Genomic DNA, 55,481 nt, shown 5'->3' on the forward strand with positions numbered 1-55,481 from the left:
CCCGGGCGCAGCCAGAGGTGGAAGGTGTTGCCGAGACAGATCTGGCTGCCTGTGGCGAGCAGCTCACGCGGGCTCATCGCCTTCACCGTGCCATAGGTGCCGACGGGCATGAAAGCGGGCGTGTCGACGGTGCCGTGGCGGAGGTGCAGCAGACCGCGACGGGCTGCGCCATCACTGGCGAGGAGCTCGAATTTCATCGCTGTTCGGGTCGATCGGAGCAGGACTGCCGGCCATCAGCGTGGTGGCAGAAAGGAAACGCCCGGCCGGCGGTTGCCGGGCGGGCGGAGGAGAGGACCTGCCGACCGGCAAAGCGGCCAGCAGGGCAGGCAGTGCCGCCTCAGGCGGGATTGTCGATCGCTGCCTGGGCGGCTGCCAGACGCGCGATCGGCACGCGGAACGGCGAGCAGCTGACGTAGTCGAGACCGGCACGATGGAAGAAATCGACCGAAGCCGGATCGCCGCCGTGCTCGCCACAGACGCCGAGCTTGATTCCCGGGCGCACCGAACGGCCCTTCTCGACCGCCATGCGCACCAGCAGACCGACGCCCTTCTGGTCGATCGACTGGAAGGGATCGCGCTCGTACATGCCGTCCTTGAGGTAGCTTGGCAGGAACTTGCCGGCGTCGTCGCGCGAGAAACCCATGGTCATCTGCGTCAGATCGTTGGTGCCGAAGGAGAAGAACTCGGCGAATTCGGCCAGGTCGGCGGCGCGCAGGGCGGCGCGGGGCAGTTCGATCATGGTGCCGACGAGGTATTCGACCCGGTCCCCGGCCTCGGCGAAGACGGCCTCGGCGGTGCGATCGGTCAGTTCGCGCAGGTATTTCATCTCCAGCCCGAGGGCGACCAGCGGGTGCATGATCTCGGGGATCGGGGCCTGCGCCGCCGTTTTCTTCACTTCCAGCGCCGCCTCCAGGATGGCGCGGACCTGCATCTCGTAGATCTCGGGATAGGCGACGCCGAGGCGGCAGCCGCGGTGGCCGAGCATAGGGTTGGTCTCGTGCAGCTCCCTGGCCCGGCGCTTCAGCTTGGCAGCGTCGAGGCCCTGGGTGACCGCCAGCGCGTCGATCTCGGCGTCGCTGTGGGGGATGAACTCGTGCAGCGGCGGATCGAGCAGGCGCACCGTCACCGGCAGACCGGCCATGATGGTGAACAGTTCGACGAAGTCGGCCTTCTGGAACGGGGCGATCTTTGCCAGCGCCATACGGCGGCCGGCCTCGTCGTCGGCGAGGATCATCTCGCGCACGGCGGCGATGCGGGCGTCGTCGAAGAACATGTGCTCGGTCCGGCACAGGCCGATGCCCTCGGCGCCGAAGCCGCGGGCGGTCTTGGCGTCCAGCGGCGTCTCGGCATTGGCGCGGACCTTGAGGCGCCGGACCTTGTCGGCCCAGGCCATCAGGGTCTGGAAGTCGCCGGTCAGCTCCGGCTCGATCATGGCCACGGCGCCGTCCAGCACCTCGCCCTTCGAGCCGTCGATGGTGATGATCTCGCCGGCCCGGAACGTCCGGCCGCGGGCGGTGAAGGTCCCGGCCTTGTCGTCGATCGACAGCTCATTGATGCCACAGACGCAGGGCCGGCCCATGCCGCGGGCGACGACGGCGGCGTGGCTGGTCATGCCGCCCCGGGCCGTGACGATGCCGCGGGCGGCGTGCATGCCGTGAATGTCCTCGGGCGAGGTCTCCTCGCGCACCAGGATGACGGCGTCGCCCAGCTGGCTGAGGCGCTCGGCCTCGTCGGCGTCGAAGACGATCTTGCCGGTGGCGGCGCCGGGCGAGGCCGGCAGGCCGGCGGCGACCACGGTGCGGCTGGCCTTGGGATCGAGGGTCGGGTGCAGCAGTTGGTCCAGCGCCGAGGGCTCGACGCGCGAAACGGCCTCTTCTTCCGAGATCACGCCCTCGGCGGCGAGATCGACGGCGATCTTCAGCGCCGACTTGGCGGTGCGCTTGCCGTTGCGGGTCTGCAGCATCCACAGCCGGCCCTGTTCGACCGTGAACTCGATGTCCTGCATGTCGCGGTAGTGGCTTTCCAGCCGCCCGACGACATCGACGAACTCGGCGAAGACGACCGGCATGGCCTCTTCCATCGAGGGGGCGGTCTCGCCCATCTCCTCGCGCCCGGCTTTGGTCAGCGACTGCGGCGTGCGGATACCGGCGACGACATCCTCGCCCTGGGCGTTGATCAGGAACTCGCCATAGAGCTTCGCCTCGCCGGTCGACGGATTGCGGGTGAAGGCGACGCCGGTGGCCGAGGTCTCGCCCATATTGCCGAAGACCATCGACTGGACGTTGACCGCCGTGCCCCAGCTTTCGGGGATGTCGTGCATGCGGCGATAGAATTTGGCCCGGTCGTTCATCCAGCTGGCGAAGACCGCCGAGACGGCCCCCCAAAGCTGGTCATGGGGGTCCTGCGGGAAGGGCTGGCCCAGCCGGTCCTCGACCACGGCCTTGTAGTCGGCGACGACCTTCTCCCAGTCGCCGGCGGACAGGTCGGTGTCGATGGTGACGCCCAGCCGGTCCTTGTGGTCGTCCAGCACCTCCTCGAAATCGTCGTGGCTCAGGCCGAGGACGACGCTGGAGTACATGGTGATGAAGCGGCGATAGCTGTCGAAGGCGAACCGACGGTCGCCGGAGAGGGCGGCCAGACCCTCGACCGTCTCATCGTTGAGGCCCAGGTTCAGGACCGTGTCCATCATCCCCGGCATGGAGGCGCGGGCGCCCGAGCGCACCGAGACCAGCAGCGGGTTCCTCGCGTCGCCGAAGGTCTTGCCGACGACGGTCTCGACCTTCTTCAGCCCGGCGGCGACCTGTGCGGCCAGGGCGTCAGGATAGGTCTGGCCGTTGGAATAGTAGTGGACGCAGGCCTCGGTCGTGATGGTGAAGCCCGGAGGCACCGGCAGTCCGAGCGACGACATCTCGGCCAGGTTCGCGCCCTTGCCGCCCAGCAGGTTCTTCATCGACGCATCGCCGTCGGCGGAGCCCCCGCCGAAGCCGTACACCCACTGAGTCATCGCATGGTCCCTGAGCCCTGATCGTATCCGGCCTGACTAACGTGCCGCGCCCGCGAAGGCGAGGCCGGGGCCGTAACAAAGCGTGAGCGGATGTGGCGGTTCCTCTCTACATCTCAACCCGCCCTTAACCGCGATGATTCACCAATCGGCCTTCAAGCTGTGCGGGGCCGCGTTTCCATGTCCGAGTTCAAGACCGACGTCATTCATCGCGGCGACTGCATCAAGGTGTTGCGGTCCCTGCCCGACGCCTGCGTCGACATGGTCTTCGCCGACCCGCCCTATAATCTGCAGCTGGGCGGCGACCTGCTGCGGCCGGACAATTCGAAGGTCGATGCGGTCGACGACGACTGGGACAAGTTCGACAGTTTCGCCGCCTATGACGCCTTCACCCGTGAGTGGATGACGGAGTGCCGCCGGATTCTGAAGCCCGAGGGCTCGATCTGGGTGATCGGCAGCTATCACAACGTCTTCCGCCTCGGCGCGGCGATCCAGGACCTCGGCTTCTGGGTCCTGAACGACATCATCTGGCGCAAGTCCAACCCCATGCCGAACTTCAAGGGCACGCGGTTCACCAATGCCCATGAGACGCTGATCTGGGCGGCGCGGTCGAGGGACCAGAAGCGCTACACCTTCAACTACGACGCCCTGAAGGCCTTCAACGAGGACGTCCAGATGCGGTCCGACTGGACCCTGGCCCTGTGCACGGGCGAGGAGCGGATCAAGGACGCCGAGGGCAAGAAGGCGCATCCGACGCAGAAGCCCGAGGGCCTGCTGCACCGCGTGCTGATGGCGGCGACCCGGCCCGGCGATGTGGTGCTCGACCCCTTCTTCGGCACCGGCACCACCGGGGCCGCGGCCAAACGGCTGGGCCGTCACTGGATCGGCATCGAACGCGACGAGACCTACGCCAAGGTCGCCGAGAAGCGGATCAAGGCGGTGATCCCGGCCGCGCCCGAGGACCTGGTGGTCATGGGCTCGCGCAAGGCCGAGGTGAAGGTGCCGTTCGGGGCGCTGGTCGAGGCAGGCCTGCTGGCCCCGGGCGACAAACTCTACTGTCCCCGCGGCGACCGCGAGGCCCGCGTCCGGGCCGACGGGTCGCTGGTGGCGGGCGAGCTGACCGGCTCGATCCACAAGCTCGGCGCCCTGTTCGAGAACGCCCCCGCCTGCAACGGCTGGACCTACTGGCGCTTCAAGACCGACCAGGGCCTGCGCTCGATCGACGCCCTGAGAGCCGAGGTCCGGGCGGGCATGCAGTGACCGGTAACGGACACTGACATCACGGTAAGGGTCCGGTTTTTCACGGTAAAAATCTCCATTCCGGGAACCTCGCCCACACCAGACGGTTGCTGATCCGGCGCCTCGCCTCCCCGCGAGCGCCGGGAGCCTCGCCCATGAAGATCGCGCAAGTCACGCCGCTGTACGAAGCCGTGCCGCCGAAGCTGTACGGCGGGACCGAGCGCGTTGTCGCCCATCTGACCGACGCGCTCGTTGACCTCGGCCATGACGTCACCCTGTTCGCCAGCGCCGACGCCGAAACCCGGGCCCGCCTGGTGCCGGTTCGGGATCAGGCCATCCGGCTGGATCCGGCCCCGCTGAAGTCCGATCTCGCGGCCCACATGACCCTGCTGTCCGAAGTGCTGAAGCGCGCCGACGAGTTCGATGTGATCCATTTCCATACCGACATGATCCACTTCCCCTTCTTCTCGCGCTGCGCCGACAAGACGATCACGACCCTTCACGGCCGGCTGGACATGAAGGACATCGGGGGCGTCTACGATCGCTGGGCCGAGTTCGGGCTGGTCTCGATCTCCGACGACCAGAGGGGCCCCCTGCCCCGCGCCAGCTGGAAGGCCACGGTCCACCACGGGATGCCCGGAGACCTGTACCGCTTCGCACCCAAGGCAGCCGGCTACCTCGCCTTCCTTGGCCGCATCTCGCCCGAGAAGCGGCCGGATCGCGCCATCGAGATCGCCACCCGGCTGAACAAGCCGCTGAAGATCGCGGCCAAGGTCGATGCCGCCGACAAGGTCTACTGGGAGACCGTCATCAAGCCGATGGTCGAGGGCAATCCGCTGGTCGAGTTCGTCGGCGAGATCGGCGACCACCAGAAATCCGCCTTCCTCGGCGGCGCGGAAGCCCTGCTGTTCCCGATCGACTGGCCCGAGCCCTTCGGCCTTGTGATGATCGAGGCCATGGCCTGCGGCACGCCTGTGGTGGCCTTCCGCTGCGGCTCGACGCCGGAGGTGATCGAGGATGGCGAGACCGGCTTCCTCGTGGATACGCTGGAACAGGCCGTCGCCGCGGCCGGTCGCGCGCATCTGCTGGATCGACACGCCATCCGCGCCCGTTTCGATCTGCGTTTCTCGGCCACCGCCATGGCGCGGCGCTATCTGGACGTCTACGGCGACCTGCTGGCGCGAAGGCCGTTCGCGGAAGAGGCGATCGCCGATGTGGTGACGCCCCTGCGCCCGTCCGAGGACCGGAGCTTCGCGGCCGCCAATCTCTGACCGGCGCCGGATGAACGGGTTACGGCCCTCAAGCGTTCGCAATCATACGCCAGCCTGACGCCGTCACGCCCGCCATCCGGAGCCCTCATGGACGACGCCTATACGGTCCAGACCACCGCCACGGAATCCGGCGAAGCCGACGGCCTTGAACGGCTGATGGCGCTGAAGGACGGCGACACCTTCCTGGTGGCCGACGGCTGGGGCGACCTGAAGGGCGGGGCCGACGGCCTGTTCGTCGGCGACACCCGCATCCTGTCACGGCTGGTGATGAAGGTCGGACAGGCGCGCCCGTCGCAGCTGAGTTCCGGCGTCAGCCAGGACAACGTCTATTTCACCTGCCATTCGACCAACCGGCCCCTGCCCCCGATGGGCGGTCGTTCGGCCCCGGCAGGCGTGCTGCATATCGAGCGGCGGCGGTTCGTGTGGGATCGCCGGATGTTCGAGCGGATCCGCATGGTCAATCACGGCGTCGAGGACGTGCTTCTGCCTCTGACGATCGATTTCGCCGCTGACTTCGCCGACATCTTCCAGGTGCGTGGCACCCTGCGCGAAAAGCGAGGGACCACCGAGCCGCCGGTCCACGACGGCCGCCGCGTCACCTTCGCCTATGTCGGGCTGGACGAGGTCCGGCGCACCAGTTGTCTGGCCTTCTCCGAGCCGCCCGCGCGGCTCACCGGATCGCGCGCGGACTTCATGTTCAGCCTGCCCAAGGGCCGGCGCTGCGACCTCTATGTGGAATGCGGTCCGGACCGCTGCGATCAGCCTGACGAGGTCCGTTACAGGCAGAACGCCTTGCAGGCGCGGCTGGCCATGCGCGCCCGTCGACGGCGCGGCGCGTCTCTGAGGGGGCCCCGCAGCCCGCGCTTCAATGACTGGCTGGACCAGAGCCGCGCCGATGTCGCCCTGCTGACGACCGACCTGCCGACCGGCCCCTATCCCTATGCCGGCGTGCCCTGGTTCTCGACGCCGTTCGGGCGGGACGGGATCATCACGGCCTGGCAGATGCTGTGGCTCGACCCCTCGCTGGCCAAGGGCGTGCTGACCTACCTCGCCATGCGGCAGGCGACGGAATTCTCCGCCTTCCAGGACTCCGCGCCGGGCAAGATCATGCACGAGACCCGCGGCGGCGAGATGAGCGCGCTCGGCGAGGTGCCGTTCGGCCTCTACTACGGCGGCGTCGATACGACCTGCCTGTTCGTGGCCCTGGCCGGCGCCTATGCACGGCGGACCGGCGACTTTGAACTGATCCGCCGGCTCTGGCCCAGTCTGATCGCCGCCGTCGGCTGGATGAAGGACCATGGCGATTTCAACGGCGACGGCCTGATCAGCTATCAGCGCGGGGCCGAGACGGGCCTGTCGAACCAGGGCTGGAAGGACTCCGAGGACTCCATCTTCCACAGCGACGGCCGGTTTCCGAAAGGGCCCATCGCCCTGCTGGAGGTGCAGGGCTACGCCTTTGCCGCCTGGCAGGCGATGGCCGAACTGGCGGGCGCCCTGGGCGACGACCGGCAGGCGGCATGGGCGGCCCAGGCCGAGCGGGTCCGGGCGCTGGTCGAGGACCGGTTCTGGATGGAGGACGAAGGCTTCTACGCCATCGCCCTGGACGGCGACGGCGAGCCATGCCGGTCGATCGGCTCCAACGCCGGCCACCTGCTGTTCACCGGCCTGCCCTCTGTCGAGCGGGCGAAGCGGGTGACGAAGCGGTTGCTGGGCGCCGAGTTCCGCTCGGGCTGGGGCGTGCGGACACTGGCCACCGGTCAGGCCCGGTTCAATCCGATGAGCTATCACAACGGCTCGGTCTGGCCCCACGACACAGCCATGGCGGCGGCGGGCATGGCCCGCTACGGCGAGCGCCGGGCGGTGGCCCTGCTGCTGGGCGAGATCTATGCGGCGGCGGCGCATTTCCACCTGCGCCTGCCCGAACTGTTCTGCGGCTTCGAGCGCAATCCCGGCGAGCCGCCGATCGCCTATCCCGTCGCCTGCCTGCCACAGGCCTGGGCCGCGGGGTCGGTGTTCCTGATGCTGCAGTCGGCGCTGGGGATCAGCATTGATGCGGTCGCAGGAACCGTGGAGATCGACGACCCGGTCCTGCCGGCGGGCATCGACCGGCTGAACGTCACCAATCTGCAGGTCGGCGCCGGCCGGGTCGATCTGGCGTTCCAGCAGACGGGAAACCAAACGGTGGTCATCCCCCTGCGCCGGGAAGGGCCGGTGTCGGTGCGGACGGTCCGCTAGGCCAGACCTCGCTCCAGCGCCTTGCGGAAGACGGTCGGCAGGGCGGCCAGCGCCGCCTCCGGATCCGTCCAGAGGAAGTCGCCGCTTCCCTCTGCGACCCGCACGGTCAGCGTCAGCGAGAAATGGGTGAAGACGTGCTCGATCGCCCCCGCCTCGCGCCAGTCGGCGGCGACGGGCGGCGTGGCGTCCGACGGCGTCACGCTCCAGTCCGACGTCGGCAGGCTCAGCATCCCTCCCAGCAACCCCTTGTCCGGCCGACGCACCAGCCCCACCCGCCCCCGATCGTCGCGCAAAACCCAGGCCACGCCGGCGCGGTGCGGCCGCTCGGCCTTCTTCGTCTTCAGCGGCCACCGCTCGGGATGACCCGAAGCGTAGCCGGCGCACCACGCGGTCAGCGGACAGGCCTCGCACAACGGTTTTCCGGGGCGGCAGACCGTCGCGCCGAGGTCCATCAGGGCCTGCGGCCAGTCGCCCGGACGGTCGGCGGCGACCAGGGTGGCGGCGAGGCGCTTGAGCTCCGGCTTCGCGGCAGGCAGCGGGGTCTCGACCGCGAACAGCCGCGCCATGACCCGCTCGACATTGCCGTCGACCACATTGGCCGGGCGGTCGAAGGCGATGGCGGCCACGGCGGCCGCGGTATAGGCGCCGACCCCCGGCAGGGCCAGCAGTCCGGCCTCTGTGTCCGGAAACACACCGCCATGCGCGTTCGCCACGGCTCGCGCGCAGGCCAGCAGGTTTCGGGCGCGGGCGTAGTAGCCGAGGCCCGCCCAGGCGGCCATGACGTCCGCGTCTTCCGCCGCCGCCAGATCGGTCACCGTCGGCCATCGGGTCGTGAAGGCCTGGAAATAGGGCGTGGCGTGCGGCGTCGTGGTCTGCTGCAGCATCACCTCGGAAAGCCAGACGCGATACGGATCGGGCGCCTGCGACCCCGGCGAGGCGCGCCAGGCCAGCGTCCGCCCATGGGCGTCGTACCAGTCCAGCAGGGCGGCGCGGAGGGCGGAGGGCATCGGCTCTGATAGCCGCGCCCGGCGCGGGCGCCCACTGAAGATCACGGTCGCGATCACTCCGCCGAGGGAACAACGCCCGTCGTCGTGAGCCGCCAGATCAACTGCCGGGCGTTGGCCTGGGCCCGCTTCTGGAACATCCGCCAGATCGGCAGGGTGTCGGCGTCGTGCACCACGTCATAGCCTTGTGGGCCACGGCAGAGATATCCCGCCGCGACCAGCTGCGTCAGATGCCGTCGGACCGTCTCCTCCGGCAGGTTCAGCCGCGCGGCGACAGCCGAACCCCGCACCGGCGCGAAAGTGGGTTCCAGGACCGATAGCTCCCCGCCACGGGCCGGCATCTGCGCCGGAAGGCGGAGCTGGCCGCTCACGTAATGACAGACGGTCAGCAGGATATGGCAGGCGGTCAGATTCATCCCGGCGGTCAGTTCCCGCGTGTAGGCCGTCTCGCGCAGGGCGTGGGCGGTGCTGAGCCGCATGGCGGCCCAGGCGACCGGCCAGACCGGATGGGCCAGGCGACTGCCGGATCCCAGGCCGAAGGCGCGGATCAGGCCGAGGCCGCCGATGAAGTCATCAAGCGCATCGAGATAGCGCGGTATCGACGGCAGGAACCGGTCCGAGATCAGCGTGGACGCAGGAAGGATGTAGCCCGCCGGGGACCGATGAAGCACGCCGTTCGCCACCATGCCCGCCAGTTTGGCGCGCGCCGTCTCTCTCGGAATCTCCAGAAACTGGGCGATGCTGAGGGCATTGGCGGGTCGCCGCAATTCGTCCGGATAGGCGGCGTCCAGCGCCTGGTGACGCCGGCTGATATCCGGATCCGCATCAAGATGGCCGACGTTCGCATCAAGGATGGCCGGCAGCAGCAGGCTGCAGACCAGGTCCCCGTCAACCAGGCCGCGCGTGATCTCGATATAGGCGAGTTGCAGCCGCACACAGAGCCAGGCCACCTTGGCCCGCTGGATCCGCGTCATCGTGTCATTCCCGCCTGTCGCCCAGCCGGATCCCGACGGCGTTTCGGCGTCCGCGAGCTGGGCCAAGGTGCGGATGGGCGGGCGCTCGCCTGTCGCGGCTGTCAGCGGACCATCCGCGATGCGGGCGCCGACAACTGCAACAGCCGCGCACCGGCATCGGTGAGGGCCCAGCGATAGCTGCCGACACCCAGCGGGCGTTCCAGCAACGGCGCGGTCTTGCGGCCGGCAGCCCAGACCAGATAGGCGTCGAAGGCGGCGAATATTTCGTCTCGCGCTGCGACCTCCGCCGGACAGGATCGACCGCTGCGTCGCTGGGCGATCTGATCCGCCACCATCTGCCGATGGGCGCAGCCGCCGAGCACGAGCAGGGCCTCGAGAATTTCGGCGATCACAGGATCAATATGGCGCGCCCGACCGCCCTTCGCACGGCGCTTGTGCTCGAAATAACTGACGACGGTACCCACCACCAAACCCCCACACACCGGTCAGGTAACCGGTAACAGCACCTAAGTAAGCTCTGCCGCAGACGGTCAATATCAGGGGTACCCGGAATGGGGGTTTGCCTTCGCGCAAACGTCGCAGATCGCTACGTCAACGCCCGGTGCGCGGTCGCGTGGTTTCGCCTAGTATGGCTGGATGCGCCGCCCCCTTCCCACTGACGCCGAGGCCCGCGAGATCCTGTCGCGCCGACGCACGCGCCCCGCGCCGCGCCCGACGCCAAAGGCCGGGCGCGCGCTCCAGGGGCTGATCAAGGAGCTGGACGGCAAGTTCGGACGCGGCGCCGCGGCGCTCGAGCCCCGCTGGCGCGAGATCGTCGGTGACCGGCTGGCGCGGGTGACCCGACCGCAGAAACTGACCAGGGGCCGGGGCGGCGCCGGCGGTACGCTGGAGCTGCGTGTGGCGGGACCAGCCGCCCTGCTGGTGCAACACCAGTCCGAGGATATTCTGGCGCGGGTCAATCTGTTCCTCGGGGCCGGCAGCGTCGACCGGCTGCGGATCGCCCAGGGGCCGGTCAAACCACCCTCCGACATCGCCGCCGCCCCGATACGCCGGCCGGCCGCCCAGCCCCTGGCCGCCCACGAGGAGGCCGAACTGAAGGCCGCCCTTGAGGCCGCGCCGGAGGCACTGAAGGGGCCGCTGGAACGGCTCGGTCGGGCGGTTCTGGGCGATCCGGAAAAGGGCCGCGACCGATCGGGCCGTTGACAAAACTTCGCCGTTTCTGTTCTCGAAAGTGCTGAAGCGCGCGTATCACCGGGGAATCGCGCGATGCTCTCCCGAATCCCGCATCCAGTTGAGGACGACGCCATGAGCGCCAAGACCAAATACGCCGCCATGAGCCGCCGCGCGGCGATGACCGCCGCAGCCCTGGCCGCCATGGCGACCCTGGCGGGTTGCGGCGGCGGCGGCGCGGGCGCGGGGGCCGAGGGCGACATGGCCATCGGCGCGTCCGAGGCCGACGCCAAGGTCACCGTGGTGGAATACGCCTCGGTCACCTGCGGCGTCTGCGCCGCCTGGCACGAGGAAACCTGGCCCGCCTTCAAGGCAGCCTATGTCGACACCAACAAGGTCCGGTTCGTGTTCCGCGAGTTCCCGACCGGCCCGGTCAATGTCGCCGTCGCCGGCTTCATGATCGCGCGCTGCGCCGGCGAGGACAAATATTTCGACGTCGTCGGCGGCATCATGTCCAGCCAGCGCGAATGGCAACAGGGCGTCAATCCGCGCGACACCCTGTTCCGCATCGGCAACGGCGCAGGGCTGAGCAACCAGCAGATCGAGACCTGCATCAAGGACCCGGAGAACATCGCGGCCGCCGACGCCCGCGCTCGCGCCGCCCAGGCGGCCGGTGTGGACGGCACGCCGTCCTTCTACGTCAACGGCGTCAAGGTCATCACGCCCGGATCGACCAGCGGCCCCAGCTTCGCCGACCTTTCGCGGGCGATCGACGCCGAACTGGCCAAGGGCTGAGGGCGGCGGTGACCACCCGGCGGAAATCCCTTCTGATCCTGGCGCTGGCGCTGGCGGCGCCCGCGGTCGCGGCTTCCGCGTCGGGGTCGGATTCCGCCTTGGCGCAGACGCTCGCTCCGGTCACGGCCGCGGATCGCAGCATCGGCCGGGCCGACGCTCCGGTGACCGTGGTCGAATACGCCTCGTTCGCCTGCAATCACTGCGCTGACTGGCATCGGTTCGTCTATCCGACGTTCAAGTCGCGGTTCATCGACACCGGACAGGTCCGGCTGGTGTTCCGCAACCTGCCGACCCTGCCCGAGGAAATGTCCATGCCGGGCGCCGCTCTGGCCCGCTGCGCAGCGCCGGAGCGGTTCTTCGATGTCGCCTCGGCCCTGATGCTCGGGCAGGACGCGGTCTTCCGGGGCGGAACGCGCGAGGACTGGTACGCCCCGGCCATCGCCGTCAGCGGCCGCACCCAGGCCCAGATCGAGGCCTGCGCCACGACCCCGGCGACCCTGGCCGCCATCAACCGCGACGTCGACAGTGCGAACGCCGCCGGCGTCAACACCACCCCGGCCTTCTTCGTCAACGGACGCCGGGTGACGGACCGCTCGCTGGGCGGGCTGGAGGTCGCGATCCGGGCGGCCGCCGCAGGTCAGTGACTGCGTAGGAGCCGATGCAGTTCCAGCGCCTCCGGCTCGTGGGCTTCAAGTCCTTCGTCGATCCCGCCGAGGTGCATATCGAGCCGGGCCTGACCGGCGTGGTCGGCCCCAACGGCTGCGGCAAGTCCAATGTGCTGGAGGGCCTGCGCTGGGTCATGGGGGCCAACTCCGCCAAGGCCATGCGCGGCCAAGGCATGGACGACGTCATCTTCGCCGGCGCCGCCGATCGTCCGCCGCGCAACCACGCCGAAGTCCAGCTGACCATCGACAACGCCCAGCGCCGGGCCCCCCAGCCCTTCACCGACAGCCCCATGCTGGAGGTGTCGCGCCGCATCGACCGCGGCCAGGGCTCGACCTATCGCATCAACGGCAAGGAGGTCCGCGCCCGCGACGTCCAGCTGTTGTTCGCCGACGCCTCGACCGGCGCCAATTCGCCCGCGCTCGTGCGGCAGGGCCAGATCAGCGAACTGATCGCCGCCAAGCCGCAGAATCGCCGCCGCATCCTCGAGGAGGCCGGCGGGGTCGCCGGCCTGCACACCCGCCGCCACGAGGCCGAGCTGCGGCTCAAGGCGGCCGAGACCAATCTCGAACGGCTGGACGACATCGGCCGCGAGCTGGAGACCGCACTGTCCCGGCTGAAGCGCGAAGCGCGGCAGGCCGAGCGCTACAAGAAGATCTCGGCCGAGATCCGGGCCCTGCAGGCGGCCCTGCTGTTCGTGCGCTGGAACGACGCCCGCGTGGCGGCCGAGGGCGCGGCGCAGGAACTGGCGGACGCGGAACGGGCTGTCGGCGAGGCGACCACCGCCTCCAGCCGGGCCCAGACAGCGGCGCTGGCGGCGCAGGAAGCCCTGAAACCCGCTCGCGAGGAAGACGCCGTCGCCGGCGCCCTGCTGCACCGCGCCTCGCTGGAGCGCGACCGGCTCGACATGGCCGAACAGGCCGCGCGGGCCGAGGTCGAGCGGCTGACCGCCGAGGCCGCCCGTATCGCCGCCGACATTGAGCGCGAGACCGCCATGGCCGGCGACGCCTCGGCCGAACTGGCCCGACTGGGCGCCGCGCTGGAGACCCTGACCGCCGAGATCGCCGGAGCGCCGACGCGCGGACCCGAACTGGAGGCGGCCCTCGCCGCCGCCGAGGATGCCCGCAAGGCCGCCGACGCCGAGGTCGAACGCGTCGCCGGGGCCGCCGCCTCCGTCGAGGCGCGGGTCAATGCCGAAAGCGCCCGCAAACGCGACGCCGAGGCGCGCGTGGCGCGGGCAGAGACCCAACTGGGTTCAGCCCAGGCCGAGCGCGCGGCCCTCGGCCCTCTGGAAACCCCCGAGATCGAGGCGGCCAAGGCTGCGCTCCAGACCGCCCAGGCTGACCTGGCCGCCGCCCGCGCGGCGGTCGAGGCCGCCGAGGCCGAACGCGGCGACCGCGCCCGCGCCGAGGCCGACGCCCGCACCGCCGCCCGCACCGCCGAGGACCGTCTGGGCCGGCTGCAGACCGAGGCGCGCGGCCTCGCCCAGCTGCTGGTCCACGGCAAGCGCGAACACGCGCCGGCGCTGGACAGCGTCGAGGCGGACAAGGGTTTTGAAGCGGCGCTGGCGGCGGCCCTCGGCGACGATCTGGACGCGGCGCTCGACAGGAAGGCCGCCGCCTACTGGGCCGGCGCCGACGTCCCTGCTCCGACCTGGCCGACCGGGGTCGAACCGCTCGCCGCCCATGTTTCCGCCCCCGACCAGCTGAAAGCCCGTCTGGCCCTATGCGGCGTCGCCCCGGCCAGCGAGATCGAGCGGCTGGCCGGATCCCTCCCGATCGGCGCCCGCCTGGTCACCGTCGCCGGCGACCTGTGGCGCTGGGACGGGTTCGTCCAGCGCGCCGAGGCCCCACGCCCCGCCGCCGTGCGACTCGCCCAGCGCACCCGCCTGTCCGAACTGGAAGCTGAAATCGACGCGGGCAAGCCCGCTCTGGAGACGGCGCAGGCCGCGCTCAAGGCCGCGACGGAAGCCTTCCGCGCCGCCGAGGAGGCGGTGAAGACTGCCCGCGCCGCGCCCTTCCCGCTCGACAAGGCCGTGTCCGCCGCCCGCGACCGGCTGGAGAGCCTCGGCCGCGATCAGGCCCGCAAGGAAGCCCGGGCGCTGGCGCTGGACGAGACGATCGGCCGGCTGACCGTCGAGGTCGAGGCGGCGCAGGCCGCGCTCGCCGAGGCGCAGGGCTCCGACGCACCCTCCGAAACCCTCGACGGCCTGCGCGCCGAACTGGCGGCGGCTCGGACGGCGGCGGACGCGGCGCGGGGCGCGGCGGCGACGGCACGGGTCGAGCGCGACGCCGAGGCGCGCGAGGTCGCGGGCCGTCAGGCGCGGCTGGACGGCCTGACCCGCGAACGCGACGGCTGGGCCGCCCGGGCGAAGGACGCCACGGTGCGGATCGCGGCGCTTGAGAAGGATGCGGAGAAGACGACCGGAAAGCTGAAGGCGGCGTCAGCGGCCCCCGCACAGCTGGCGACGCAGCGCTCGTCCCTGCTGGACGCCCTGACCGCCGCCGAGACGCGCCGCAAGGCCGCGGGCGATGCCCTCGCCCTGGCCGAGGGCGAGGCGACCGAGGCCGACCGGACCGCGCGGGCGGCGGAGGCGACGGCCTCACAGGCGCGCGAGGCGCGGGCCGGGCTGGCGGCGCGGTCCGAGGCCGCGGCCGAACGGCTGGCCGAGACCGAGGCCAACGTCCGGGAGACGGCCCAGATGTCGCCCGAGGAACTCGGCCAGAAGCTGACCGAAGACGCCATCGCCCGCCCGCCCGACGCCGCGGGGGCCGAAAGCCTGCTGTACGGTCTGGAGCGCGAGCGCGAGCAGCTCGGCCCCGTCAACCTGCGGGCCGAGGATGAGGCCGTCGAATACGGCGACCGGCTCAACACCATGAAGGTCGAGCGGTCTGACCTGACCAGCGCCATCGCCAAACTGCGCGACGGCATCGACGAACTGAACGCCGAGGGGCGCGAGCGTCTGGTGGCGGCGTTCGACATCATCAACGACAATTTCAAGAGTCTGTTCGAGGCCCTGTTCGGCGGCGGCCAGGCCGAGCTGAAGCTGGTCGAGAGCGACGATCCGCTGGAGGCCGGGCTGGAGATCTACGCCTGCCCGCCCGGCAAGCGGCTGGCCGTGATGAGCCTGATGTCGGGCGGCGAGCAGGCCCTGACCGCCGCGGCCCTGATCTTCGCCGTCTTCCTCGCCAACCCGGCCCCGGTCTGCGTCCTCGACGAGGTCGACGCCCCGCTGGACGACGCCAACGTCGACCGCTTCTGCCGCATGCTCGACGAGATGCGGAAGCGGACCGACACCCGCTTCATCGTCATCACCCACAACCCGGTGACCATGAGCCGGATGGACCGGCTCTACGGCGTGACCATGCCGGAGCGGGGAGTGAGCCAGTTGGTCAGCGTGGACCTGAGCCAGGCGGAAGAGATCGTGGCGGCCTAGCGGGCCTTCAGCACTTCCGTCCTGACGAACCACCCGAAGATCGCCGGGCCCTCGATCACATAGCGGCGGAACATCCGGCGCGGCTGGCTCATCAGCCGGTGCAGCCACTCCAGCGACAGCTGCTGAAACACCTTGGGCGCCCGCTGCTGGCGGCCGGTCAGGAAGTCCACCGAGGCGCCGACGCACAGGGTCACACCGGTCTTTCGGCCCGCGGCGCGCAAGGCATGCGCGAACAGCTCCTGTTTCGGGAAGGAGACGCAGGCCAGCAGCACGTCCCACTCCGCCCCGGCGGCGTGGCCGACGGCGGCCCTCCAGCCCAGGGTGCCGGGGACCAGCATGGGCGCCTCAAGGTATTTCAGCGTCTGGCGCGGATAGCGGGCGGCCAGTTCGTTGAACGCGGCGCGGTCGGGGCCGAAGACGGCGATGGTCAGGCCTTCCGCCGCGGGACTGGCCAGCAGGTCCGCCGTCATGTCCGAGCCCGGATAGACCGGCAGGGTCACCCCCCGCAGCCGCGCCAGATGGCTGAGGATCCGGCTGTCGCAGATCTTCAGATCGGCGTCCGCATAGACCTCGCGCCCCACCCGGCCGTCCATCAGCTTGACCACATGATCGACATTGGGCGTCACGACATAGCCATAGGCCCCGCGCGCCATACCGATCACCCGGGCCAGCGTCTCCGGCCGGTCGCCGTCAGCGAAATCGAGGGTCATGAAACGGGTCATGGCGGCAGCCTAGTCGCATCCCGGTCAACGCCCGGTTACGATGGCGAATGATTTTGACCCTGCTTGCGCTGCTGTCCGCCGGACCCGCCCAGCCCCCGCACCGGTTCGTCTTCCTCGGCGCCGACCGGTTCGCACACTATGCCGACATGGCCAGCCTTCAGCCGGAGGGTTCCGGCGGCCGTATTCGGGTGTTCCAGGTGGTCGAACCCGATTTCCGGGCCGCCGGCGACGCGTACTGGGGCGGCTGGTCGTGGTGGCGGTTCGACTGCGGCGCCGGCGGCAAGGTCGACCGGCTGGATTTCGCGGCTGTGCGCGAGGGCGGTGCGGAAGGTCCGGCCACGCCCGACGACGCCCCGGCCTATGCGGCGGTAGAGGGCGGCGACGCCTTCGAGATGCTGGTCGCTGCCTGCAATCCCGACGACTACGACACTGACGCGGTGACGCTGGAGGAGGCCGTCACCCACGGCCGGGCTCAGTTGGCGATCAACTGAGCGGGTTCGCGGCAGCATTGAGCTGGCGCTGCTGGGGCAGGGCCTCGGGGCATTCGTCGCGCATGAAGGCGAGCATTTTCTCGCGGATCTCGCAGCGCAGGTCGAAGGCCGTGGGCGCGCTGCGGGCGCTGGCCAGACAGCGGACCTGGGCGACCCGGTCAGTGATCTCGGTGACCTGAAGGCTGATCACATCGCCGTCCCAGAACGGACTGGCCCTGCAGATTCGCTCCAGTTCAGCCCGCAGCCGTTCAACCGGGGCCTCATAGTCGACGTACAGAAAGGCCGAGCCGATCAGTCGCGCGGTGTCCCGCGTCCAGTTCTCGAACGGGGTGTTGATGAAATAGCTGAGCGGCAGGATGAGGCGCCGCCAGTCCCACAGCTTGACCACCACATAGGTCGAGGTGATCTCCTCAATGGTCCCGAACTCGCCTTCCACCATGACGGCGTCGTCCAGCCGGATCGGCTGGGCGGTGGCGATCTGGATGCCCGCGATCATATTGGTGAGGAAGGGCTGAAGGGCCAGGCCGGCGATGATGCCGACGACCCCGGCGGAGGCCAGCAGCGACAGCCCCCACTGGCGGACCGCCGAAATGGTCAGCAGGGCCAGCCCAAGGGTGATGATGCCGATCAACAAGGCCGACACCCGCTGCAGGATGCGGGCCTGGGTGATGTGTTTGCGGGCGACGAGATTGTCCTCGGCGGCCATGTTGAAGCGGCGCAGATAGACCACCGCCCACATGTCCGAGGCCCCGATCAGCATCCAGCCGACGGTCAGGATGAAGGCGAACAGCAGGGTCTGGCGGATCAGCAAGGATGGTTCGGGGGCCAAGGGCGACACCGTGACGGCCAGCGCCATGGCGGCGATCATGACCGCGATCCGCACCTTGAGCCGCGCCCGGCCCACCGTACCGCGCCAGAAGACGTCGCGCTTGCGCACCGCCAGTTGCAGCAGGCTGAACACCAGCTGGTTCGCCGCCCAGCCGACGAAGACGAAAACGGCGACGATGACCGAGATCACCACCCATTCAGGCAGCCAGTAGAACTCGCGCCAGAGGCGGAAGATTTCGCGGGTCAGGTCGTCGACGAAGGGAGGCATGGCGACCTTATGGGCCGCCAAGGCGTCAGGAGGGTGGCGCCCGTTCCGCGGCCACCGCCTCGACCATGTCCGCCAGTTCCCCGGTCGCGTCCGGCAGGGCCGCCGACCGGGCGCCCACGCTCATGGCCTTGAGCAGGCCCGGATCGGACAGCAGGGCCTGGAGCACAGCCGTCAACCGCTCGGCCGTTGCCTCGTCCTCCAGCACCACCTGCGCCCCTCCGGCGTCGGCCAGGCTGGCGGCGTTGAAGCGCTGGTGGTCATCCATGGCGATCTTGAGCGGGATCAGCAGGGACGGCAGGGCCGCCACGGCCAGTTCCGAACAGGTCGAGGCCCCGGCGCGGCCGATCACAAGATGCGTCGTCGCCAGCCGCCGCGCCATGTCGCCGAAGAAGGGCGCCACCTCGGCCTCGATCCCGGCCGCCGCATAGATGGCTCGCGCGCTCTCCAGCATCTCGGGGCGCGATTGCTGCTGCACCCGCAGCCGCTTGCGCAGCGGCGCCGGCAGGGCGGCGAAGGCCTGCGGAACCGCCTCCGACAGGATGCGCGCGCCCTGGCTGCCGCCGGTAACCAGCACATGGATCGGCCCGCGCGCGGTCGGGGCGGCGTACGGCCGGTCGAACAGGGCGCGGATGTCGGGTCGCACGGGATTGCCGATCAGGCTCACCCGCGCCTCGACGCCGTTCGGGACGAGCCGCAGGTTCGGGAAGGAGGACGCGATCGCGCCGACATAGGGGCTGAGCCAGCGGTTGGTGCGGCCCAGCACCGAATTCTGCTCGTGCAGCAGGGTCGGTCGGCCCTGGCTCAGCGCCGCCAGCAGGGCCGGGGCCGACGGATAGCCGCCGAAGCCCACCACCACCGCCGCATCCAGCCGCGTCAGCGCCTTGCGCGCCTTGAACAGGCCGCGCGCGATGGCCACGCCCGCCTTGGCCATCCCGACCGGTCCGCGGCCTGTGGCGGCATCGAGCGCGATCCGCTCCTCGGCCGGAAACGTCTGGGCGTAGCTTTCGCCGCGATGATCGGTGGCCAGGACGATCCGCCAGCCGCGCCGCGTCAGTTCGCGCGCCAACGCCTCGGCCGGAAACATATGGCCCCCGGTGCCCCCGGCGGCGACGACGCAGACTTTGGATTTCATGCCGTGTGTTTGCCCCAATGCGCGGTGGCCCGCTACTCCCCGCTATCGTCATCCTCCGGCGAGCGAAGCGAGACCGGGGGACCCAGCGGCGCCGAAGGCGAAATGTCGGAGGCGAACGCGCTCCCGGCAGGTTCGCGCTATCGCGCGCCGCTGGGTCCCCCGGTCTGCGCGGCTACGCCGCTTGCCGGAGAATGACGATAGCTAAGGCAGTATCCGCCCGCGATCCGGCAGGCTGGTCCCCGGCTCGTAGGCGCCGGGGCGGCGGCGGGTCAAGGCCAGGGCCAGGCCCATGGTCAGCCCCATGGCCAGCATCGACGAGCCGCCATAGCTGATGAAGGGCAGGGTCATGCCCTTGGTCGGAATCAGGTTCAGGTTCACCGCGATATTGATGCAGGCCTGCAGGCCGACCAGCATGAACAGCCCCGCCGCCGCCGTCTGTTCGAAGGCGTCGGTCAGCTTCATCGCCCGCCGCATCCCCCGCACCACGATGAAGGCATAGAGACCGATCATGGCCAGCGACAGGACCAGACCGAACTCCTCGGCCCCCACGGAATAGATGAAGTCGGTGTGCAGGTCGGGCACCGATCGCTTCATCACCCCCTCGCCCACCCCGCGTCCGACCAGTCCGCCGGCGCGGATCGCCTCGGAAGCCCGGTCAATCTGGTGGGTATCGGTGGTCTCGGGCGACAGGAAGCGGCTCAGCCGGTCGCGCATGTGGCTGAAGGCGAAATACAGGCCCACCACCCCGGCGGCGCCGGCCGCGCCCAGAGCGGCCACCCATTTCAGCGGCACGCCGGCCATGAAGAAGACGGCCATGAAGGTGGTTGTGATCAGCAGGGTCTGGCCGATGTCGGGCTGGATCAGCAGCAGGCCGACGCACAGGGCCCAGGCCGCGAAGGCGATGGAGACTCCGGGCACCCCCTGCCCCTTCTGCGCCTCCGAGAACATCCAGGCCGAGAAGACGATCAGGCCGGGCTTGGCGAACTCCGAAGGCTGCAGGCTGAACGGGCCGAGATTGACCCAGCGCGCCGCCCCCTTCACCTCATTGCCGATGAAGGGCAGGGCCGCCATGACCACGATGGCGCAGACCAGGGCCAGCAGGGCGATCCGGCGCACGCCCTTCGGCGACAGCAGGGAAGCGACCAGCATGGCGACCGTCCCGCCCGTGGCCCAGACAAGCATCCGCCAGGAGTAGTGGAACGGGTCGGTCACGGATTCATCGGCCAAGATCGCCGCCGGGCTGGAGGCGAAACTCAGCGCCACCCCCATCCCGATCAGCGTCAAGGCCGCGGCCAGCAGGCCCCGGTCGACCGTCCAGAACCATTTGGCGATGGGGCTCTGGTCGTTGCGCGAAAAGGCCGGGGTGTAGTTGTGCGCGGTCATGGTTCGCTAACCATGCCCTGAAGGCGTAGCCCCGAGGTTAAGAACGGCGGCTCGGAACGCCTCGCCCCGCGCCTCGAAGTCCGGATACTGGTCGAAACTGGCGGCGGCGGGCGACAGCAGCACCACCTCCTCCCGCCCGGTGGCGGCGGCGGCCCCGGCGGCCGCGGCGACGGCCGAGGCCATGTCTCCGCTGATCCGGTGCGGCGTCTCGCCCAGCCGCGCCGCGAACGGCCCGGCCGACTCGCCGATCAGGAAGGCCTCGACCACGCGCGGGAACAGATCCTCCAGATCGTCGATCCCACCGGCCTTGGCCCGCCCGCCCGCGATCCAGAAACTGCGTTCGTAGCTGCCCAGCGCCTGCCGCGCGGCATCAGCATTGGTGGCCTTGGAGTCGTTGATGAAGCGGACGCGGCCGAGCCGGCCGACTTCCTCCATGCGGTGGGCGAGGCCGGGGAAGGTCAGGAGGCCCTCAACGGCGGTATCGCACGGCACGCCAAGGGTCCGTGCGGCAGCGAAGGCGAAGGCGGCGTTCTGGGCGTTGTGACGGCCCGGCAGCGATCGGGCGATCGACAGGTCGCACACATACTCACCGTGGCTGGCCAGGATGCCGTCAATGGCGGTGACCGCACCGGTCTTCTCGAAGCCGACACGCCAGTCGTCCCAACTGTGTTGTTTGACGGTGGTGACCAGGGTCAGCCGACCCGCCCGCCCCGTCAGCGTCTCTGCAATGTTCAGCCCGACCGCATCATCGATCCCGACCAGGGCCGTCGAATCCGGCCCCTGGGCCTGGAATATCCGCATCTTCGCGGCGACATATCCCGCCATCCCGCCATGCCGCTCCAGATGGTCGGGGCTGATGTTGGTCAGGATGGCCACGTCCGGTGCGAACGAGGTCGTCAGATCCAGCTGATAGCTCGATACCTCGATCACATAGACCGCACCCGGCGTCGGGGTCGGCAGCGCCAGCACGCCGATGCCGATATTGCCGCCGACGTGGACGGTCATCCCGGCCTGTTTCAGCACCCAGCCGATCAGCGCCGTGGTGGTCGACTTGCCGTTGGTGCCGGTGATGGCGACGACCTTTGGGCGCGCGGCTTCCGGCAGCGCGGCGATTGCCCGCGCGAACAGTTCGATATCGCCGATGACCTCGACGCCCACCGCCCTGGACTTGGCCACGGTCCAGTGCGGCTTCGGATGGGTCAGGGGCGCCCCGGGCGACAGCACCAGCGCCGCGAACCCTGACCAGTCGGCGGACGTCAGATCCTCGACGGCGAACCCTTCCGCCTCGGCCTGCATGCGACTGGAGACGCTGTCGTCCCACAGCACCGGCAGGGCCCCGCCGGCCTTGAGCGCCCGCGCGGCCGTCAGTCCCGACCGTCCCAGGCCAAAGACCGCGATGCGCCGCCCTTCGAAGCCGGGGACCGGGATCATGCAGCTAGCGCAGCTTGAGCGTGGCGAGACCGGCCAGCGCCAGCATGGCGGAGACGATCCAGAAGCGGATCACCACCGTCGATTCCGGCCAGCCCATCTTCTCGAAATGATGGTGGATCGGGGCCATCAGGAAGATGCGCTTCTTCGTGGCCTTGAAATAGGCGACCTGAATCATGACCGAGGCGGCCTCGATGACGAACAGGCCGCCGACAATGCCCAGCACCAGCTCATGCTTGGTAGCCACGGCGATGGCGCCGAGCGCGCCGCCCAAGGCCAGCGAACCGGTGTCGCCCATGAAGATCTTGGCCGGCGGGGCGTTGTACCAGAGGAAGCCCGTGCCGCCGCCGATAATGGCCGCCGTGAAGACCGCCAGCTCGCCCGCGCCCGGCACATGGTGAACGCCCAGATAGTCCGAGAAGATGAAGTTGCCGACCAGATAGCTGATGATGCCGAAGGCCCCGGCCGCCATCATCACCGGCACGATGGCCAGGCCATCGAGGCCGTCGGTCAGGTTCACCGCATTGGAAAAGCCGACCATGGTGAAGGCGGCGAACAGGACATAGAACCAGCCGACATTGAGCAGCACGGCCTTGAAGAAGGGGAAGGCGATCGAGGTCTCGAGATTGGGCGAGGTCGGCGAGGCCTTCATCCAGATCACGGTCAGGATCCCGGCGATGACCGAGATGACCACCTGGGCCAGGAGTTTCTGTTTCGAGGTCAGGCCCGCCGAAGTCTGTTTCGACACCTTGGCGTAGTCGTCGACGAAGCCCAGCAGGCCGAAGGCTGCGGTCACGCCGGAGACGATCCAGATATAGGGATTGGTCAGATCGCCCCAGAGGAACACCGCCACCGCGATGCCCGCCAGGATCATCAGACCGCCCATGGTCGGGGTGCCGACCTTGGACAGGTGCGAGACCGGGCCGTCCGACCGGATCGGCTGGCCCTTGCCCTGTTTGACCCGCATCCAGGCGATGAACCGGCTGCCCATGGTGACCGCGACGATCATGGCCGTGGCCATGGCCAGCGCCACCCGCACCGTCTGGTACTGGACCAGATTGAGGAGCGGATAGTCCTGCGCGATGTCGGCGTAGTGGAGATAGAGCAGGTAAAACATCAGGCGGCCCCTCCCAGAGCAGCTAGAGCCTTGGCGACCAGGGACGCCTTCGATCCGTTTGAACCCTTGACCATGACGATGTCGCCCCTGCCCACCAGCATGGCGGCCTCGGCGGCCAGCTCGGCGGCGGTCTCGCGCCACAGGCCCTGACGCGAGCCCGGCAGGTCGTCATAGAGCCGCTTCATCTCCGGCCCCGCGGCATGGACCAGATCGATGCCTGCGGCGTCAATCGGACCCGACAGGCCCTCGTGCAGCGCCTCTGACTGGTCGCCCAGTTCCAGCATGTCTGTCAGCACCACCACCCGACGTCCACCGGTGGCGGGCAACGGCCGCGCGCCGAGGCTGCGGAAACCGGCGGCCATCGACAACGGATTGGCGTTGTAGCTCTCGTCGATGAGGGTGAAGGCCCCGCCGGGCGCGTTCACGGTCAGCGTCTGGCCCCGCCCCGCCAACGGCTGGAACTCCGACAGGGCGGCCAGGGCCGTGTCCAGCGGCACGTCGAGGGCGTCGAGCATCAGCAGGACGCACAGGCTGTTCAGGCCCCAGTGGAAGCCCGACTGGGCCAGCTGGAAATCGATGGTCTTGCCGAACAGCTCGGCCCGGACGCGGGCCCCCGTGTCATGCGGCTCGAAGTCGATCAGCCGCGCGTCGCAGCCGGTCGCCGATCCAAAGGTCGCGAGCCGCGCCCCGGCCCGCCGGGCGCCCGCGTCCAGCACCGCGGCGAAGGCCACATCGGCGTTGCACACGGCCACGCCGTCAGCGGCCAGCCCCTCGAAGATGGCTGCCTTCTCCGCCGCCACCCCGGCCTCGCCGTCCGCGAAGGCCTCGATATGCACCGGGCCGACGGTCGTGACGCAGGCCGCATGGGGACGCACCATTTTCGACAGCGGCGCGATCTCGCCGGGGGCGTTCATGCCGATCTCGAACACGGCGCGCTCGGTCGTGCGCGGCATCCGCGACAGGGTCAGGGGCACGCCGATATGGTTGTTGTAGCTCTTGATCGAGGCGTGCGACGGCCCGGCGAGGTCCAGCCCCGCCTTGATCGCCTGGGTCACGCTGGTCTTGCCGACCGAGCCGGTGACCGCGCCGCGCCGCGCCGGCGTCCGGTCCCGCGCCGCCATGCCGAGCGCCTCCAGCGCCCGCAGCGTATCGCCCACAACGACCGACGGGCCGCCCTCGACCGGATGTTCCGTGATCGCGCCGGCCGCCCCGGCCGCAAAGCCGGCGGCGGCGAAATCGTGACCGTCCCTCGCGCCCTTCAGCGCCAGGAACAGATCGCCCGGAACGATCTCTCGGCTGTTGTAGGTGATGCCCCTCGTCTCAAAGGCTGCGCCGGACAGGGTTCCGCCGGTGGCGGCGACGATCTCGGCGGAGGTCCAGAGCGGTCTGTCAGGCATGGATGCGCAGGGCTTCAGCGGCTTCGGTGGCGTCGTCGAACGGGTGGGTCACCCCGCCGACGATCTGTCCCTGCTCATGCCCTTTTCCGGCGATGACCACCACATCTCCGTCGCCCATCATGTCGATAGCCTCGCGGATGGCGGCGCGGCGGTCGCCGATCTCGCGGGCGGCGGGACAGGCGGCGCGGACCGCCTTGCGGATGGCAGCGGGGTCTTCGGAGCGGGGATTGTCGTCGGTGACGATGGCGACGTCAGCCAGCCGCCCGGCGATCTCGCCCATCAGCGGCCGCTTGGCCCGGTCGCGGTCGCCGCCGGCCCCGAACACGACGATCAGACGGCCCGTCGCATGCGGTCGCAGCGCCTTCAGCACCGTCTCCAGCCCGTCGGGCGTATGGGCGTAGTCGACATAGACCTCGCCGCGGCCGGAGCCCGGGATGCGTTGCAGACGTCCCTGTGCCCCGGTGATCTTCTCCAGCCCGGCCAGCACCCGCTCCGGAGTCTCACCGGCGGCGATGCACAGACCTGCGGCGACCAGGGCGTTCGAGGCCTGGAAGGCCCCCGCCAACGGCAGCAGCACCTCATGCAGGCTTCCGCGCGCATCAATGGTCAGGCGCTGGCCTTCCGGCACGGCGCGGCGGGCGATCAGCGACAGATCCCTGCCCCGCTCGCCCACGGCCATGACGCCCAGACCCGACATGATCGAGGCGGCGGCGAAGTTCGAATAGGCGTCGGAGTCCGCGTTCAGCACCGCCGTCCGGCCGCGTGGCAGCAGGGTCTCGAACAGCCGCAGCTTGGCGTCACGATAGGCGGCCATATCGCCGTGATAATCGAGATGGTCCTGGCTCAGATTGGTGAAGGCGGCGGCCTGAAGCGTCACCCCGTCAAGCCGGCGCTGATCGATGCCGTGCGATGAGGCCTCAAGCGCCAGATGGGTGACGCCGCTCCCGGCCAGATCGGCCAGCATCCGCGCCGCATCGGCGGCGTCCGGGCTGGTCAGGCCGGGCCCCGTCAACTCGCGGTTAACGTTACCCATTTGTGCCAAAACCCCGAGCGTCCCCATGCTCGCGGCATGCAGGCCCATCGAGGCCCAGATCTGGCGGCAGAAGGCGGCGACCGAGGTCTTGCCGTTGGTGCCGGTGACCGCGACGCATGTCGCGGGCTGGGCGCCGTAGAACCCTCGCGCGGCGATCGCATAGGCCCGGCGCACATCGCCCGAGGTCACAAGCACCGGGGCCAGTCCCGCATCCGTATCGGCGGGCGCCAGCACGGCGGCCGCGCCCTGCGACAGGGCCTGCGGAATGAAGGCGCGACCGTCAGCGGCGCTGCCGGGCAGGGCCACGAACAGCGAGCCCGGCGCGACCTTTCGGCTGTCGGCGGTGACGCCCGTGATCATCGGATCAGCGGCCACGTCGCGGCGCAGCAGTTCCGACAGCTTGATCGGGGCCGGGGCGCTCATCGCCCGTCCCCTTCAAGGTCTTCAAACGCCGGAATGCGGTCGCCGAGGGCGGTGCGATAGGGGTCGGCCCGGCGCGCCACGCCGACGAAGCCGGCGATCCGGTCAGCGATCCGACCCACGGCCGGGGCGGCGACAAAACCGCCGGTGCGCGGATAGGTCTGCGGCTCGTCGATCAGCACGAGGATCTGGTAGCGGCGCGCATTGACCGGGCCGTCGGCGGGGAAGACCCCCGCGAAAGTGCCGACCGCATGGGCGGTGTTGTAGCGGCCGTTGACCGACTTGTTGGCCGAGCCGGTCTTGCCGCCGACCCGCAGTCCCGGCGCCTCGGCCCGGCCGCCCGAGCCGCGCACGACGTTGCGGCGCATCAGGTCCAGCATGGCCAGGGAGGTCTCGGGCGACACGATCTGGCGGCCGCGGACCTCGGGCCGGCCGCCCTTGCGCAGGGTCAGCGGAATGAACCGCCCGCCGTTGGTGAGGGCCCCCATGGCCGCGGCCATCTGCATCGGGGTGATCGAGATGCCATAGCCGAACGACAGCGAGGCCAGGGTCGAGTCCGACCATTCACGCGGCGTGATCGGCGCTTCCGAAGGGATCTCGAACGGCGCGCGCGACATCAGGCCGAAGCGATCGAAATAGTCCCGCATCACCCGTGGCCCCATCTGGGTCGACAGCAGGGAGGTGCCGATGTTGGACGAGTGCAGATACACCTCCTCCAGCGTCATCACCTTGTTCTGGGCGTGGAAGTCGGTGATCCGCCGGCTGCCGATCTGCAGCGCCTCGGAGGCGTCCAGCAGGGTGTTCATGTCGGCCCGGCCGGTGTCGATGGCGGCGGCGACGGTGAAGGTCTTGAACACCGACCCCATCTCATAGGTGGCGGCGGTGGCGAGGTTGCGAGAATTGGACGCCGGCCAGCTGGCCATGCCCAGAACCTCGCCGGTCTGGACGTCGGTGATGATGCCGACGGCGCCCCGGGCCTGGGTCGCCTCGGCGGCGGCGGCCAGTTCATTCTCCAGCACGCCCTGGACGCGCAGGTCGATGGAGATCTGGAAGCTCTCGCCGCGAGCCCCGGCGGCGCGGATTTCATCATTGAAGGCGCGTTCGGCGGCGGACAAGCCGACCCCGCCGGTATCGACATTGCCGACCACATGGCGGGCGGACTCACCGAGCGGATGAACCCGGACGTCCTCCGGCTCGAAGCTGACGCCGCCAAGCGCCAGATTGTGGACCGCCACCTTCTCGCGCGGCGTCAGACGGTTGACCACCAGCAGGCGCCGGTCGCCGTAAAGGGCCGCATCCAGCCGGGTCTTCGACACCCGCGGCAGGGCGCGCCGGATCTGCGCCGCGGCCGCCCGGCGATCCCAGACCTGGGCCGGGTCAATATAGAGGCCGTAGTGAACGATGTTGGTGGCCAGCAGGGCGCCGTTGCGATCGACCATGTCGGCGCGGATCACCGCATTCGGATGGTTCGACGCGCCGCCGCCGGCGCCCGCTGTGAGCAGGGCCGCATGCACGGCGCCAAGCGTCAGACAGACGAACACCGCCGAAAACACCGACAGGATGACGAAGATGCGGACCCGGGTATCCTCCTCGGGCCGGGCATCGGCGTGGGCGCGGCCGAAGGCATGCTCGACCCACCACATGGCTTCGGTCAGCCAGCGCCACGACGGCGTGAATCGTCGCACGCCCCAGGACGGCGCGGGCCGCTGCCCGACGTGCGGATCATGCACGCTCACGGCTCGTCTCCCCGCGCGGGATCAGCAACGGGAGCGTCGGCGGCAGCGGACGGCGTCGGCGCGATGACCACCGGGCGCGGCTCGGGGATCGGAGCCAGGCTGGGCAGACTCTCGGCCGTCGCCTGACGGTGCACATCGACCGGTCCCAGACCGGCGCCGCGCGACAGGGCCTCGAGCCGGTTGGGCTGTTCCAGCCGGGCGACCTCGGCGCGCAGCAGGCGCACCCGCTGGCCGTTGTCGCTGATCTGCCGCTCGAGTTCGGAGATGCGGGCGCTCTCGCGGGCCGCCGCCGCCTTGGCCACATAGACCGAGAAGACCATGACCGCGACCAGCAGCACGCCGATGATCTCGATCCAGCGGATGCCACGGATCTTCCAGGCAAACAGACGGTTCAGGGCGACGACAGCCGTGCTCATGCGGCGATCCTCCCCCAGGGGGCGGCGTCCGTACGGACCGCGGCGCGCAGCTTGGCGGACCGGGCGCGGGGGTTGTCGGCCCGCTCGGCGTCACCGGCCTCGCGCGCGCCCTTGAAGGACAGGGTGAAGCTGGGCTTGCGGGTCTCGATCGCGACCGGGGCGTGGCGCGAGCCACCGGGCGCATTGCCCGTGCGTTCGGTCAGGAAGGCCTTGACGATGCGGTCCTCCAGCGAATGGAAGGTCACCACCGCCAGCCGGCCGCCCGGCGACAGGGCGGCCTCGGCGGCTTCCAGCCCCTGACGCAGCTGGCCCAGTTCGTCGTTCACGGCGATGCGCAGGGCCTGGAACACGCGCGTGGCCGGATGGATCGGCGCGCCGCGGCGTCCGCCCAGCGCCTTCTCGACCACCTCGGCAAGATCCAGGGTGCGCTCGAACGGCCGCTCGACGCGTCGGCGCAGGATGGCGGTCGCGACCCGGCCCGACTGGCGCTCGTCGCCGTACAGTTTGAAGATATGGGCCATGGGCCCGTGGTCCCAGCCGTTCACGATGTCGGCGGCGGTCTCGCCCTCATCGCTCATCCGCATGTCCAGCGGCCCGTCGCGCATGAAGGAGAAGCCGCGCTCAGCCTGGTCCAGTTGCATCGAAGAGACGCCGATATCGAAGACCACCCCGTCCAGCCGCGCCTCGCCCGACTCCGCGAACGCCTCGGCCAGACCCGAGAAGGGCGTGCGCACCAGCCGGAACCGGCCGGGATAGTCGTTGGCCACGGCGTCGGCGTGCGGCTGCACCGTCGGATCGCGGTCCAGGGCGATGACCGTCGCCCCGGTCGCCAGAATGGCGCGGGTGTAGCCGCCGGCCCCGAAGGTGGCGTCGATGATCACATCCCCGGCCTGCGGGGCGAGGGCCTCGATCACTTCTGCCAGCAGGACGGGGGCGTGGGGCGACATCATCCGCCCTCCCCGTTCATGACCTGACGGGCCAGCGCCCGGCGGGCGTCCTTGCGGGCGTTCCAGCGCGCCCGGTCCCAGATCTGGAAACGCGGCCCCAGGCCGACAATCACAACATCCTCGCCCAGTCCGGCATCCTGACACAGGCTTTCCGGCAGGGTGATGCGGCCGCCGCCGTCATACGACAGGGGTCGCTGGCCGGCGTAGAAGGTCTCTTCCAGGGCGGTGCGTTTGTCGCTGCCGAACGGCAGGGCCTCGATCCGGGCGACATATTCGGCCATCAGCCGGTCGCCGCCGGCCTCAAGGCAGTCATCGGCGAGGGCGAAGAAGCAGAAGACGCCGTGCTCGGCGCCATTGTCGGCGGTGCGGAACTCCTGCGGGATCAGCAGGCGTCGCTTCCCGTCCAATTGTTTCTCGTAGGTCGAGAGAAACACGCCTGCCCCAAACTCGGACCTCTCGGTCCGCCCCTCTGATCCCCGTGAACACCCACGCGGCGCAAACCAACCCCGCGCCAAGCGTCTGGGATAGCATGGGATGAAATGGGTCTCAATGGGATTAGTTGACGCCGGTTAACCTCGAATGTGGCGGGAAGGCCTGCATAGGCATGAACATACACAGAACATCGACAGTATAAACAGGCTGTGGACCATTCCTGCGCCGCATTGAGGGCCAAAGGGTTAACGCGGAACGGGGCACGGCGGCCGCACTGGACGGCGTTCCGGAACCCTCCGCGGGCGCGCGGGTTTTCATGCCATGCCGAACAAACCCGCTCCGGACCCGACCAGGCCCCTGTCCCCCCGGGCTGTGGACGGCGCCGTGGTCGTCAAGGACCCGCCCGAGGCGGCTATGGACCTGACGGCGGATGCGGCGGAAATCTCGGGCCTCCGCCTGATCGACGCCGCCGACAAGGCCCGGAAACGCTACTAGCGCTCAAGCAGCGAGCCGCCGCGCGGCGAGCGTTAGCACTCCAGAAATTATGTCAGACGGCCTGTAAGCCGGGTTCTGTTCCGTCCGAAGACGGTGACGATCATTCCTCTGGACCACCCGTCGCCGGATGGTTCTCGCGACCTACCCGGACGCCTCGGGCGGTGAACCCTGCGGCCAAAACCGCGCGACGTCCCTATTCGGTCTTGCTCCAGGCGGGGCTTGCCATGCCGTCCCTGTTGCCAGGCACGCGGTGGGCTCTTACCCCACCCTTTCACCCTTCCCTGCCCCGAGGGGCAGGCGGTTTGCTTTCTGTGGCGCTATCCCTCGGGTCGCCCCGGGCGGGTGTTGCCCGCCGCCTCTTCACCGTGGAGCCCGGACTTTCCTCGACGGAGGCAAGCCCCCGCCGCGACCGCCCGGCCGTCTGACGGGCGGGTTAGTGGGCTTTTCAGAGGTCGGCGTCAACGTTCTCCCTCCCCTTCATGGGGAGGGACGGCGAGGCGCAGCCGAGCCCGGGTGGGGTACGCCGGCCCCAAGCTCGGTCCTGATCCGCTCCATCACCCAATCAAGGTGATCACGCACCGCTTCGTTGCTGAACCGCAGCGTCCGGTACCCTTCCCGGAGGAGCACCGCATCCCGCGTCCGGTCATGCTCCACGCGGTGCTCATGCATCCGCCCGTCGACCTCAACGACCAGCCGGCTACGGTGGCAAACGAAGTCCAGAAAGTAGCCGCGAAAAGGGGTCTGCCGTCGAAAGTGTCTGCCCTCGGCGCGCAGACGTCGCAGGCTTTTCCAAAGCCTCAGTTCGGGCGGCGTCATCGCCTTTCGCATGGCGCGGGCTTTTTCGATTGCAGGATCCATGACTGCCTCCGATTGCATGACTGCTACAATCTTTGGCTGCATAGGTCAAGCAGCGCGGCGGCTGGTCAATTCCCCACCCGGGCTCGCCTGACGGCTCGCCGTCCCTCCCCACTTCGGGGGAGGGAGAAGCTAGTTCAACACCCCCGTCACGCTCTCCGCCGTCGCCAGCTGGAGCACCCCCATCAGGGTCGCGCGCGTCTCGCCGTCCGCTACCCCGTCGACCTGCCCCGGCCGCCAGTGGCGCTGGAAGGCCTCGACGGTCAGCCGGGTCGCCTCGTCATAGGTTCCGCCAGGCAGCAGGGCATAGCCCAGCCGGTGCAGGCCCGCGCGCAGCACGATCACGCCCAGCCCCTCGTCGCCGACGCCCAGTGGCACGCCCAGCGCCGCGATCCGTTCCGGCGCGGGTTCGAACCAGAGACCATGCCCGACCGAGGCCAGCCGCTTCCACGGAAAGCGCTCGCCGGGATCCTGTTTGCGCTCGGGCGCCAGGTCGGAATGGCCGATGATGCGCGCGTCGGGGATGGTCCAGCGGCTGCGGATGTCGCTGACCAGACTGATCACCGCATCGATCTGGATCTCGGGGAAGTCGCGATAGCCGAACTCATGGCCGGGATTGACGATCTCGATGCCGATGGACGCCGCATTGCAGTCGGTCTCGCCCTGCCAGCCGCCCTTGCCGGCATGCCAGGCGCGGCGCGCCTCGGCGACCAGCCGCAGGATCGAGCCGTCCTCGTCGACGACATAGTGGGCCGAGACCTTGGCCTCGGTGTCGCACAGGCGAGCGACGGCCTCATCGGCAGACTTCATGCCGGTATAGTGCAGCACCAGCATGTCGGGCGGGCCGCGGCGGGCGTCGAAATTGGGGGACGGAACGTCCTTCACGGTCAGCACGGCCCGACTTACCGGCCCGGCCGCTCCCAGCCGTAGGCGACCCAGGCGCCGTCGACCTTGCGGGCCTCGATAACGTCATCGGCGCGGCGGGTGCGAACGACGGCCTTGCGGCGCGCGCCCATGGCCAGGCCGGCGAAGAAGACCAGAACGGCCGCGAACAGGGCGATGACCGCCACGGCGACCGCGGTGAAGACCGCCAGAACGGCGCCGACGGCCATAGCGACGCACGTCGCGATGACGCCGCCCAGCCACATCACGGACGCCACCAGCCCGTTCGACGGACGGCGCGCAGACGGGCCGAAGATCAGACGGTCGGACTCGGTCATCAAATCACCTTCTCAGACGCCGGAAACAGCGCCGGACACACAATGTCGGTCCACACGGGTGAACGGTCAATGACCGGCCCCTTCACAGGCGAGTGTTCCGCCTCAATAGGGCTGGTCCGCCAGCACCGAAGCCCCGGACGTCCGGGCCCGTTCGGTCTGGATGCGGCGAACGGTCGCCTCGGCCGCCGGGTCGTTCATGACCCCGCCGATCCCGATCAGGACCCGCGCCGCCTCGCCCGAGACGCCGAACGCCTGGGACAGGGCCTCGAAAGGCGACTGGGCCTCCGGGTAGCGTTTGAAGCGCACCGAATCTCCGGCCGGAATACGGGCCAGTTCCCGCGCCTTGGCGATGGCCTCTTCCAGACCGCCGAGCTGGTCGACCAGACCGATCTGGCGGGCCTGGGCGCCGGTCCAGACGCGGCCGCGGGCGATCTCGCGTACCCGGGCCGGCGGCAGACGACGGCCGGCCGCGACGCGGGCGATGAACTCCTCATAGGTCCGGTCGATCTGGGCCGCGAAGGCCGCGCGCTGCGCCGGGTTGAAGTTCTGCGCCGGCGAGAAGGCGTCCGCATACGGCCCGCCCACGGTCAGGTTGCGCATATCGACGCCGAACCGGCCCAGGGCGTCGGCCAGCACGAATTTGCCGCCATAGACGCCGATCGAACCGGTCAGGGTCGAGGGCTGGGCCACGATCCAGTTGGCCTCCGAGCTGATCCAGTAGCCGCCCGAGGCCGCATAGTCGCCCATCGAGACCACCACCGGCTTGCCCGCCGCCTTGGCCGCGCGCACCGCCGCCAGGATCTGTTCCGACGCCTCCGGCGAGCCGCCGGGCGAGGAAACGCGGAAGACGATGGCCTTGACGCTGTCGTCCTCGATGGCGTCGTAGATGGCCTCGGCCAGATCGTCCGACATGATGGAAGAGCCGCCGCCGAACGGGTCGGCGCCGCCGCCCGTGCCCGTCATGATGGCGCCCTCGCCCCCGACGATGGCGATGGCGTTGCGGCCCGAGCCGTTGCGCTCTCCCCGCGACGAGGCGTAGTCGGAGAACTCCATGATCTCGGCGTTGCGACCGGCCCGGCGCTTCACCTCGGCCTCGGCCTCCTCGACCTGGCCGATCTTGTCGATCAGACGCCGCTGCAGGGCCTGGGCCGACGACCAGGGGCCCGCCTCGATGGTCGCCCGCAGGGCCGCGGGGGTCACCTTGCGGTCCTGCGCCGCATTGGCCAGGGCCGAGGTGTAGATCGACGTCATCCAGGCCGACATCGCTTCGCGATGGGCCGGGGTGAAGTCGCTCTCGGTGTATTCATTGACCGCGTTCTTGTACTCGTAGCGCTGCTCGAACTCGGCGTTGACGCCGTATTTGTCGAACGCCCGGCCCAGGAAGACGCTGTCGGCCGAGAAGCCCGCCAGCTGGAAGCTGGCCGTATTCTGCATCCACAGTTCGGAGGCCGAGGCCCCGATCATATAGCTGGAGACCGTCGTGCCGACGGGCTGGAAGCCTTGGCTGTGGGCGATGACCACCTTGCCCGAGGCGCGGAAGCGGCGGACGGCCTGGCGAATCTCGTCAGCGGCGGCAGGCGTGATCCCGGCTTCCGGCAGGCGGATCAGCAGCGCCTTGACCCGGTCGTCGTCCTCGGCCTGGGCCAGGGTATCGACGATCTGCAGCGTCGAAAGGCCCGAGCCGCCGAAGATGGCGAACGGATTGCTCGGGGCCTGATCCGTGACGCCCTCGCGCAGGTCCAGCTCCAGCACCGTATTGCGCGGGGTCGGCTCTTCGGACGACGCCGCGCCGATCGCGATGACGATGAAGATGAACGGGATCACCACCAGGAAGAGGAACATCCCGGCGAAAACGCCGAGCATGGTCAGGAAAAACTGCTTCATGGCGAGGGAAGTCGTCCGGAGCACGGGCCGGGTCATGGCCACATTTCGACCATAGGGCGGCAGACCGCGCCGTCAAATGAACGTCGCGTAACGCGCGAGCCGCGTCGCAGCATCTGATGCTGCGTTGCAACGACAACGATTGATGACGGGTCTCGAAACCCCTATATGAGCGATCTGCGAGCGGGGGCCGAACGCCCCGCGTCACAACCGGACCGCACTCCCCATGCTGGTCACCCTGATGAAGGCCAAGCTGCACCGCGCGACGGTGACCCAGGCCGACCTCGACTATGAAGGCTCGATCGCGATCGACGCCGACCTGCTGGACGCCGCCGGCATCTTTCCGCACGAGCAGGTCGATGTGCTGAACATTACCAACGGCGCCCGCTTCACCACCTACGCCATCGAGGCCCCGCGTGGCTCGCGCGTCATCGGCGTCAACGGCGCCGCCGCCCGTCTGGTGCAGAAGAACGACAAGGTCATCGTCGTGACCTACGGCCAGATGCCGGAAGAAGAAGCCCGCCAGTGGTCGCCGACCGTGGTGCTTCTCGACGACAACAACGAGATCAAGCGCGCGGCTTGACGGCGGCCGGGTTCCGTCCTCCCCTCCGCCTCCGGAGGATCATCATGGAACGAACCATTCGCGCCGTCCGCTGGCCCCTGTACGGAGCCTTCGTGCTCGCCTCCATCGTGTCCACGATGCTGGCCCTGCCGGTCGGACTGACGGCTCTCGGGCTTGAACCGAACGACGTCACCTTCCTGCCGCTCTCCATCACCGGCCTGCCGTGGAGCGGGCCCCTGTTCTGGATGGAGCTGGATTCCATCACCCGGCTCGCCATCGCCCTGGTCGCCAATGTGCTCAACCTGGCGCTGGGCCTGATGCTGGCCCGCGGGTCGGACTGAGCTCGAGCCAGTGGCTAGTGGCTAGTGGCTAGTGGCTAGTGGCTAGTGGCTAGTGTCGACAGCCGCTTCGGTCGCAAGTGAATTGCCAGTGGGCAGCCCCGGCACCGGCGCTGCCCACCATTCACTAGCCACTAGCCACTAGCCACTAGCCACTCAGAACCGCGTCAGCGGTTCAGATCATACACCCCCGTGATGTCGATGCGGATCGTCAGCTGCCCCCCCGCGACCGGGGTCGCGCCGCCGGAATCCATGGCCATTTCCGCCCGGGCGAACATCATCTGCGGCGGGGGCGAATAGCCGCCGCCTTCCGACAGCGAGCGGATGCCGCCCAGTTCGACGCCCAGGGCCTGGGCATAGAGCGCCGCCTTGGCCTGCAGATTGCGCACGGCGATCTGACGGGCCTGATTCTCGGCGGCCGAAGGGTCTTTCAGCCCGAAGCCGATGCCGTTGATCTGGTTCACGCCCGCCGCGACCACCGCGTCGGCGGTCATGCCGACCTTCGTCAGATCATTGATGATCACCGTCACCTGGTTCGAGGCCTGATATCCACGCAGCCGCGGCGGCTCGTTCTGGACGTAGTCATACTGGGCCGACAGGTTCAGGCCAGAGGTCTGGACGTCGCGCGCCTCGATCCCGGCGCGGCGCAGGGCGGCCATCACCTGGTTCATCCGGGCGGCGTTCAGGCTCATCGCCTCGGCGGCGGTGGTCGCCTCGGTGACCACGCCGAAGCTGATCGTGGCCATGTCGGGCGCGATCTTGACCTCGCCATAGGCCGACAGGTTCAGCGCCGGGCGGTCGGCCACGGCGTGGATCATCATCGGCGCACCGCCGGTCGGCTGCGACTGGGCCATGGCGGCCGGGGCGCTCATTACGACGGCGGCCATCAGGGCGCCGCCCAGCATCAGGGCGCGGGTGTTGCGGGTCATTGGGCAGTCTCCAGTGAACAAGGACGATCCATCGGCGCCGATCATGTCGGCGGGCCGTGACCGAACCTTGACGGTTTGCACCTGAATGAACGCGCGAGCGACCCTTGCAGGTTCCATTCATCGGCGTGAAATCGACGACAGGCTGGCGGCAGGCCGATGGCGCTTGGCAATGCGCGGGACAGCCTGCTAGGCCGAACCGTCGTCCCGGAGGGCGCGTAGCTCAATGGTTAGAGCCGACCGCTCATAACGGTCTGGTTGGGGGTTCGAGTCCCTCCGCGCCTACCACCTCATGAAAACGGCCCCGGCGCGGTGCCCGGGGCCGTTTCCGTTTCGATCCCGGACGTCAGCGGCTGAAGAGGCCGCCCCTGCCCTGCCAGCGGCTGTCGCCGCGGCTGCGCTCGTCGCGGACGTAGCGGCCGTCGCGGGTATAGTAGCCGATGCCGCTCTGGTACTCGCGATAGCCTTCCAGCTGATATCCGTCGTCCTGGTAGGGCAGGCCCAGCAGGCCGTCCTCGTTTTCCCACCAATTCTGGGGATAGGCGCCGTACATGCATTCCCAGCCGTCGCCGCCCTGCCAGTAGGGCTCGTACCGGCCGCGATAGCGGTCGCGGAACCGGGCGCTGCACAGATACCGCGACCAGACCCGGTTGCCGCTGGCTTCGACCGTGGCGCGGTTCTCGGCATAGATGACCTCGCGGACGCCCGCGAAGACGTTGTCCGTCACCACCGCATGACCCGAGGCGGCGGCGACGCCGACGGTCGAGGCGCGGATGCGGCTGTTGGAGAGGTTCAGTTCGCCGTTGTAGAGGACCACGCCCTTGTCGGACCGGCCGATGCGGCTGTTGGTCATGGCGACCGAGGCCCCTTCGATGGCCACGCCCTCGACATAGCCGAGGACGGCGGTGTTCTCGATCTCGACCCGGCCGTAGTCACGACCCGACCGGATGACGATCCCGATCGAGCGCGGCCCGAAGGCGTTGGGCGCGCCCGTGCCCTTCAGGGTGACGTTCGACAGACGCGAGGTCTGGCCGGAGCCGGGGACCATCTCGAGTCCCGACTGGGCGCCGGTGACCGCCAGCTCATGGGCGTTCAACACCGCGCCGTCGGCCACGATGGCCGGGGCGATGGTCTGGGCATCGATGATGGCGTTGCGGATGTCGACCAGACCGCCGTCGGCATAGATCGCGGCCTCGTCGCCGGCGTGGCGGAAGGCGACCCGGTTCATGATGATCTCGGCGCCGTAGCTGACGATACAGGCCGCATCCCCCGCGCGCGGCGAGGCGAAGATCATGTCGCGGATCTCGACCCGCACGCCCTGCGACACCGTCATACAGGGCAGGCCGTCGGGAGCCATCAGGGTCGGGGCCGGATTGCTGCCCCATTCACGCGGATCGAAGCCGCTCTCGCCGATGATGGTCAGGGGCTTGTCGATATTCAGCCAGCCGACGCAGGCGCCGCCGCGGGCGCGGATGACCAGGGTGCCGCCGGGGCGCACCCGGCGCACGGCGTCCTCGACCGCCCCGGTGCCGGGGTTGCCGCCGCAGTCGATCAGCACGATCTCCTCGCCGCCGGGGCGCAGGGGACCCGGCCGCCAGTCAGGCCTGTGCTGGCCGTAGTCGTAGCGGCGGTGTTGCGACCGCCGGCTGCGTGAGCCGCGCGTCGGCGGGTCCAGCAGGACGCCGAAATTGGGGCGCGTCTGACTCTCGACCTTGGCGGCGACCTGGGCGTGGGCCGGCCCGTCGCCCATGGCGAAGCCGGTGACGGCGACGGCGATCGCCGCGGCTCCGCCGATCAGGCTGAGGATGGTCCGTTGAGGGGTGCGGTGGGTGATCATGCTTCCGCCCTCCTTAGCGGCGCTGCTGCGAACGGGAGACCTGGGCCAGCACAGCCTGCAGGCGGCCGGCCGAGGGGCCGAAGCCGGACAGGGCGGAGTCGATTCTCAGGGCCACGGCCTGGGCCTTGTCCTGATCCGCCACCCCCGCGACACCGAGCGCGAAATAGCTCGACATGGCGAATTTGGCTTCGGGGCTGCCCTGACGCGCGGCCTCCTCGAACCATTTGAAGGCTCGGGCGTAGTCGGCGGGCAGGCCGACGCCCTCGGCGTACATCACCGCCAGCACCAGCTGGGCTTCCGACGAGCCGTTGATGGCGGCCATCTGGATGGCGCGGACGCGTTCCAGATAGGACAGCCGGCCCTCCATGGGGTGGCCCAGCATGGCCTCCAGCGTCTCGACCTGACGTTTCGACAGATCCTCGGGTCGCTGGGCGACGGTATCGCTCACGCCGAGATAACGCAGAGCCCGACCCACGTGCAGGAACGGCAGCTCGGTGGCCATCCGGCCCAGCGCATACTCATAGGCGTCGCCGCGCGGACGGCTCTCGTCCGAGAAGGGCACGCCCGACTGGGGCGCGGTGTTGGGATAGAATTCGAACGGCGGCGTCCATTGCCGGGCCTTGGTCTCGACGAACCGCTGATAGGTGTCGCGGCTCGGGGCGGAGCGCTCGAAATCCCTCAGCAGGACATAGGCCCCGACATCGCCGGTCTGCACCGCGAGGTAGTTGTACAGATAGGCGTCGACGTCGTTGCGCTGGAACAGATTGATCGCCGAATAGTAGCCGCGACGGCTGCGGTCCCGGCTGTTGCCGCCCTGGCTGCGGCCCCAGGCCTCGCGGGCCTGGCGATTGTCTTCCGGCTCGCCGAACGGGCCGTAGAGACCGTCGTGCAGCCGCGCCAGCGTGCGATAGCCGTGGGCGTCCTGGGTCGAGAGCACATAGATGACGCGGTCCCGGACCGCCTCCTGCTCTTCCCGGGTCATCTGGCCCAGCTGGCGGTCCAGTCGCTGATAGGCCGTGTGCCGTTCCCAGGCCCGGCAGTCGTCGTATCGCGACAGCGGGCGCCAGCCGCCAAAGCCGCCACGGTCGACGCGGTTGATCGGGGCGTAACCCTCGTCATTGGCCAGCGCCATGGCGTACCAGGTGGCGCTTTCGATCGGATCCTCGATGTTCTTGTCGGTCGCCCGGAGCGCCGCATAGCGGCCGCCCAGCTCCAGCTGGGCGAAGAAGTCGCCGCGGAAGGCGGCGCGGCGCAGGGCCCTCAGGCCGGTTTCCTGGGCGTTGAATTCGGAGCCGGTGAGCGAGGCGGGTCGCGGGCAGGCGTTGGAGGCCGCGTCGTTGCGCTGCCAGAACTGCATACCGTTGCCGCCGCCGCTGTTGCCGCACGAAACCATGCCGAGCGCGGTCAGCGCCAGAACGCCGGCGACCGCTGCGATGGCGACGGGACCGCGACCCCGACCGAAACGGGAGCCGCCTTCCTGGTTGGATCGACCCTCGCTCATATCCCCTCGCACGACCAAAGCGGGCAGCCCCCTGCCCATTGCGCCTACCTTTGCGCAAGCGGGACAGTCCGGCCCCGTTAACCTTCTGTCAAGGTAAACGCCGGTTTCCGATAAAGCGTTGCCGCATAGCGGCCTTTTTGTGACCCGTAGATAGTTTTCCACGGGAATCAGCGGGTTGTGCACTCGCCTGTGAGGGGAAACGGGCCGCTCGCCAGCGGCGCGACGACTTCCTATATGGTTCGTCCGGACTCCTGGAGCACCCCGAATGGCCTATGCCGCCCGCGATGATCGACCCGCCGACAAGGCCGCCCGCTATGCCGAAGTCGAGGCCGAAATTCTGGCCGTCCTGGACGGCGAGCCCAACCGTACCGCGCGCATGGCCACCGTCGCCTCCATGCTGGCCGACGCCTTTCCGGCCTTCTTCTGGACCGGCTTCTACGTCGTCGACCCCGACAAGGCCGACGAACTGGTGGTCGGCCCCTACCAGGGCACGCTGGGCTGTCTGAGAATCGCCTTCGGCCGCGGCGTCTGCGGAACGGCGGCGCGTGATCGCTCGACCCAGATCGTCGACGACGTCCACGCCTTCCCCGGCCACATCGCCTGCGACAGCCGCTCGGCCAGCGAGATCGTGGTCCCGGTGTTCGACGCCTCGGGCGCCCTGATCGCCGTGTTCGACGTGGATGCGACCGAGACGTCCGCCTTTGACGCCGTGGACGCCCGGGCGCTCGAGGGGTTGATGGCCAGGGTGTTCGGCTGAGTCGGGCGCACCGCGTGAACGCTGTGAACGCTTCGCACTGTGTTCTTACTTCGCCAGCTGGACGCTATGGACGGGTCCAGCTGAAATTCTCGGGAGTGGGCCATGTCTGATCGGGTGATCGCAATCACGGGCGGCCACGGCGTGCTCGGCCGCGCCGTCGTCGAGGCCGCCCTGGCCGACGGGCTGAAGGTCGCGGTCATCGACCATGCCTCGGGCCAGTCCGCCCCCGAAGGCGTGCTCGAACTGGGCGGCGTCGACCTGACCGATCCGGCCTCGGCGAAGGCAGCGATCGAGGCCGTGTTCGCGCATTTCGGCCGGCTCGACGCCCTGCTCAACATCGCGGGCGGCTTCGTCTGGCAGACCACCGACGACGCCGACCCCGCCTGGGCGAAGATGTTCGCCCTCAATGTCACCACCGCCCTCAACGCCGCCCGCGCCGCCCTGCCCCACCTCAAGGCGTCGCCCGAGGGCCGGATCGTCAATGTCGGGGCCAATGCGGCGCTGAAGAGCGCGGCCGGCATGGGGGCCTATGCCGCCTCCAAGGCCGGCGTCCACCGCCTGACCGAGAGCCTGGCCGAAGAGCTGAAAGACACGTCGGTGACCGTCAATGCGGTCCTGCCCTCCATCCTCGACACAGCCCAGAACCGTAAGGACATGCCCGACGCCGACCCGGCGAAATGGGTCGCCCCGTCCGACCTCGCCCGCGTCATGCTGTTCCTCGCCTCCCCGGACAGCCGCGCCGTCACCGGCGCGCTGATTCCGGTGACGGGCAAGGTCTGATGCATCTCACCCGCTCCGTCCTCTACCTGCCGGCCAGCAACGCAAGAGCGATCGAGAAGGCGCGCGGCCTGAACGCCGACGCCGTCATCCTCGACCTCGAGGACGCCGTCGCCCCCGACGCCAAGGCCGAGGCGCGTCAGGCCGCCGTCGCGGCCCTGACCACGGGCGGTTTCGCCAGCCGGGTCGGGGTCCGAATCAACGGCCTCGACACGCCCTGGGGCGCCGACGATCTGGCCGCCCTCGCCGGTCTCACCCCTGACTTCGTGGTCGCGCCCAAGATCGAGAGCCCGGAGGCCGTCCGCGAGGTCGCCGCCCGCCTGCCCGCCGGCGCCGCCCTGTGGATCATGGTCGAGACCCCCCTCTCGGTCCTGCGGCTCGACGCCATCGCCGGGGCCGGCGCGCCTCTGGCCGCCCTGATGCTCGGCATCAACGACTTCGGCGAGCGGATGAACCTGGTCCTCGGCCCGGACCGCGAGCCGCTGAAGCCGTGGCTGGCCGCCGTCGTCGCCGCCGCGCGCGGGCATGGGCTTCTGGCCATCGACGGCGTGGTCAACGCCACCGAAGACGCAGACCGCCTGCGCACCGAATGCCTGCAGGGCCGCGCCTTCGGGTTCGACGGCAAGAGCCTGATCCATCCCGCCCAGATCGACGCCGCCAACGCCGCCTTCTCGCCCTCCCCGGAAGAGGTCGCCCGGGCCCGCGAGGTCGTCGCCGCCTTCGCCTCCGCCGACGCCGAGGGCAAGGGCGCGATTCGGGTCGGCTACCGCATGGTCGAGCGCCTTCACCTCGACGCCGCCCACCGCCTGCTGGCCCGTCACGAGGCGGCCTCGACGCCGCCCGGAGTCAGGCCTATCTAGTCCGTCCAGAAACAGAACGCGGCCCTCAAGCAGCGAGGCGCCGCGCGCCGAGCGTTAGGGCCCCACGTCACATGTCTCATGCCGTCATCGCCGCCACAGGCCTGTTCACCCCGGACCAGTCCATCTCCAACGCCGAGCTGGCGGCCGCCTACAACGCCTATGCCGAGCGGTTCAACGCCGACCACGCCGCCGAAATCGCCGAGGGCGAGGTCGCCGAACTGACGCCCTCCTCGGTCGAGTTCATCGAAAAGGCCTCCGGCATCAAGTCGCGCTTCGTGCTGGACAAGGCGGGCGTCCTCGACCCCGCCCGCATGGCGCCGAACATTCCCGAACGCGCCGACGAGGACCTGTCGATCATGGCCGAGATGGCCGTCGCCGCCGCGCGTCAGGCCATCGCCGCCTGGGGCAAGCCGGTCAGCGAGATCGGCGCCGTCCTGTGCGCCGCCTCCAACATGCCGCGCCCCTATCCGGCCCTGTCCATCGAGGTGCAGCAGGCGCTCGGCATCGACGGCTTCGCCTTCGACATGAACGTCGCCTGTTCCTCGGCCACCTTCGGCATCAAAACCGCCGCCGACTTCATCGCCTCGGGCTCGGTCAAGGCGGTGCTGATGGTCAATCCGGAGGTCTGCTCGGCCCATCTGAACTTCAAGGACCGCGACAGCCATTTCATCTTCGGGGATGTCGCCACCGCCGTGATCGTCGAGTCCTCGGACCAGGCCGGCCCAGGCGGCTGGGACGTCCTCGGCACGCGGCTGAAGACCGTCTTCTCGAACAACATCCGCAACAATTTCGGCTTCCTGAACAACGCCGCCCCCGAAGGCATCGGCCAGCCCGACAAGATGTTCGTCCAGCAGGGCCGCAAGGTCTTCAAGGACGTGGTGCCCATGGTCTCCGACATGATCGTGGACCACGCCCGGGACCTCGGCATCGACCCCGCGACCCTCAAGCGGATGTGGCTGCACCAGGCCAATATCAACATGAACCAGTTCATCGGCCGCAAGGTGCTGGGCCGGGAGCCGACGCCCGAGGAGAACGTCATCATCCTCGACGAATACGCCAACACCTCCTCGGCCGGCTCGATCATCGCCTTCCACCTGCGCCAGCAGGATATGGCCCCCGGCGACACCGGCCTGATCTGCAGCTTCGGCGCGGGCTATTCAGCGGGCACGGTCTTCGTCAGGAAGCGCGGCTGATGGTCGACCGCAGCGACATCGGCGCCGTCGTCGACGCCATGTACGCCTGCATCTCAGGGCCCGCCGGTCCGCGCGACTGGGCGACCCAGCGCGAGATCTTCCACCCCGACAGCCGTCAGGCCCGCACCGGCCTCGACGCCGACGGCCGCCCGACCATGATCGCCATGGGCCGCGAAGCGTATCAGGCCAACGTCACCCCCTTCTTCGAGACAACCGGCTTCTTCGAGGTCGAGATCAGCCGCCGGATCACCGAATTCGGCAACATGGCCCACGTCTGGTCCGTCTACGAGGCCCGCACCCGGCCCGACGACGTCGAACCCGAACGCCGCGGGATCAATTCGATCCAGCTCTGCCGCGGCCCCGACGGCCTGTGGTCGATCCTGCACATGATCTGGGACAACGAGCGTCCCGGCCTCACGGCGTCGGCGTAGCCGCTGGCGCAGCGACCGGCGCATTGGCCGGATGCGTCGCCTTCCACTCCATGGCCATCCGGATGCGGTTCTCGACCGAGGGGTGGTCGTAGAAGATGAACTCCTCGATCGCCGTCGGCGACGGCGCCCGATACTCCGCCGTCTTGATCAGCGCCTTCGACAGCCCGTCCGGCTCATTGGCGTGGATCAGCGAGAACCGGTCGGCGTCGATCTCTATCAGCCGGATCGTCGTCGACTGGACCGGCGTCGACAGCAGACCGATCACCGCGCCGATGGCCGCCAGCACCGGCAGGCCGGCCGGGTCCGAGATGTCGCCGACCCGGTTTGCGCCCAGCAGCCGCTTGGCCAGCGGAAACAGCCTGTCCACCAGCCAGAAGCCGATCGCCGCCAGCAGGACCGCGATCCCCGCCAACCAAAGCGAGTGCATGTGGACGTAGTGGCCCATCTCATGGCCGACCACGCCGCGCACCTCGGCCAGGTCGGCGCCCTTGGCGAACATCACATCGCTCATCGCCACCCGGGCCGAGCCGAACAGGCCCGACACATTGGCCGTATAGCGGTCCGACTGTTTCGAGCCGTCATAGATGTAGATCTTGTCGTCCGGCGTCCCGGTCCGGTGGGCCAGCTCGACCACCGAGTCCCGCATCGGACCGTCGGGCGCAGGCGTATAGGTGTTGAACAGCGGCTCGATGAAGATCGGCAGAACCAGAAGCAGGACGACGATGGCGACCGCGGTCAGACCCGCGCCCCACGCCCACCACAGCCGCCGCGCGTGCCGGATGATGAAATACAGGGCCACGATCAGCAGGCCGAGGAAGACGGTGGAAATCCCCGCGCCCAGCGCCGCCTCGCCCAGCCAGCCGGCCAGCGGCTGTTCCGTCAGGCCGTACTGCGTCTCGCGCCACCAGCTCTGATAGATGGCCCAGGGCAGGGTCAGCACCCAGCTCATCAACAGATAGACGACGCCCACGACCAGCGAGACCAGCTTCGGCCGTTTGCGCCGCCGCTCCATCCGGTCACGGATGCCGGTCAGCATACCCGTGCGGATGATGATCCAGGCCACGACGAGCGAAACGATCGCGCCCCACAACAGCAGCCAGTGGCCGCCGCGCGTATAGGCCACGGCCCGTTCCAGATCCTCCGGCGAGATGGTCGCCAGCCAGCGCGCGGTCTCGGCCGCGGGGTCGATGCTCATGACGGTGGTCCTCCCTGACGGGACGAGATGACGCCGCCCGGCGAAGCTTGTCAGCTTAAATCGCGGTCATCTCAGGCCGCCGCAACCGCCTCGATCTCGACCAGCCAGGACTCGTCGAAGATGCCGGTGATGATCACCGTCAGCGCCGGCTGTCGGCCCGCCAGTCGCCGCACCCGCACTTCGCGGTTCTCCAGCGCATAAGACCGGTCCGAAAGGAAGGTCGTGACCTTGACGAGGTTATCGAGGCTCATCCCCGCCGCCGCCAGCTGGGTCTCGATATTGTCCCAGACCTGGTCGCACTGGCCGGTGAACTCCGCCGCCAGCGATCCGTCCGGCGCGACCGGAATCTGGCCAGACAGATACAGCCAACGCGACGGCGCCGTCACTTCGACCGCCTGCGGATAGGATCCCTCGACCGGCGGAGAGCCGTCTCCGGTCAGGGGCCGGATGGTCGCCGTCACGGGCGGCCCCTACTGACGGGCGTCGTCCGACCGGGCGCGCACCACGGCGAACTCCGAAGTCGGCTTCCAGCCCGGCCAGTCGCTGCTGTTCGCGAGGTCCAGACCCAGGCGATACAGCAGGGTCAGGTTCTCGACCGCCGAGGTGAAGTCCAGATCGGCGGACCATTCGTCCGACGGCTTGTGATAGTCAGCCGCGAATCTCGCGCGCCAGGCCGCCTCGCCGGCTTCACGTCCGCCCTCGACCAGATCCCAGCCATGCCAGGTCATCAGCGCCGGCACGCCCGCGCGGGCGAAGGGGAAGTGGTCGGAGCGGTAGTAGAAGCCCTGCTCCGGCATGCCGTCGTCCGAGACATAGCGGCCCAGCGGCTCGGCCAGGGCCTGCAGCCGGTCCTCCAGATCATTCTGGCCCTTGCCGAAGATGGCGATGTCGCGCGTCGAACCGGACAGGGGCAACATGTCGATATTGATGTCCGCCACCGTGGTCTCGAGCGGCCAGACCGGGTTGGCCGTATAGCCATAGGCGCCCAGCAGCCCCATTTCCTCGGCCGCCATATGGGCGAACACGATCGAGCGTTTCGGACGGGGGGCGGCGCTCAGCTGGCGCGCCATCTCCACCACCCCGACCGTGCCCGAGGCGTTGTCCCAGGCGCCGTTGAAGATGTTGTCGCCCTGGACGCCCGGGTGCTGGCCCTCGCCGCCGACATGGTCCCAGTGGGCCGAATAGACGATGGTCTCGTCCGGATGCTCCGTCCCCGGAATCCGGGCCAGCAGATTGTGGGTGACCAGCGTCTCGATGGTCTCTGACGCCTCGACCGACAGGGTCACGCCGTTCAGCGCCACGGCCCTGAACCTCCCGTCGGCGATGTTCGGCAGTTGGGAGATGTCCAGTCCCGCGGCTGTCGCCCACAGGGCGGCAACGTCGTGATTGATCGCGCCCGAGAACTCGAGGTCGGCTGCGCCCGGCGTCAGGGTCCGGGTGCGGGCGTTGCCGCGCATCGCGCCCTGCCACATCGGCGAGGTCGCATTGCCGGCGACCAGGGTGATGACCCCCACCGCGCCCCGGCGGAAGGCCTCGTCGGCCTTGTAGGCGCCCGACTGGTAGTTGGTGGCGTAGGGACCGTTGAACAGCGCGCCGTCCGGCTCGCCGGCGACCACGATCACGACCTTGCCGCGCACGTCGAGGTCGCCGTAGTCGTCCCAGTTCCGCTCGGGCGCATGGATGCCGTGGCCGGCGAAGACCAACGGGGCATTCTGGATGGAGGCCCGGCCGTCGTTGGTAACGGCGCGCACGGTGATGTCGGTTCCGACGGTCAGGGCATGCGTCGTCCCGTCCGGCCCGGTCCAGGCCGCGGTCGCGCCGGCGACGGGCGTATAGCGTTTCAGTTCGACCGGCTGCAGCCATTGGCCGTTCGGTCCGCCGGGCTGAAGGCCCATGGCCTCATACTGGGCCTGCAGCCAGGCCAGGGTCAGCCGTTCGCCCTCGGTGCCGGGATAGCGGCCCTGGAATTCGTCGGCGCTGATGACCCGGACGCCCTCGCTGAGTTGGGCGGCGGAGAAGTCCTGCGCCGACGCCATGCCGGCGGCCAGCAGCACGGCGGCGACGGCCACGCCGCCCATCATCTTGCGAAACATACGGAAGGCTCCAACCCCGGACTAATGGCGCGCAGTCTAGGGCGGTCCCTTCGGACCGCCCATTAAGTTTTGGTCATGTGGAAAGTCGGTTCTCCCTCCCCTTCATGGGGAGGGACGGCGAGGCGGAGCCGAGCCCGGGTGGGGAAGTCTGGAGCGGGGCGCCGCCAGTGCGTGACTGACGTTCCCCGCCCGGTCGCTACGCGACCACCCTCCCCACTTAGGGGGAGGGAGAGCGCAACCTTCTACCGCCGCTGGCTCGCGCTCGGCGCGCGCGCCGGACCGAACTCCGAGCCCGGCATCCACTGCGGCCAGTCGCGGCTGTTGGCGAGGTCCTGACCGATGTTGAAGACCATCTCCAGATCCTCGACCTGACCGCGTAGATCCCAGTCGGGCGACCATTCGTCGTCGGCCTGGTGATAGCGGCGGGCGCCGTATTCGGACCGCGACGCCTCACGCGCGGCGATCGGCTCATCGCGGAACGCGCCGCCGCCGTCGGCATAGGCCATGGGCACGCCGCGCTTGGCGAGCGGGAAGTGGTCCGACCGGAAATAGCTGCCCGAGGCGGGGTTGCCGTCCGGCTTGGCGGTCCGGCCCTGACGGGCGGCCTCTGCCGTGATGCGGGCGTCCAGATCCGACTGGCCCGAGCCGATGATGTCGACGTCCGCCACGCGGCCATAGACGTTCATGGCGTCGACATTGAAGCCCGCCACCGTGGTCGCCAGCGGATAGATCGGGTTGGCGGCATAGTATTCCGAACCCAGCAGGCCGCTCTCTTCCGCCGTGAAGCTGATCATCACGATCGAGCGTTCCGGGCGCGGTCCGGCGGCCCAGACGCGGGCCAGTTCCAGCAGGCCGGCGGTGCCCGTGGCATTGTCGACCGCGCCGTTGAAGATGGCGTCGCCATTGGCGTCAGGCTCGCCGACGCCGATGTGGTCCCAGTGGGCGGTGTACAGGATGGTCTCGTCCGGATGGGTGCTCCCCGGCAGGCGGGCGAGGACGTTCCGGGTGACGACCTGATTGGTGGCCACGTCAAACGTGCCGCTGAAGGTCGCGCCGGTCAGCTCGACCGGGCGGAAGTCCCGGCTGCGCGCGGCGACCTTCAGGGCCTCGAAGTCCAGGCCCGAGCGGCGGAACAGGTCCACGGCGACATCGCGCTGGACCCAGGCCTCCAGCGCCACGCGCTCGGCGGCGGCGTTGGCGCGGACGATGTCGAACTGCGGCGTCGACCAGCTGTTCTGCACCGTCGCCCAGCCGTAGGAGGCCGGCGCCGTTTCGTGCACCACGATGACCCCGGCGGCGCCCTGACGGGCCGCCTCCTCATACTTGTAGGTCCAGCGGCCGTAGTAGGTCATGGCCCGGCCGTTGAAGGTGTTCAGCTCGGGCTGTTCGAAGTCGGGGTCATTGACCAGCACGACGATGATCTTGCCGCGCACATCGACGTCCTTGAAGTCGTCCCACTGCCGCTCGGGCGCGTCGATGCCGTAGCCGACGAAAACCAGCGGCGTGTCGCTCAGCATGACCTGGCTGCCCGGCAACCGGGTCGAAATGGTGATCTGCTGGCCCTGCGCCAGGGGGATGGTCTCGCCGCCGGCCTCGAACTGCAGACCGCGGAAGTTGGACGCCGTGAACCGGTTCAGCGTCACGTCCTGGGTCCAGCCGCCGTTCTCGCCGCCGGGCTGGAAGCCCGCCGCGGCATACTGCTCGCTCAGATAGCGGACGGTCATCTCCTCGGCCGGCGTGGCGATGCCGCGGCCCTGGAAACTGTCGTCGGACAGCACCCGGGCGTGCTCCGACAGCCGGGCGGCGTCGATGGTCGCGGCGGGCGCGGCCGGAGCGGCGACGCCGCCTCCTCCCATGCTGGCGCAGGCGGACAACAGGGCCGCGGCGGCAAGCGCGGCGGCGGTCGAAAACAGACGCATGGACGAAACACCCTCAGCCGGAAACAGACGGCGGGACGTTAGGGCGCCGTCCGCCGGGTGTCGATGCGCGAGCGGCGTCAGGGCGCCGGTGCGACCGCCCCGCCGGCCGGCCAGTCGGTGTCCCCGATGCGGGTCAGGCGCATCTCGATCATCTGGCGCCGCGGCTGACCTTCGGCCACCCAGGTCCCGACCTCGTGCCAGGTCCCGTCGCGGACCACGGCCACATATTCGATCCTGGCCCCCGGCCCGGCCGGCGTCTCCCAGCGGAAACCGTCCTCGGTCACCTCGAACGGATAGTCGCCGGAATAGCCCTGGGCCCAGGACCGGAAGCCGTACCGGTTCGCCCGGGCGTCCCATGAAACGACCGCCATGGCGTTGAACCCGGTCGAGCCGTCGGCGGCGTAGCCTCGCCCCTCGATGACCTTGATCGACCCGCCCAGCATCGGCCCGACCCGTTCGGTCTGGGTCAGGGTCATCGGTCCGTTCGGGCCGAAGACCGTCGCCTCGCCGCGCCATTCACCGTCCATGAAGGCGAGCCGGTCCATCGCCGCGCGCTGGGCCTCGGATCCGTTGGGTGATGCGGACATCTGGGCGCTGGCCGCCATCGGGGCGGCGAGCAGGACGGCGGCGAGCGCCAGGCTGGTGAGCGGCTTCATGACGTACCTCCGTTATACTTTGCTACATAAAGTACTTTTGCCTCCGGGACAAGCACGCACGAAAAACCCGCCGACGCGGGGCGCCGGCGGGTCATGTCGATATCGGTGGGGTCGAAGCCCTAGTGGGCTACGCCCTTCCAGATGCGGCGATAGCTCAGATAGGTCACACCGGCGAAGATGAAGAGGAAGATCAGCACGCCGATGCCGGTCTGTTTGCGCTGCTCCTGCTTGGGATCCGAGGCCCAGGCGATATAGGCCGCGACGTCCTTGGACATCTGGTCGACCGAGGCGACGGTGTCGTCGTCATAGGTCACCTGACCGTCCGTCAGCGGATTGGGCATGGCGATGAAGCCGCCCGGCGGCACATGCTCCGTGCCCTCCGGCATGAAGGGCGTCAGGTCGCCGGCCATATATTCGTTGTAGTACTGGCCGGGCCGGATCTGCAGGCCCTGCGGCACGGCCGCATAGCCGGTCAGCAGCGAATAGATGTAGTTGGCGCCGTCGTGACGGGCCTTGGCCATGACCGACAGGTCGGGCGGCGACGCCCCGCCGTTCGCTGCGGCCGCAGCCGTGGCGTTCGGATAGGGATTGGGGAAGCGGTCGGCGGCGGTGCCGTCGCGCATGATCGGTTCACCGGTCTCGGTGTCGATGTCCGCGATCTGGACCTCGGCGGCCAGCGCCTTGACGAACCGGTTCTCGGCCGGGCTCGCCTGATCCGACAGATAGAACGGCCCGCCCGGCTCGGCCAGGGTACGGAAATACATCAGGTCCATGCCGTGGCAGGACGCGCAGACTTCCCGATAGACCTTGTAGCCGCGCTGCAGCTGGTTCCGGTCGAAGGTCCCGAACGGGCCTTCGAAGCTGAAACCGCCGCTGCGCGGATGCTTGGCCTCGCCGGCCGCAAGGGCGGGCTGGGCTGCGAACGCCAGACCGGCGGCGGCGGCGATCAGGACCAGGGTCTTCTTCATGGCGCGGATATTCATTTGGAGGGTCATGGTCGCGCTCAGCCCTTCTCAGCGTCGCCGCCGAGGACCGGCTCCGAGATCGTCGCAGGGATCGGTTGCGGCGTCTCGCGCAGGCCCACCAGGGGCATGATGATGGCGAAGAAGGCGAAATAGTAGAGCGTCGCGAACCGGGTCAGCCACAGATAGCTGTTCAGGTCTCCGTCGATCAGGATGAAGGTCTTGAAGTCCCCGATCACCGGCGCGTCGGGCAGTTGCGCCCCGCACCAGCCGAGGATCAGGCCGTTGATCACGAACAGGACGAAGAACGTCCGCATGGTCGGGCGATAGCGCATCGACCGCACCTTCGAGGTGTCCAGCCAGGGCAGGACGAACAGGATGCCGATGGCCGCGAACATGGCCACCACGCCGCCGAACTTGTCGGGGATGGCGCGCAGGATCGCGTAGAACGGCAGCATGTACCACTCGGGCACGATGTGCGCCGGCGTCACCAGCGGATTGGCCGGAATGTAGTTGTCGGCGTGACCCAGGGCGTTCGGCATGAAGAAGACGAACAGGGCGAACAGCATCAGGAAGACGATGATCGCGAACCCGTCCTTGACCGTGAAATACGGGTGGAAGGGCAGGGTGTCCTTCTTCTCACGGTCCTTCGGGATCAGGATGCCGACGGGGTTGTTCTGGCCCGCGGCGTGCAGCGCCCAGAGGTGCAGCACCACGCAGCCGGCGATGACGAACGGCAGCAGATAGTGCAGCGAGAAGAAGCGGTTCAGGGTGGCGTTGTCGATCGCCGGACCGCCGCGCAGCCAGATCAGCACCGGCTCGCCGATGACCGGGATGGCCCCGATCAGATTGGTGATCACCTCGGCGCCCCAGTAGGACATCTGGCCCCACGGCAGGACGTAGCCCAGGAAGGCGGTGGCGATCATCAGGAAGAAGATCAGGCAGCCGATGATCCAGATCATCTCGCGCGGCGCCTTGTACGAGCCATAGTACAGCCCGCGCAGCATGTGCAGATAGACCGCGATGAAGAACATCGAGGCCCCGTTGGCGTGGGTGTAGCGGATCAGGTCGCCGCCGTTGACGTCACGCATGATGCGCTCGACCGAGGCGAAGGCCATTTCGGTGTTCGGCACATAGTGCATGGCCAGGATCACGCCGGTGGCGATCTGGATGACCAGGCAGAGGGCCAGGATGCCGCCGAAGGTCCACCAGTAGTTGAGGTTCCTGGGGGTCGGCAGGGCCATATAGTCAGCGCCGAAGCGGACGATCGGCAGACGGGTGTCGAGCCATTTCTCGATGCCGGTCTTGGGGACGTAGGTGGATTCGTGGTCGCTCATCGGTCTCGCCCTCAGCCGATCTTGATGCGGGTGTCGGAGAGGAACTCATACTCCGGCACGACGAGGTTCAGCGGCGCAGGGCCCTTACGAATACGGCCCGACGTATCGTAGTGCGACCCGTGGCAGGGGCAGAACCAGCCCCCGAAGTCGCCCGTCCCGAAGGTCGGGATACAGCCCAGGTGCGTGCAGTTGCCGATCAGGACCAGATACTGCTGGTGGCCTTCCTTGACCCGGTCGGCGTCGGCCTGGGGATCCGGCAGGCCGGCGCGGTCGTCCGCGCGGGCGGCCTGGATCTCGGCCGGGGTGCGATAGCGCACGAACACCGGCTTGCCCTGCCATTTGATGACAATCTGCTGGCCTTCCTGGACCTTCGTCATGTCGAATTCGATCGACGCCAGCGCCAGCGTGTCCGCGGCGGGGTTCATCGAATTGATCAACGGCCAGGCCATCATGCCCGCCGCACCCACGGCGGCCGCACCGGCCGCGATGTGGATAAAGTCCCGACGGGTGGCGTCGCCGCCCTCACCGTTCTCAGTCACGACCGATTCGGCCACGTCCTACTCCTCGTACGCCGCTTTCCGGACCCGTCGGGCCCGGTTGGTTACGGCTTGGATGCTTTAGCGCCTTCCCGGCAATCTGACCCGGCCCGGCATTGCGGCTCATCGCCGCAAACTGCGTCGCCTCTTTGAGAGGCAGTCGCATTTCGAGCCGCGACAAGCCCCCGGGCCACGCGTAAGAGGGCCTTAGAATGCGTCTCGCCCTTTTTCAACCGGCCATTCCCCAGAACGTCGGCGCCTGCATCCGATTGAGCGCCTGTTTCGGCGTGGAATTGCACATTATCGAGCCCGCCGGCTTCCGTTTTGACGACCGTGCGATGAAGCGCGCGGCGCTGGACTACGGCCCGCTGGGCCATATGACGCGCCACGCGGACTGGGACGCCTTCCAGCGCGCCAGACTCGAACAGGATGGCGGCCCCGGCCGGCTGGTCCTGTTCACGACGAAGGGCGCGACGCCGCTGGACGAATTCGTTTTCCGACCGGAAGACATCCTGCTGTTTGGCAGCGAACCTTCCGGGGCCCCGGAGTTCGTGCACGAGGCGGCCGATGCCCGGGTGGTGATTCCGATCCAGCCGGAGGCCCGATCGCTGAACCTCTCGGTCAGCGCCGGGATCGCCCTGTGGGAGGCGCTGCGACAGACCGCGGCCGTCTGACCTCTCCCTCATCGCAGACGGGCGATCGCCGCGCCGATCTGCTCCGGCGCGATCTCCCCGACATGGGCCTCGACCAGACGGCCGTCGCGATCCAGGAACAGGGTGACGGGCAGACCCACAGTGCCGTAGTGGCCCGGCACGGCCATGGCCCGGTCCAGCAGGACATTGTCGATCTCGAGCCCGGCCTCCTCCAGCCAGCCGGCGACCTTCGCCTGTCCCTCGCCCTGGTTGACGAACAGGAAGCGGACCTCGGGATGGGCGTCCTGGGCCTGGGCCAGCGCCGGCATCTCGCGGCGACAGGGCGGACACCAGCTCGCCCACAGATTGATGACCGTGGGTCGCCCGTCGACGGCCGCCAGGTTCACCGCCCCGCCCTCCAGCCGGGCCAGAGTCATCGACGGGGCCGCGACCGGTTCCGTCCGCGAGGTCAGACGCTCCGTCGCCACCCCGGCCAAGGCGCAGGCCACGACCGGCGCTACCGCCCACAGCATCAGCCGCCGCTCGCGCAGCATCACGAACGCCGCGATCACGGCCGGCGCCATCGCCCAGACCCAGATGAATCCGCCCTGCCACACAGCCAGCGCCCTCAGCGGGTCGTCGGCGAAATAGCTCCAGTGGGCGATCACATGCGCCAGACGCGCCGCCCCCACCCCCGCCAGCACCGCCACCGTGCTCCAGCCATTGAAGCGCGGGCTTACACGGCTCGCCAGCACGCTCGACCCCAGCAGGAAGACGGCCACGCCGACGATGATGGCGAATCGTTCGCCGGACAGCACCAGCGGCCCCAGTTCGATCGCGTTCATGCCGCAGCCGACAATGGCCGGGGCGCCGTCGGATCAACGACGACGTACGGGCCGGACATCCTGGCGATATCGACCCCGTGGCCGGTTAGAGAAACCACCTTCATGTCCGCACTTCCCCGCACCAGCGTGCTTTCGACGGTCACCCCTCGAGGTCCCGACCTCGGGGCGCAACGCGTCAGGTGGTCGCGAGGGCCCGCCGGGTCGTCGCGGAGACAGGCCGCCCTACTCCGGCGCCCCTGTATCCGGCAGCCGCGCCAGCCCCGGCCGCTCGCCGCGCCTGCTCGCCGCCACGGCCTCCACCGCCCGCATCACCCGCAGCGCATTCTCCCCCGCCAGCTTGCGGATGTCGGCGTCGCTCCAGCCGTTGGCCATCAGCGCCGCCAGCAGCCGGGGATAGGCGTCCACCCCTTCCAGCCCGACCGGCAGGGAGCCGACCCCGTCATAGTCGCCGCCGAGGCCGACGTGATCGATGCCCGCCACGTCGCGGACGTGCTGGATGTGGGCGACCACATCGGCGATCGTGGCGACCGGCTGGGGATGCGCCGCCGTCCAGGCTCTCAGCCCGGCCGTCACCGCCGCCGGGTCGCCGGGATGCAGCGACCCCAGCCGCGCGGCCTCGGCCGAACGTTCGGCGCCCCAGGCCCGAACCGCCTCCGAGACAAAGCCCGGCACGAAGGTGACCATCACCACCCCGCCGTCCTCCGGCATCCGCCGCAGCACGCTGTCGGGCACATTGCGCGGATGGGCCGTCACGGTGCGCGCCGACGAATGGGAGAAGATCACCGGCGCCTCGGACACCCGCATGGCGTCCAGCATGGTCTCTTCCGAGACATGGCTCAGATCGACCATCATCCCCAGCCGGTTCATCTCGCGCACCACGTCCTCGCCGAACGGCGACAGCCCGCCCCATTTCGGCGCATCGGTGGCCGCGTCGGCCCAGGTCGTGGTGCGCGAGTGGGTCAGGGTGATGTAGCGGGCGCCCGCGTCGTAAAATTCGCGCAGCAGGCCGAGCGAATCATCGATGGAATAGCCGCCCTCCATGCCGATCAGGCTGGCGATGCGGCCGCGCCGGTGGATGCGCTGGATGTCGTCGGCGGTGGTCGCCAGTTCGAATACGTCGGGATGGGCCGCAACCAGCCGCTTGACGGTGTCGATCTGCTCGAAGGTCGCCACGGCCGCGTCAGGCGGCGTCATCGAGGCGGGCACATAGACCGACCAGAACTGGCCCCCCATGCCGCCGGCCCGCAGGCGCGGGATGTCCGTGTGCAGATCGGTCGAGGCGTCGAGGTTGGTGGTCAGATCGACCGCATGGGGATCGTTGCCGTGGTTCTGGCGCAGCGCCCAGGGCAGGTCATTGTGCCCGTCGATCAGCGGCGTCCGCTCCAGAATCCGCCGCGCCCTCGCCTCGCCTGCCGCGTCTGTGGTCTGCGCCAGGACCGGACCGGCCATCAGGGCGGCGGCGACGGTGGTCAGAAGGACGGCGCGGATCATGGCAGGCTCCCGGAGATGCGACGGCGGACAGTGGCAGACGGGGGTGGTGCGTCAACGGCCAGACGGACTACAGGAAGCGAATGACCACCGAAGATCTCACCCTCGATCAGAAGAAGACCGAAGCCCGCGCCTGGTTCGAAACCTTGCGCGACCGCATCCACGCCGGCTTCGAGGCGCTGGAGGACGCGGCCCCCTCCGATCTGTTCCCCGGCGAGCCCGGCCGCTTCGTGCGCACGCCCTGGCAGCGGCCGGAGGGCGGCGGCGGCGTCATGGGGATGATGCACGGCCGCCTGTTCGAAAAGGTCGGCGTCCATGTCTCGACCGTCCACGGTACCTTCCCGGCTGACTATGCGAAGACCGTCCCCGGCGCGGCCGAGGACCCGCGCTTCTTCGCCACCGGCATCAGCCTGATCGCCCATCCCGTCAGCCCGCGCGTTCCGGCGGTGCATATGAACACCCGCTTCATCGCCACGACCAAAAGCTGGTTCGGCGGCGGCGGCGATCTGACCCCGGTGCTCGATGCCGACCGGCGTCAGGACCACCCCGACACCCTTTCCTTCCACGCCGCCATGAAGACCGCCTGCGACGCCCACGACCCGAGCTGGCACGCGAAATTCAAGGCCTGGTGCGACGAGTATTTCTTC

The 55,481-nt window shown here is 69.2% G+C and carries 51 protein-coding genes, 1 tRNA gene, 1 other RNA gene and 1 pseudogene (1 of these 54 running past the window's edge); 19 read left to right on the forward strand and 35 right to left on the reverse strand.

Features of this window, described 5'->3' with window-relative positions; genetic code table 11:
- Both B3E43_RS10630 and ppdK read right to left on the reverse strand, forming a co-directional pair.
- The coding region (locus tag B3E43_RS10630) for a tRNA-guanine transglycosylase (protein ID WP_292029264.1) at positions 1–197 on the reverse strand (197 nt) is incomplete at its 3' end.
- Between the two features lie 140 nt (positions 198–337).
- Entirely contained in the window at positions 338–3,004 is a 2,667-nt protein-coding gene (gene ppdK, locus B3E43_RS10635) for a pyruvate, phosphate dikinase (RefSeq protein ID WP_292029266.1), read from the reverse strand.
- A gap of 177 nt (positions 3,005–3,181) precedes the next feature.
- Between ppdK and B3E43_RS10640 the strand changes: the two genes are divergently transcribed.
- From B3E43_RS10640 to B3E43_RS10650, 3 genes are all read left to right on the forward strand, one after another.
- Entirely contained in the window at positions 3,182–4,261 is a 1,080-nt protein-coding gene (locus B3E43_RS10640; protein ID WP_292029268.1) for a site-specific DNA-methyltransferase, read from the forward strand.
- 134 nt (positions 4,262–4,395) lie between these two features.
- Complete coding sequence (locus B3E43_RS10645; protein WP_292029270.1) at positions 4,396–5,511, forward strand: glycosyltransferase family 4 protein; 1,116 nt, start codon at positions 4,396–4,398, stop codon at positions 5,509–5,511.
- Positions 5,512–5,598: 87 nt separating this feature from the next.
- A complete protein-coding gene (locus B3E43_RS10650; RefSeq protein WP_292029273.1) occupies positions 5,599–7,746 on the forward strand; it encodes an amylo-alpha-1,6-glucosidase in 2,148 nt (715 codons plus the stop codon).
- Here B3E43_RS10650 and mutY read toward each other — a convergent pair.
- The 3 genes from mutY to B3E43_RS10665 all read right to left on the reverse strand — a co-directional run bounded on the left by mutY (position 7,743) and on the right by B3E43_RS10665 (position 10,188).
- Positions 7,743–8,753: an A/G-specific adenine glycosylase gene (mutY, locus tag B3E43_RS10655; RefSeq protein ID WP_292029276.1), complete on the reverse strand. Its 1,011-nt coding sequence runs from the start codon at positions 8,751–8,753 to the stop codon at positions 7,743–7,745. The two genes, B3E43_RS10650 and mutY, sit on opposite strands and share 4 nt — an antisense overlap.
- A 53-nt stretch (positions 8,754–8,806) precedes the next feature.
- Positions 8,807–9,724: a hypothetical protein gene (locus B3E43_RS10660; RefSeq protein ID WP_292029279.1), complete on the reverse strand. Its 918-nt coding sequence runs from the start codon at positions 9,722–9,724 to the stop codon at positions 8,807–8,809.
- Positions 9,725–9,825: 101 nt separating this feature from the next.
- The gene (locus B3E43_RS10665; protein ID WP_292029281.1) at positions 9,826–10,188 is read right to left on the reverse strand and encodes a hypothetical protein; all 363 of its coding nucleotides are present in this window, start codon (positions 10,186–10,188) and stop codon (positions 9,826–9,828) included.
- Positions 10,189–10,360: 172 nt separating this feature from the next.
- On the opposite strand from B3E43_RS10665, the gene B3E43_RS10670 reads away from it, so the two are divergent.
- The 4 genes from B3E43_RS10670 (at position 10,361) to smc (ending at position 15,788) form a co-directional block, all read left to right on the forward strand.
- The gene (locus tag B3E43_RS10670; protein ID WP_292029283.1) at positions 10,361–10,927 is read left to right on the forward strand and encodes a DciA family protein; all 567 of its coding nucleotides are present in this window, start codon (positions 10,361–10,363) and stop codon (positions 10,925–10,927) included.
- A gap of 102 nt (positions 10,928–11,029) precedes the next feature.
- The gene (locus tag B3E43_RS10675; protein ID WP_292029285.1) at positions 11,030–11,689 is read left to right on the forward strand and encodes a thioredoxin domain-containing protein; all 660 of its coding nucleotides are present in this window, start codon (positions 11,030–11,032) and stop codon (positions 11,687–11,689) included.
- 8 nt (positions 11,690–11,697) lie between these two features.
- Positions 11,698–12,333, forward strand: a complete 636-nt coding sequence (locus tag B3E43_RS10680) for a thioredoxin domain-containing protein (RefSeq protein WP_292029288.1) — start codon at positions 11,698–11,700, stop codon at positions 12,331–12,333.
- 14 nt (positions 12,334–12,347) lie between these two features.
- Entirely contained in the window at positions 12,348–15,788 is a 3,441-nt protein-coding gene (gene smc / locus B3E43_RS10685; protein ID WP_292029289.1) for a chromosome segregation protein SMC, read from the forward strand.
- Here smc and B3E43_RS10690 read toward each other — a convergent pair.
- Entirely contained in the window at positions 15,785–16,510 is a 726-nt protein-coding gene (locus tag B3E43_RS10690; RefSeq protein WP_292029290.1) for a WecB/TagA/CpsF family glycosyltransferase, read from the reverse strand. The two genes, smc and B3E43_RS10690, sit on opposite strands and share 4 nt — an antisense overlap.
- Positions 16,511–16,563: 53 nt before the next feature.
- Here B3E43_RS10690 and B3E43_RS10695 point away from each other — a divergent pair, with 53 nt between their 5' ends.
- A complete protein-coding gene (locus tag B3E43_RS10695; protein ID WP_292029291.1) occupies positions 16,564–17,001 on the forward strand; it encodes a hypothetical protein in 438 nt (145 codons plus the stop codon).
- Here the strand turns inward: B3E43_RS10695 and B3E43_RS10700 are convergent.
- The 11 genes from B3E43_RS10700 to B3E43_RS10750 all read right to left on the reverse strand — a co-directional run bounded on the left by B3E43_RS10700 (position 16,994) and on the right by B3E43_RS10750 (position 29,540).
- Positions 16,994–18,097: a mechanosensitive ion channel family protein gene (locus B3E43_RS10700; RefSeq protein WP_292029292.1), complete on the reverse strand. Its 1,104-nt coding sequence runs from the start codon at positions 18,095–18,097 to the stop codon at positions 16,994–16,996. The two genes, B3E43_RS10695 and B3E43_RS10700, sit on opposite strands and share 8 nt — an antisense overlap.
- Positions 18,098–18,122: 25 nt before the next feature.
- Positions 18,123–19,229: an undecaprenyldiphospho-muramoylpentapeptide beta-N-acetylglucosaminyltransferase gene (murG, locus tag B3E43_RS10705; RefSeq protein WP_292029294.1), complete on the reverse strand. Its 1,107-nt coding sequence runs from the start codon at positions 19,227–19,229 to the stop codon at positions 18,123–18,125.
- A 201-nt stretch (positions 19,230–19,430) separates the two neighbouring features.
- Positions 19,431–20,612: an FtsW/RodA/SpoVE family cell cycle protein gene (locus tag B3E43_RS10710; protein WP_292029296.1), complete on the reverse strand. Its 1,182-nt coding sequence runs from the start codon at positions 20,610–20,612 to the stop codon at positions 19,431–19,433.
- Positions 20,613–20,618: 6 nt separating this feature from the next.
- Positions 20,619–22,043: a UDP-N-acetylmuramoyl-L-alanine--D-glutamate ligase gene (gene murD, locus B3E43_RS10715; protein ID WP_292029298.1), complete on the reverse strand. Its 1,425-nt coding sequence runs from the start codon at positions 22,041–22,043 to the stop codon at positions 20,619–20,621.
- Positions 22,044–22,047: 4 nt separating this feature from the next.
- On the reverse strand, positions 22,048–23,157 hold the full coding sequence (gene mraY / locus B3E43_RS10720) for a phospho-N-acetylmuramoyl-pentapeptide-transferase (RefSeq protein WP_292029300.1): 1,110 nt from the start codon (positions 23,155–23,157) through the stop codon (positions 22,048–22,050).
- Positions 23,157–24,554, reverse strand: a complete 1,398-nt coding sequence (locus B3E43_RS10725) for a UDP-N-acetylmuramoyl-tripeptide--D-alanyl-D-alanine ligase (protein WP_292029303.1) — start codon at positions 24,552–24,554, stop codon at positions 23,157–23,159. The genes mraY and B3E43_RS10725 overlap by 1 nt, the downstream gene beginning before the upstream one ends.
- Positions 24,547–26,010 (reverse strand): UDP-N-acetylmuramoyl-L-alanyl-D-glutamate--2,6-diaminopimelate ligase, encoded by a 1,464-nt coding sequence (locus B3E43_RS10730; RefSeq protein WP_292029304.1) that lies wholly within the window; start codon positions 26,008–26,010, stop codon positions 24,547–24,549. Before B3E43_RS10730 ends, B3E43_RS10725 begins: the two co-directional genes overlap by 8 nt.
- Positions 26,007–27,650: a peptidoglycan D,D-transpeptidase FtsI family protein gene (locus B3E43_RS10735; RefSeq protein ID WP_292029532.1), complete on the reverse strand. Its 1,644-nt coding sequence runs from the start codon at positions 27,648–27,650 to the stop codon at positions 26,007–26,009. Before B3E43_RS10735 ends, B3E43_RS10730 begins: the two co-directional genes overlap by 4 nt.
- An 89-nt stretch (positions 27,651–27,739) precedes the next feature.
- A complete protein-coding gene (gene ftsL, locus B3E43_RS10740) occupies positions 27,740–28,159 on the reverse strand; it encodes a cell division protein FtsL (protein ID WP_292029306.1) in 420 nt (139 codons plus the stop codon).
- Complete coding sequence (rsmH, locus tag B3E43_RS10745) at positions 28,156–29,109, reverse strand: 16S rRNA (cytosine(1402)-N(4))-methyltransferase RsmH (RefSeq protein WP_292029309.1); 954 nt, start codon at positions 29,107–29,109, stop codon at positions 28,156–28,158. Before rsmH ends, ftsL begins: the two co-directional genes overlap by 4 nt.
- Positions 29,106–29,540: a division/cell wall cluster transcriptional repressor MraZ gene (locus B3E43_RS10750; protein WP_292029311.1), complete on the reverse strand. Its 435-nt coding sequence runs from the start codon at positions 29,538–29,540 to the stop codon at positions 29,106–29,108. The genes rsmH and B3E43_RS10750 overlap by 4 nt, the downstream gene beginning before the upstream one ends.
- Positions 29,541–29,859: 319 nt before the next feature.
- On the opposite strand from B3E43_RS10750, the gene B3E43_RS10755 reads away from it, so the two are divergent.
- Entirely contained in the window at positions 29,860–30,033 is a 174-nt protein-coding gene (locus tag B3E43_RS10755; protein ID WP_292029313.1) for a hypothetical protein, read from the forward strand.
- A gap of 48 nt (positions 30,034–30,081) precedes the next feature.
- On the opposite strand, the gene rnpB is transcribed toward B3E43_RS10755, so the two are convergent.
- The 5 genes from rnpB to sppA all read right to left on the reverse strand — a co-directional run bounded on the left by rnpB (position 30,082) and on the right by sppA (position 33,992).
- An RNA gene (rnpB, locus tag B3E43_RS10760) (RNase P RNA component class A) lies at positions 30,082–30,458 on the reverse strand.
- Positions 30,459–30,510: 52 nt separating this feature from the next.
- On the reverse strand, positions 30,511–30,891 hold the full coding sequence (locus B3E43_RS10765) for an endonuclease domain-containing protein (RefSeq protein ID WP_292029315.1): 381 nt from the start codon (positions 30,889–30,891) through the stop codon (positions 30,511–30,513).
- 129 nt (positions 30,892–31,020) lie between these two features.
- Positions 31,021–31,722, reverse strand: a complete 702-nt coding sequence (locus tag B3E43_RS10770; RefSeq protein ID WP_349677581.1) for an N-acetylmuramoyl-L-alanine amidase — start codon at positions 31,720–31,722, stop codon at positions 31,021–31,023.
- 68 nt (positions 31,723–31,790) lie between these two features.
- Complete coding sequence (locus B3E43_RS10775; protein WP_292029321.1) at positions 31,791–32,108, reverse strand: hypothetical protein; 318 nt, start codon at positions 32,106–32,108, stop codon at positions 31,791–31,793.
- A gap of 102 nt (positions 32,109–32,210) precedes the next feature.
- A complete protein-coding gene (gene sppA / locus B3E43_RS10780; RefSeq protein ID WP_292029323.1) occupies positions 32,211–33,992 on the reverse strand; it encodes a signal peptide peptidase SppA in 1,782 nt (593 codons plus the stop codon).
- A 223-nt stretch (positions 33,993–34,215) separates the two neighbouring features.
- On the opposite strand from sppA, the gene panD reads away from it, so the two are divergent.
- Positions 34,216–34,572 carry an aspartate 1-decarboxylase gene (gene panD / locus B3E43_RS10785; RefSeq protein WP_292029325.1) on the forward strand — a complete coding sequence of 119 codons (357 nt, stop codon included), beginning with the start codon at positions 34,216–34,218 and terminating at the stop codon, positions 34,570–34,572.
- 44 nt (positions 34,573–34,616) lie between these two features.
- The gene (locus B3E43_RS10790) at positions 34,617–34,892 is read left to right on the forward strand and encodes a hypothetical protein (RefSeq protein WP_292029327.1); all 276 of its coding nucleotides are present in this window, start codon (positions 34,617–34,619) and stop codon (positions 34,890–34,892) included.
- Positions 34,893–35,056: 164 nt separating this feature from the next.
- On the opposite strand, the gene B3E43_RS10795 is transcribed toward B3E43_RS10790, so the two are convergent.
- Entirely contained in the window at positions 35,057–35,818 is a 762-nt protein-coding gene (locus B3E43_RS10795) for an SIMPL domain-containing protein (protein ID WP_292029329.1), read from the reverse strand.
- 209 nt (positions 35,819–36,027) lie between these two features.
- Here B3E43_RS10795 and B3E43_RS10800 point away from each other — a divergent pair.
- A tRNA-Ile gene (locus B3E43_RS10800) sits at positions 36,028–36,103 on the forward strand.
- 58 nt (positions 36,104–36,161) lie between these two features.
- Here B3E43_RS10800 and B3E43_RS10805 read toward each other — a convergent pair.
- Positions 36,162–37,652, reverse strand: a complete 1,491-nt coding sequence (locus B3E43_RS10805; protein ID WP_292029331.1) for a hypothetical protein — start codon at positions 37,650–37,652, stop codon at positions 36,162–36,164.
- Positions 37,653–37,665: 13 nt separating this feature from the next.
- Entirely contained in the window at positions 37,666–39,153 is a 1,488-nt protein-coding gene (locus B3E43_RS10810; RefSeq protein ID WP_292029333.1) for a tetratricopeptide repeat protein, read from the reverse strand.
- Between the two features lie 265 nt (positions 39,154–39,418).
- On the opposite strand from B3E43_RS10810, the gene B3E43_RS10815 reads away from it, so the two are divergent.
- The 5 genes and pseudogenes from B3E43_RS10815 to B3E43_RS10835 all read left to right on the forward strand — a co-directional run bounded on the left by B3E43_RS10815 (position 39,419) and on the right by B3E43_RS10835 (position 43,171).
- Positions 39,419–39,910 carry a GAF domain-containing protein gene (locus B3E43_RS10815; RefSeq protein ID WP_292029335.1) on the forward strand — a complete coding sequence of 164 codons (492 nt, stop codon included), beginning with the start codon at positions 39,419–39,421 and terminating at the stop codon, positions 39,908–39,910.
- Between the two features lie 102 nt (positions 39,911–40,012).
- Complete coding sequence (locus B3E43_RS10820) at positions 40,013–40,690, forward strand: SDR family NAD(P)-dependent oxidoreductase (RefSeq protein WP_292029338.1); 678 nt, start codon at positions 40,013–40,015, stop codon at positions 40,688–40,690.
- Positions 40,690–41,316, forward strand: a pseudogene (locus B3E43_RS10825) (HpcH/HpaI aldolase/citrate lyase family protein); the annotation flags it as partial. The gene B3E43_RS10820 and the pseudogene B3E43_RS10825, both read left to right, overlap by 1 nt.
- Entirely contained in the window at positions 41,277–42,740 is a 1,464-nt protein-coding gene (locus B3E43_RS10830) for a beta-ketoacyl-ACP synthase III (protein ID WP_292029340.1), read from the forward strand. The pseudogene B3E43_RS10825 and the gene B3E43_RS10830, both read left to right, overlap by 40 nt.
- A complete protein-coding gene (locus tag B3E43_RS10835; protein WP_292029341.1) occupies positions 42,740–43,171 on the forward strand; it encodes a hypothetical protein in 432 nt (143 codons plus the stop codon). The genes B3E43_RS10830 and B3E43_RS10835 overlap by 1 nt, the downstream gene beginning before the upstream one ends.
- On the opposite strand, the gene B3E43_RS10840 is transcribed toward B3E43_RS10835, so the two are convergent.
- The 8 genes from B3E43_RS10840 to petA all read right to left on the reverse strand — a co-directional run bounded on the left by B3E43_RS10840 (position 43,155) and on the right by petA (position 51,887).
- Complete coding sequence (locus tag B3E43_RS10840; protein WP_292029344.1) at positions 43,155–44,366, reverse strand: M48 family metalloprotease; 1,212 nt, start codon at positions 44,364–44,366, stop codon at positions 43,155–43,157. The two genes, B3E43_RS10835 and B3E43_RS10840, sit on opposite strands and share 17 nt — an antisense overlap.
- Positions 44,367–44,437: 71 nt before the next feature.
- Positions 44,438–44,827, reverse strand: coding sequence for a RidA family protein (locus B3E43_RS10845; RefSeq protein WP_292029347.1), 390 nt, complete (start codon positions 44,825–44,827; stop codon positions 44,438–44,440).
- A 9-nt stretch (positions 44,828–44,836) separates the two neighbouring features.
- Entirely contained in the window at positions 44,837–46,459 is a 1,623-nt protein-coding gene (locus B3E43_RS10850; RefSeq protein WP_292029349.1) for a M28 family peptidase, read from the reverse strand.
- Positions 46,460–46,701: 242 nt separating this feature from the next.
- Positions 46,702–48,378 carry a M28 family metallopeptidase gene (locus tag B3E43_RS10855; RefSeq protein WP_292029351.1) on the reverse strand — a complete coding sequence of 559 codons (1,677 nt, stop codon included), beginning with the start codon at positions 48,376–48,378 and terminating at the stop codon, positions 46,702–46,704.
- 77 nt (positions 48,379–48,455) lie between these two features.
- A complete protein-coding gene (locus B3E43_RS10860) occupies positions 48,456–49,034 on the reverse strand; it encodes a DUF1579 domain-containing protein (protein WP_292029354.1) in 579 nt (192 codons plus the stop codon).
- A 119-nt stretch (positions 49,035–49,153) separates the two neighbouring features.
- Positions 49,154–50,029, reverse strand: a complete 876-nt coding sequence (locus tag B3E43_RS10865; RefSeq protein ID WP_414631354.1) for a cytochrome c1 — start codon at positions 50,027–50,029, stop codon at positions 49,154–49,156.
- A gap of 8 nt (positions 50,030–50,037) precedes the next feature.
- Positions 50,038–51,333 (reverse strand): cytochrome b, encoded by a 1,296-nt coding sequence (locus B3E43_RS10870; protein ID WP_292029356.1) that lies wholly within the window; start codon positions 51,331–51,333, stop codon positions 50,038–50,040.
- Between the two features lie 11 nt (positions 51,334–51,344).
- Entirely contained in the window at positions 51,345–51,887 is a 543-nt protein-coding gene (gene petA, locus B3E43_RS10875; RefSeq protein ID WP_292029359.1) for a ubiquinol-cytochrome c reductase iron-sulfur subunit, read from the reverse strand.
- 194 nt (positions 51,888–52,081) lie between these two features.
- On the opposite strand from petA, the gene B3E43_RS10880 reads away from it, so the two are divergent.
- On the forward strand, positions 52,082–52,543 hold the full coding sequence (locus tag B3E43_RS10880; protein WP_292029360.1) for a tRNA (cytidine(34)-2'-O)-methyltransferase: 462 nt from the start codon (positions 52,082–52,084) through the stop codon (positions 52,541–52,543).
- Between the two features lie 8 nt (positions 52,544–52,551).
- On the opposite strand, the gene B3E43_RS10885 is transcribed toward B3E43_RS10880, so the two are convergent.
- Together B3E43_RS10885 and B3E43_RS10890 are read right to left on the reverse strand one after the other, a co-directional pair.
- The gene (locus B3E43_RS10885; RefSeq protein WP_292029361.1) at positions 52,552–53,346 is read right to left on the reverse strand and encodes a TlpA disulfide reductase family protein; all 795 of its coding nucleotides are present in this window, start codon (positions 53,344–53,346) and stop codon (positions 52,552–52,554) included.
- A 222-nt stretch (positions 53,347–53,568) separates the two neighbouring features.
- Positions 53,569–54,837, reverse strand: coding sequence for a dipeptidase (locus tag B3E43_RS10890; protein WP_292029362.1), 1,269 nt, complete (start codon positions 54,835–54,837; stop codon positions 53,569–53,571).
- A gap of 80 nt (positions 54,838–54,917) precedes the next feature.
- Here B3E43_RS10890 and hemF point away from each other — a divergent pair, with 80 nt between their 5' ends.
- Positions 54,918–55,481, forward strand: the 5' portion of a protein-coding gene (hemF, locus tag B3E43_RS10895) for an oxygen-dependent coproporphyrinogen oxidase (protein WP_292029363.1). 312 nt of this gene lie beyond the right edge of the window; the window shows 564 of its 876 coding nt (coding positions 1–564); its start codon is at positions 54,918–54,920; its stop codon lies beyond the right edge, outside the window.

It is taken from the genome of Brevundimonas sp. UBA2416, assembly GCF_002343105.1.
GTDB lineage: Bacteria > Pseudomonadota > Alphaproteobacteria > Caulobacterales > Caulobacteraceae > Brevundimonas.

Excerpts from the sequence above, each read along its gene's own strand:
- ppdK (WP_292029266.1), bottom strand. The coding sequence starts at position 3,004 with ATGACTCAGTGGGTGTACGGCTTCGGCGGGGGCTCCGCCGACGGCGAT.
- B3E43_RS10640 (WP_292029268.1), top strand. The coding sequence starts at position 3,182 with ATGTCCGAGTTCAAGACCGACGTCATTCATCGCGGCGACTGCATCAAG.
- B3E43_RS10645 (WP_292029270.1), top strand. The coding sequence starts at position 4,396 with ATGAAGATCGCGCAAGTCACGCCGCTGTACGAAGCCGTGCCGCCGAAG.
- B3E43_RS10650 (WP_292029273.1), top strand. The coding sequence starts at position 5,599 with ATGGACGACGCCTATACGGTCCAGACCACCGCCACGGAATCCGGCGAA.
- mutY (WP_292029276.1), bottom strand. The coding sequence starts at position 8,753 with ATGCCCTCCGCCCTCCGCGCCGCCCTGCTGGACTGGTACGACGCCCAT.
- B3E43_RS10660 (WP_292029279.1), bottom strand. The coding sequence starts at position 9,724 with ATGACGCGGATCCAGCGGGCCAAGGTGGCCTGGCTCTGTGTGCGGCTG.
- B3E43_RS10670 (WP_292029283.1), top strand. The coding sequence starts at position 10,361 with ATGCGCCGCCCCCTTCCCACTGACGCCGAGGCCCGCGAGATCCTGTCG.
- B3E43_RS10675 (WP_292029285.1), top strand. The coding sequence starts at position 11,030 with ATGAGCGCCAAGACCAAATACGCCGCCATGAGCCGCCGCGCGGCGATG.
- smc (WP_292029289.1), top strand. The coding sequence starts at position 12,348 with ATGCAGTTCCAGCGCCTCCGGCTCGTGGGCTTCAAGTCCTTCGTCGAT.
- B3E43_RS10690 (WP_292029290.1), bottom strand. The coding sequence starts at position 16,510 with ATGACCCGTTTCATGACCCTCGATTTCGCTGACGGCGACCGGCCGGAG.
- B3E43_RS10700 (WP_292029292.1), bottom strand. The coding sequence starts at position 18,097 with ATGCCTCCCTTCGTCGACGACCTGACCCGCGAAATCTTCCGCCTCTGG.
- murG (WP_292029294.1), bottom strand. The coding sequence starts at position 19,229 with ATGAAATCCAAAGTCTGCGTCGTCGCCGCCGGGGGCACCGGGGGCCAT.
- B3E43_RS10710 (WP_292029296.1), bottom strand. The coding sequence starts at position 20,612 with ATGACCGCGCACAACTACACCCCGGCCTTTTCGCGCAACGACCAGAGC.
- murD (WP_292029298.1), bottom strand. The coding sequence starts at position 22,043 with ATGATCCCGGTCCCCGGCTTCGAAGGGCGGCGCATCGCGGTCTTTGGC.
- mraY (WP_292029300.1), bottom strand. The coding sequence starts at position 23,157 with ATGTTTTACCTGCTCTATCTCCACTACGCCGACATCGCGCAGGACTAT.
- B3E43_RS10725 (WP_292029303.1), bottom strand. The coding sequence starts at position 24,554 with ATGCCTGACAGACCGCTCTGGACCTCCGCCGAGATCGTCGCCGCCACC.
- B3E43_RS10730 (WP_292029304.1), bottom strand. The coding sequence starts at position 26,010 with ATGAGCGCCCCGGCCCCGATCAAGCTGTCGGAACTGCTGCGCCGCGAC.
- B3E43_RS10735 (WP_292029532.1), bottom strand. The coding sequence starts at position 27,650 with ATGTGGTGGGTCGAGCATGCCTTCGGCCGCGCCCACGCCGATGCCCGG.
- ftsL (WP_292029306.1), bottom strand. The coding sequence starts at position 28,159 with ATGAGCACGGCTGTCGTCGCCCTGAACCGTCTGTTTGCCTGGAAGATC.
- rsmH (WP_292029309.1), bottom strand. The coding sequence starts at position 29,109 with ATGATGTCGCCCCACGCCCCCGTCCTGCTGGCAGAAGTGATCGAGGCC.
- B3E43_RS10755 (WP_292029313.1), top strand. The coding sequence starts at position 29,860 with ATGCCGAACAAACCCGCTCCGGACCCGACCAGGCCCCTGTCCCCCCGG.
- B3E43_RS10765 (WP_292029315.1), bottom strand. The coding sequence starts at position 30,891 with ATGGATCCTGCAATCGAAAAAGCCCGCGCCATGCGAAAGGCGATGACG.
- B3E43_RS10770 (WP_349677581.1), bottom strand. The coding sequence starts at position 31,722 with ATGCTGGTGCTGCACTATACCGGCATGAAGTCTGCCGATGAGGCCGTC.
- B3E43_RS10775 (WP_292029321.1), bottom strand. The coding sequence starts at position 32,108 with ATGACCGAGTCCGACCGTCTGATCTTCGGCCCGTCTGCGCGCCGTCCG.
- sppA (WP_292029323.1), bottom strand. The coding sequence starts at position 33,992 with ATGAAGCAGTTTTTCCTGACCATGCTCGGCGTTTTCGCCGGGATGTTC.
- panD (WP_292029325.1), top strand. The coding sequence starts at position 34,216 with ATGCTGGTCACCCTGATGAAGGCCAAGCTGCACCGCGCGACGGTGACC.
- B3E43_RS10790 (WP_292029327.1), top strand. The coding sequence starts at position 34,617 with ATGGAACGAACCATTCGCGCCGTCCGCTGGCCCCTGTACGGAGCCTTC.
- B3E43_RS10795 (WP_292029329.1), bottom strand. The coding sequence starts at position 35,818 with ATGACCCGCAACACCCGCGCCCTGATGCTGGGCGGCGCCCTGATGGCC.
- B3E43_RS10805 (WP_292029331.1), bottom strand. The coding sequence starts at position 37,652 with ATGATCACCCACCGCACCCCTCAACGGACCATCCTCAGCCTGATCGGC.
- B3E43_RS10810 (WP_292029333.1), bottom strand. The coding sequence starts at position 39,153 with ATGAGCGAGGGTCGATCCAACCAGGAAGGCGGCTCCCGTTTCGGTCGG.
- B3E43_RS10815 (WP_292029335.1), top strand. The coding sequence starts at position 39,419 with ATGGCCTATGCCGCCCGCGATGATCGACCCGCCGACAAGGCCGCCCGC.
- B3E43_RS10820 (WP_292029338.1), top strand. The coding sequence starts at position 40,013 with ATGTCTGATCGGGTGATCGCAATCACGGGCGGCCACGGCGTGCTCGGC.
- B3E43_RS10830 (WP_292029340.1), top strand. The coding sequence starts at position 41,277 with ATGCCTGCAGGGCCGCGCCTTCGGGTTCGACGGCAAGAGCCTGATCCA.
- B3E43_RS10835 (WP_292029341.1), top strand. The coding sequence starts at position 42,740 with ATGGTCGACCGCAGCGACATCGGCGCCGTCGTCGACGCCATGTACGCC.
- B3E43_RS10840 (WP_292029344.1), bottom strand. The coding sequence starts at position 44,366 with ATGAGCATCGACCCCGCGGCCGAGACCGCGCGCTGGCTGGCGACCATC.
- B3E43_RS10850 (WP_292029349.1), bottom strand. The coding sequence starts at position 46,459 with ATGTTTCGCAAGATGATGGGCGGCGTGGCCGTCGCCGCCGTGCTGCTG.
- B3E43_RS10855 (WP_292029351.1), bottom strand. The coding sequence starts at position 48,378 with ATGCGTCTGTTTTCGACCGCCGCCGCGCTTGCCGCCGCGGCCCTGTTG.
- B3E43_RS10860 (WP_292029354.1), bottom strand. The coding sequence starts at position 49,034 with ATGAAGCCGCTCACCAGCCTGGCGCTCGCCGCCGTCCTGCTCGCCGCC.
- B3E43_RS10865 (WP_414631354.1), bottom strand. The coding sequence starts at position 50,029 with ATGACCCTCCAAATGAATATCCGCGCCATGAAGAAGACCCTGGTCCTG.
- B3E43_RS10870 (WP_292029356.1), bottom strand. The coding sequence starts at position 51,333 with ATGAGCGACCACGAATCCACCTACGTCCCCAAGACCGGCATCGAGAAA.
- B3E43_RS10880 (WP_292029360.1), top strand. The coding sequence starts at position 52,082 with ATGCGTCTCGCCCTTTTTCAACCGGCCATTCCCCAGAACGTCGGCGCC.
- B3E43_RS10885 (WP_292029361.1), bottom strand. The coding sequence starts at position 53,346 with ATGAACGCGATCGAACTGGGGCCGCTGGTGCTGTCCGGCGAACGATTC.
- B3E43_RS10890 (WP_292029362.1), bottom strand. The coding sequence starts at position 54,837 with ATGATCCGCGCCGTCCTTCTGACCACCGTCGCCGCCGCCCTGATGGCC.